The sequence below is a fragment of the Desulfovibrio biadhensis genome, from assembly GCF_055388615.1.
Genome location: NZ_AP042477.1, coordinates 3,273,872 through 3,329,048, shown reverse-complemented (window position 1 = coordinate 3,329,048; position 55,177 = coordinate 3,273,872). Strand labels below are relative to the sequence as shown.

Below are 55,177 nucleotides of genomic sequence, written 5' to 3'. Positions count from 1 at the left end.
CCACACTACGTTGGTGCAGCGCAGCAAGCAGATTCTCTCTGCCGAAGATGGGGACATGGCCGCGCTGGTGCAGCAGGTTTTGGAAAATGAAGGCGTACGCGTCTTGACCGGCATGGCGTTGCAGGAAGTGCGCGAAACCGGAGGCGCAAAAGAAGCCATAGCCATGGACGACGCAGGCAAAACACATGTGTTGCGCGCCTCGGCCATGCTTGTAGCTTTGGGACGCCATCCAAATGTGGATACTCTGGATCTGGAAAAGACAGGCGTCACGTTCTCGGCCAAGGGCATCCCGGTCGATGCCAAAATGCGCACCAACATGCAACACATATACGCCATCGGCGATGTGACGGGCGCACATCAATTCACCCATGCCGCAGGGTATGAAGGGGGCGTTGCCCTCTCCAATGCCATTATCCGCTTTCCGCGCAAGGCGGATTATACCTGGATGCCCCGCGCCGTGTATACCGATCCGGAGCTTGCCGTCATGGGCAAAACAGAGCGGCAATTACAAGCTGCTGGCACGGACTACAGCGTGTGGACCGAGTCTTTTGCGGACAACGACCGCAGTCGCGCTGAAGGGTACGCAATTGGCAAGCTCAAGCTGCTGCTTGACGCCAAGGAGCGTATTTTGGGTGTGCACATCTGTGGTCCGCATGCGGGCGACCTGCTCGGGGAATGGACGACCTTTATGGCAGGCAGCGTCAAACTGCGGGATCTGGCCGGCGCCGTACACCCCTATCCCACGCTTGGAGAAATCAACAAGCGCGTGGCCGGCAGCGTCATGGCGCCTAAAATTTTCGATGGTCTGCTCAAAAAAGGGGTTACGACCCTGTTCAATTACAGAGGGCGCGCCTGTGAATTGGGGCAAGATGACCCGGAACAATCCTAAAGGATAGCATTTTGAACTTGAAACAACTGCAAAGCATGGCCAGCGCCATACAATCCTGTGACCAGTGCCCCCTGGCCGCGGAAAGAACGCTTACCGTCCCAGGAGAAGGGAGCTGCACCAAAGGCATCATGCTCATTGGGGAAGCCCCGGGGGAAAAGGAAGACCTCTCCGGACTTCCCTTCCATGGCCGCACCGGCGCTTTTCTGGATAGGATATTCGCAGAGCTTGGCCTTACGCGGCAGGATTTCTTCATTACCTCTGCAGTAAAATGCCGCCCTCCCGGAAATCGCAACCCGCATACTGGCGAGCTTTCAACCTGCCGAGAACAGTGGCTGCTGCCCCAAATCGAGGCTGTGGCGCCATCCCGCATTGTTCTGCTGGGGCTGATGGCCGCCCGCTCCATGCTGGGAAACGCAGCCAAAGGCGTGTCTTTGGCGGCCTTGCGCGAGCAAGAGCACAACGGCCCAGGAGAAACGGTCTGCAACGTCACCTATCACCCTTCGGCCGGAATGCGCTTTCCAAAATTCGCCCAGGCACTGCGCGACGACCTCGCGCGGTTTTCAAAAATGAGTTGATCCTACGCTTGCTGGTTTCCACCCAGAATCAACCAACGCTCCCCCATTGATACGCCTGGAGAAACCAGGGATGCAGCACACGGGCGGTCTTTTTTTCTGGCACATTCTCGATCCAGAGTGGGGCGCCCTTTTCAAAACCACTGGACAAGCAGGCCCCGTAGCACTATTTCCGCTGCATGCCATTCGCTGATCTTGAATCCACAAAAGCCCACCTGCGCCACGGCATCAAAACCGGCTTGGCCTGCGTGTTGTCATATGTCCTGACCCTGGCGTTCCACCTGGATTACGGCTATTGGGCCGTGCTCTCCACCGTCATTGTCATGCAGATCAATGTAGCGGACTCCATCCAGATGTGCTGGTACCGATTCACGGGTACCTTCATCGGCGCTCTGTTCGGCGTGTCCGCCTTGCTGCTTTTTCCGCCCACACCACTCTTCACGGCTCTGTCCATCTTTATCGTGGCTGGCATTTGCGCCTACCTCACCAGGTACAACGCGCGTTTCCGTATGGCTGCCATTACGGCTGTCATCGTCATGCTTGCCAGTTCGGGGGAAGGCCTCGGCTATTATGACCGCGTGCTCTTTGGCGCCTACCGCGTCATGGAAATCGCGGTCGGCGTTGGCAGCGCCTTCGTGGTTTCTGTCGCGGTATGGCCCGTTGCGTCTGGCGCAGCCCTGAGGCGTCGTCTGGAAGAGCATTTCACCCACTGCGCAGAAGCCTATAATACACTGACAGAAGCCTTTCTTTCCAAACAGCGCAATGCACCCGACGATCTCCTGGTTCCTCTGGAGAAGGAAATGAAGGATAACCGCGCCCTGCTCAGCAAGGCCCTGCGACATGAGCGGCTTATCTTCAACAGCGACACAGCCCTCCTTGCCCTGCAGGTGGAAATGCTCGAACGCTGTCTCCACCATCTGCATGTGACCCTGGCAGCGGTGAACGCCATTCCGGATGTGCCCGGCCAAGGTTTCACCATCATCATGGAAGAAGAGATCCGCGCTTTGGTAACAAACAGCAAGGCGACCATGAGCGCCCTTGGCAGAGGACAGATGCCGGATGTGGCGCCGCTTAAAATGTCCATGAAACAAGCGCACACAAGGCTTGAAGCCCTTCGCGGCGAAGGCGTTACCAAACGCTTTCACCTGCGTAAACTGCTGCAGGTAATGTCCTTTTTGAACAACATCCAGTCCCTGGCCGAAGACTTGCTGCGAGGTGTGGAACGCATGGAAGAACTGCGAAAAAACAAGAACACAAGGCGCTGATTTTCAGGCGGGGGAAAAGCCAGGGGCTAGTATCTCAAGACGGGAAATCCTGCACGCAATTCCGAAGCGCAACGCGAGAGTCCGGTTGTTTGACCTTTCCCCCGCGCTGCGCCGCATGCATCGCTTCAGGCTTTGTTACGCCAGCAGTTCAGGCTTCACGTAATCAGAAATATCCGCGCCATAGTGTACGTAGATATCCTTCTCACCCTGAACAGGAATCCAGTAGCCATCCAGAAACTTCCCAGAACGTTTGTCCATGCCGCAGCGCCGCACCGCAGCTTCGTCCTTCAGCGCCTTGTTCGCCAGGCACCCCGGGCAGGGCTTGTCACTCGGGTACAGAGAGTGGCACTTCACCCCTGCGGGGATACCGGTCTCCTTTGCACACTCGTTCACGGCCAGTATCTCTCTGTTGGCGTGGATGAGCAACACGGGAGCGGGAAACAATCCCCACATTTTTTCAAATGATTCCAAAACATCTGCTTTCACTGCAACCATTATAGACCTCCAGAGTCTTGTTTACTGGTTTTCAAACACAAGGGTGGAGCGTCCTCCCTTGTCCCTAAAAAAACGTTTTACCTTGCCTATTTAAATAAATGAACAATCAATTAATTTAATGACAAACCGCAACTGTCATTTTTTGATTGAATCCCATGCAAAGCGGAAAGCCTTCTCAATAATCACGTCATCAAGTGGCACTGAATGGCAGTTACTGGGATTCGCAAGAGTCAGGATCGGATAATAGAAGAACAAAGCATGCATGTGAAAATGCGCATCCTTAAGAATACCTTCTTCAATACCGCGACGAAAAACAGCCTCCATGGGAGAAAATAGACGCCTGTGCATTTCAAAATCAACCTTGTTCATATAAGGAGATTTTGAAAACTGCTCCGTAAACAGATAATCTTCCTTATTTTCAGAAATATACTTATAAATATTCTTCCAAATCAAATTAAGCGCGTCTTTTACAGGCAGTTCTTCGCCAACACCTGCAAAATAGTTATAACACATTGTCTCAGGAATGGCCTTGTAGGTTGTAACTATAAGGTCATCCTTGTTCTCAAAATACGTGTATATGGTTGCAGGAGAAACCTGAGCAGCCTTGGCTATTTTGGAGACCGAACTTGCAGCAAACCCGATGTCGTTCACCACGTGAACAGTAGCACGGTAGAGCGCCTCTTCTTTCTTGTGATCCTTGACTCGCATGAAGGATATAATAAACGATCGTTCAATTATTGCAAGTTTTTCCTTGTTCTATAATATCCTGACATGTTGAGATTTTTTATTTCTCGCAGCATTACATTGCTGTCTGAGCTATCCAGTCCCGATGAACTGCCACTCCAAGAGGCTTGTAAAGCAAGCCTGCTCCCCCTTCCCTACAGTTCTCTCGCTGAATTCTTCTCAATCCACATCAATCCTTTTTAAACGTCGAGACAGCAAGGATCTTGCATCTATGGGTGCAATGACTCTCGTATCATTGACTCCAAAGCGTTCGCAGTTTACTTCCCTGAAAAATTTATCTGTGCTCCACTGACTCCCGGGGCCTACTAAATTTACACTATTCCGACACGCCTATGAACGACGCCCTTTTACATCCCGAGCTCATTCCACCAAAAGACCTGAGCATCTGCTTTGGCGGCGGCGATTTCGTCAAAGTGGGCCGCGCCCTGGTGGGGCTGATGCAGCAATACGCAGGGTTGCAGCCGGATTCTCGCGTTCTGGATGTAGGATGCGGTGTAGGGCGCATTGCCTTTGCCCTTGCTCAGTTTCTTACCCCGCAGGGCAGCTACGACGGGTTCGACAACTTTCCCTCAGGCGTTGAATGGTGCCAGGAACATTATCCCCAACACCTGGCGAACTTCCGTTTCCAACACGTGGGAATCTTCAATGCCCTTTACTATCCGTTTGGCGACATCAAACCATCTGAATTCATCTTCCCTTACGCAGACAATACCTTCGATCTTGTTGTACTCAATTCCGTGTTCACCCACATGCTGCCGGAAGATGTAATGCATTACCTTGATGAAATTCGCAGGGTCATGGCGCCAGGTGGCAAGTGTTTCATTTCCTGGTTCCTGGTGCGTGAAGAAGACAAGGCCTACGTCAAAGCAGGCCAAACAGACCCGCAACTGGCGCACCGCTTTGGCGGCTTCTACGTACAAGACCTTGAAAGCATGGAAGACGCGGTTGGCTATGACGAACGTTTCGCCCTGAATCTTTATGCGCGTTGCGAACTGCTCATAGACGAAATCATCTACGGCAAATGGCGTGGAGAGCCTGCTCGCACCACGCAGGACATTGTCATCGCCGGACAGGAAATATAAAAAGGGCCCCCCGCTTCTGGCGGAAGACCCTTCTTCGCGGGAATCGTCACGGATACAGCTTCTATTCGCCGCTTCCAATCAGGGGGCGAGCATCCACAACTTCAAAGTACACCAGAAAACGAGGCTTCTTGGGCCCCATTTCCTCGGGATGGCAACGGTGGCAGAGTTCCTGCAGCAGTTCTGTGTCTTGTTCCTCGCGCAGCATGCGCAGGGTCAAGCGCTTGCCTCTGTACCCGCCGCCTGATTCATGGAAGAGATACAGCGCATTGGGATTCGCCTTCACATTCTCATGGGTGGCGCGATCGTTCATAATTATGGCGATACTGCCGTCATCCATGACATGAGGGCGGGAATACACGGCCGCATTGACCAGGCCCGAAGCATTGGCAGTGGCCAACACACCAAATCCATTGGCCGTTTCAAAGTAACTTTTGAGTTCCATGGTATGGCTCCTTTTTGCTGTACCAATTTTTTTGCATAGCAATCACAGGACACAATACCTTATGGAGAAAAAAAAGCAACGCATGATAGTTTTCAGATATGGAGATTTTCCCTGATCAATCCCCGCCCGCAAAGATATCACCCATGTATTCGATAAAGCTGTCCATTCCAGTGGCTTTTGCATGCGCCCTGTAATCTGCATATACTCCGGCGTACTGCGCCCAGGTCATGGGCACGCCATAAACGCTGAAGCGTGTATTTTCGTGGCAAAATTCCAGGTCAAAGAGGTTCGCAACACCGGGGTGCACAGGCAATTCAAATGAGGTGTAGTAGTCGTCCAGATTCAAAGCGCCATCCGCCAAAGGGGGCAGGTCCAGCCAGGCCAATACGGCATCGGCCACATGACGCAGGAGTTTTTCCCCTGGGTGATTGAGCGTATAGAACAGGCGCTCCCTGCGCCCACCATCCAGCATCATGTCCACGTATTTGATAGGAGTTGTGGCTTCCTTTTTCCTTTCATGGGCTATGGAGCGCTGGACAATACCCTGAAGATCATAGCCCTTGAGCAATGCTTTTTTCGAAGCAAGAAATTGCAGTTCGGCGCGCTCCACCCCTCGTTCCAGAATATCATCCAGCAACGTCTCGCGCATGGAGCCGTTCTGCCCTGTCTTGTGCAAGGGCCAGTACATACGCATGAACATATTAGGGATGGCAAGGGACCTGCAGGTGGCGGGCAATCTCGCGAGCAAGGCGTCTGAAGAGAGCTCCCCCCATTTGGGGTCAAGATACTGATAGAGGAAGGCGCTGCTATGCGCCAGAACCTCTTCAGGAATGGGTTCCATGATATAGTTGGTGAACAGCAGGCATTCGTAGCGCGCGGCAAAGGGCTGGTGCCCCCGCAATAGCCCGGCGAGCATCTCACCCTGGCAATTGGCGTGCACGACAACAATTTCGCTCATCACGCGTCCATGTGGTGGAACAGTTCCTAGGCGGCGCCGCCATCCCCAAGCAGTTCACGCATGGCTTTGGCTATGCCTTCACTGTCGATCCCCGTAAGCTGCCGCAATTGCTTCTGCGTGCCGTGCTCAACAAACGTATCGGACAACCCCAGGCGGTGGAATTTCTTGCCGCAAAGCAAGCTCTGACCGTTTTCTGTTGCGTCGGCCAGAAATTCGTAAACTGCAGAGCCAAAGCCCCCCATGAGCACGTTTTCTTCAGCCAGCAGAATACGATCGTGCCGGCTTACCAAATCGGCAATCAGCTGTGTGGGAAGGGGTTTGACAAAGCGAACGTTGCATACCGTCATGCTCGTGCCGGTTTCCTCCATCACCATTGCCGCCGCTTCCTGAGAAGGGTGGACACGATTGCCAATGGCCAACACCAGCAGGTCCTTGCCTTCTTCCAGCACTTCCCCCTCGCCAATCGGCAAGGGTTCAGGCGCGTCATACAAGGGTGCGCCTATGCCCACGCCACGGGGGTAGCGAATGGCGACCGGACCGTCATGCGTCTTGGCCGTAACCAGCATGCGCTGCAGTTCGGCTTCATCCTTGGGCGCCATCAATGTCAAATTCGGTATGTGCCGCAAGTAGGAAAGATCAAACGCGCCATGGTGCGTGGGGCCGTCCTCACCCACCAGACCGCCGCGGTCCAGACAAAAAGTAACAGGCAGGTTCTGCAGACAAACATCGTGCAAAATCTGGTCATAAGAGCGCTGCAGAAAGGTGGAGTAAATAGCCACAAAAGGCTTGAGCCCCTGTACTGCCAGCCCCCCGGCAAATGTCACTGCATGCTGCTCACAAATGCCCACATCTACGAACCTGTCGGGAAAGCGCTCGGCAAAATGGGAAAGCCCCGTGCCTTCGGGCATGGCCGCGGTGATGGCCACCACGCGGGAATCCTTTTCCGCCATATCGCACAAGGTCGACCCGAAAACATCCGTATACGTGGGCAGCGGTTTATCGCAGGTGTATTTTTTTGCTTTCCCGGTTTCAGGGGTGAAGCATCCCACGCCATGAAAATAAGTCGGATTATCCTCGGCAGGACCGTAGCCCTTGCCCTTTTTGGTCATTACGTGCACCAGCACAGGACCTTCCAGTCCGTTGGTGATCTTGAAGACGTCTTCAAGCTCCGAAATGTCGTGCCCGTCGATCGGCCCCAGGTAGTTGAAGCGCAATGCTTCAAAAAGCATTCCCGGAGTAAAGAAACTTTTAAAGGAACTTTCCATCCGGCGCATGTAATCGGCGATATCTCCCCCCACCAGCGGAAAATGCTTGAGCAGGGTTTCGCCCTCCTTTTTAAAACGCAACAACCAGCGTTTGGACAGATTGCGCGAAAGAAAGGAAGACAGGGCGCCCACATTCTTGGAAATGGACATTTCGTTGTCGTTGAGCACAACAACCAGGTTGCGCCCCATGTGACCGGCCTGGTTCAACCCCTCGAAGGCAAGCCCTGCGGTCATGGAGCCATCGCCGATAACAGCCGTCACCTTATAGTCGTCCTTGGCCAGATCCCTGGCCATGGCCATGCCCAGGGCAGCGGAAATGGATGTGGAGGAGTGTCCTACGCCGAAATGGTCATAAGGACTCTCGGCAAGTTTCGGAAAGCCGCTGACACCACCCATGGTGCGCAAGGTATGAAAGTTTTCCAACCGTCCGGTGAGCAGCTTATAAGCGTAGGCTTGGTGCCCTACGTCCCAGACAAGACGGTCCCGCTCTGAGCTCATGTTGGAAAGCAACGCGATGGTCAATTCCACCACGCCCAGTGATGGCGCCAGGTGCCCACCATTGCAAGAAACAGTTTCTATGATGCGTTCGCGCAATTCTGTGGCGAGGATTTTCTTATCTTCCAGACTCAGCCCTGCGATTTGTGCTGGCGACGTGAGTCCTGCCAAAACGGCGTTGGCCTTCTGTGGACTCTGAGATTGCTGGGCATGCTGGGGTAGCTTGGTGTCTGGCATATTCCTTTCTCGCTGTCTTACGCCGTCATTGGGGGGCACGGCAGCAGAGGTGCGGGGGGCGCCTGTCGGTGTCGGGGGCGAATTGTGTCTGGTCGGCATCAGTTTATGTCTTCTTGTTTACCGGATAGTTGTAGCCGGGGCAATGCCCTGAGCATCTGCTGGGACTTGTCTCGCAAAATCAGACAATTCAACAAGCGCGTTCGACAACGTAGCGAGCCAGGTTACGCAAAAAATCAGCAGCTGCGCCGGTATAAGGGGCAATGCTTTCCACAGCCTGATCAGCGCGCTCCAGGGCCAGTTCGCGACTTTTTTCCAATCCCAGCATGCTGGGGTAGGTATTCTTACCCTGCCCTTCGTCACTGCCAACCGGCTTGCCCAGGGCCTGCTCGTCCCCTACCACGTCCAAAATGTCATCCGCGATTTGGAAAGCCGCGCCAACATGGCGTCCGTATTCACGTATGCGCTCCACATCCGCATCGCCAGCGTCCGCCAATATGGCTCCACTCACGCATGAGCATACTATCAGCGCACCGGTCTTGCGCGCGTGCATGTCCTGCAACTGGGTCAGGGTCACTCCCTCCTGCCCAGTATACATCATATCCAACGCCTGCCCCCCTACCATGCCGGCGGGGCCAGCGGCGCGAGCAACCTCACCGATGGCGCGTGCAACATTCGCTGCAGGCAAAGAACCTGCAGTCTCGGCCATCAGCGCAAACGCTTCGGTCAAAAGACCGTCTCCGGCAAGAATGGCCATGGCCTCGCCAAACATCTTGTGATTGGAAGGCTTGCCGCGACGTAAATCGTCATCGTCCATTGCAGGCAAATCATCATGCACCAGGGAATACGTGTGGATCAGTTCCAGGCCACCTGCAAAAGGAAGAACGCTATCTTCCGGCTGGCCAAACAGTTCTGCAGTGGCCACACACAATACAGGGCGGATGCGCTTTCCTCCAGCGCCCAAACTGTATTCCATGGATTCAAGGAGCTTGCACGTAATACTGCGCCCCTTGAGACAGCCCCGCAGATAATCCTTTACAGGGTCCGCCCTTTTGGCAAGCGCTTCCTTGAGCTTGCTCGCATCCACGGCGCCTGCATTCTCACCGGACATGGTCATTCCTCCTCCAGAATCGTGTCCTCGTCATCCTCCAAAGGGGCAAAAGCCTCATCGCCCGCTTTTCCGGTATAGACGCTGACCTCGTATCTGGCCTTGTTCAACTGTTCGCGGCAGGCGCGTACAAGCTCCTGTCCTTCCTTGTAAAGTTCCATCCCTTTTTCAAGAGGGGCGTCCTCGCGCTCCAAAAGCTCAACCAGCTCTTGCAGCCGCGCCAAACGTGTTTCAAAATCCTGAGGTTTCTTCTTTGCCGGCATATTGCTCCTCCCTGCCACATGTGCGCCGCAGGTTGATGATCGCTTGTCTGCGCTGAAAAATTCAACTGTCTTTGGAATCCTGTGCCGCGTCGTCTTCCACGCGGGCTGTCACTTCGCCACGCTGCACACGAATATCAAGCACTTCTCCCGACGGAGCATCCGCAGGATCTCGCAAATAACGGCCCGTGGCGCGCACCCTGACCAGTCCATATCCCCTGGCCAACGGGCGTTCAGGGTCCAGAGCATCAAGTTTCAGGGCATCCCTGTCAAGGGTAGTTGCCTTGCGCTCAAGCAGGCGCGTCATGCTTTGTTGCAGACCATTTGCAGCGACTTCGAGCCGGCGCGCTCCGTTCTCAACGGTTTCAGGACCAAAAGCGCGCCCCAAACGCCCACCCAGCTCCTCCAGCCGGAGCGTTTTGCTGCGTAATATCCAGGCGCGGGCCTGTTCCAGGCGCCCTGCCAAATTACCAAGGGATTCTGCGGTGCGCTCCAGGCGCTGCAAGGGCGATAGCCATACCAAGGCACGGCGTAAATGCTCCAACCGTTGCTCGCAATGGGAAAGCTTGCGCTCCCAGGCCCGCTGCAAGGCCATATCCCGCTGATCCACAGTCTGCATCATGGTCTCGCGTTCTTCCCATAAAAGCTGCGCGGCATGAGTAGGGGTGGCCGCCCGTACATCGGCAACCATGTCAGCTATGGTAACGTCCACCTCGTGCCCTACTCCAGCCAGAACCGGAATCCTGGATTCAAAAATGGCCTTGGCCACAGGCTCCGTATTGAAGGCCCACAGGTCCTCTATGGAGCCACCGCCCCGCACGACGGCGACAACGTCGCCCCATCCGTGTGCATTGGCCTGTTCTATAGCTGCGGCAATCCTGGCGGGCGCTTCATCCCCCTGCACCAATGTGGGGTAGAGATGAATCCGTCCTCCGGGGCCGCGTTCTCCGGCAATGCGCAAAAAATCCCGCATGGCTGCGCTGCCCTTGGCAGTGATCAAAACCACCCGCCGGGGGTTCCGCGGCAAGCTGCGTTTCCGCTCCTGCTCAAAATATCCCAATTCCTCAAAGCGGCGCTTCATGGCCTCGAATTCGAGATGCAAACGCCCCATGCCGACGTCGTGCACCATTTCTGCGACCAGTTGGTACACCCCACGCGGGGGGTAAACCGTCATGCGCCCTCCGCAGATGACCTCTTTGCCATCCGCCAGAAAAGCTGCACTCCCTCCCCCTGGTTCGTACACTTCGCCAGTGAGCGCATCAAAGCCATCACGCGATTGCCGCGAACGTTGGCTGGAGCGAAACCAAACCACATTCAGGCCTGCTTTTTCATCCTTGAGCGAAAAATAGACATGTCCTGAAGAAGGACGAGAAAGGTTGGCAACCTGCCCCTTGACCCAAACAAAGGGGAAGTCGTGCTCCAGGGTATCCTTGACCCTGGCGGTGAGCTCGCTGACGCTGACTATCTCGGGCATGGTTCCGGCTTTTGAAACATCTTCAGGCTGTTGCCTGGGAATAACTGACTGCCTTTATCCTTCTCAATACAACCTCAGGAAGGAGAGGCGCAAAGGGGAAAACCCTTATAAAAGGGTTTTCCCACATTGAAGCAATATTACAAATTCCACCCTGCATGGACCTGCTTACGCCAGGTGGCAAAAGCATTGGCAAAGTCGTCCACGGGTAATTCTGCGCGTTCACCTGTACGGCGATCCTTGGCCTCCACAACGCCACGCGCCAGCCCCTTGCCTCCGGCAACGAGTTGCAGCGGAAATCCTACCAAATCGGCATCTTTAAACTTTACGCCGGGGCGTTCGTCACGGTCGTCCAGCAACACATCCACGCCCTGCTCCTGCATGGTGGTGTAAAAAGACTCGACCTTGGCGGAGGCCTCCTCATCCTTGGGCGACAGGTTGAGCAGCACGACTTCGTAGGGCGCAACCGGCGGCGGAAAAACGATGCCTGAGTCATCGTGGTTCTGCTCGATGCAGGCAGCCACAATACGCGAAACCCCGATGCCGTAGCAGCCCATGACCATGAGCTTTTCCTTCCCGTTTTCATCCAGGAAGTTTGCGTTCATGGATTGGGAATACTTGTACCCCAATTTGAAGACATGCCCCACTTCGATGCCGCGTGGCAATTCCATGGCCCCACCGCAATGGGGGCAGGGATCATCCAAAGTAATGGTGCGCAGGTCGCTGAACTGGGAAACCTGCACGTCACGCTCAAGGCTGACGTTCTTCAGGTGCACGTCGTCTTCATTGCCCCCGGTAATCCAGCAATCACGCAGTTGCAGTTCCTGGTCGGCCACAATACGTTTGACCTGCAAGCCCATGGGGCCGGCAAAGCCAACGGAAGCGCCGCTTGCTTCCTTTACCTGCTCTGGGGTGGCCAGCTCCAGCGATGTCGCACCCAGCAAATTCTTGAGCTTGACCTCGTTCAATTCGCGGTCGCCACGGACAAGCGCCGCGATAAGGTCGCCATCCGCGTCATAGATCAAGGTTTTCAGCACATCGGCAGCCTTTACCTTCAGAAAATCGGCCACCTCTTCCACGGTATGCTTGCCCGGAGTCTGCACCTTTTCCAGCGGGGGGCACTCGGTCTGCTCCACAGACTCCAGTGCGTGGACAGGCGCTTTTTCCAGGTTGGCTGCGTAATCACATGCAGTGCAGACGGCGATGGTGTCCTCGCCGGTATCGGCAAGCACCATGAATTCATGGGAGTAACTGCCGCCAATGGCGCCGGAATCGGCCTCTACAGCCCTGAAACGCATACCCATGCGCTGGAAGCAACGCACATAGGCATCAAACATGGACTTGTAGCTTTCGTTGGCGCCCTCTTCGTCCTTGTCAAAGGAATACGCGTCCTTCATCACGAATTCGCGCCCGCGCATCAAACCAAAACGGGGGCGTATTTCATCGCGAAACTTGGTCTGTATCTGATAAAGATTCAGGGGCAGTTGCCTGTAGGAGCGCACTTCCCCACGCACCAGATCAGTGATGACTTCCTCGTGGGTGGGGCCGAGGCAGTAATCGCGGCTGTGGCGGTCTACCAACCGCAGCAACTCCTTGCCGTAAAATTCCCAACGCCCTGTTTCGCGCCACAGGTCGCCGGGCTGCACCATGGGCATGGAAATCTCCAAAGCGCCCGCCCTGTTCATTTCCTGGCGCACGATTTCCGCCACCTTGTTCACGGCGCGCAGGCCCAGTGGCAAATATGTATATATGCCGGAAGTAAGCTTGCGGATCATCCCCGCACGGACCAGCAATTTATGGCTGACGACTTCGGCGTCTGCCGGCGCCTCTTTGAGAGTCGGGATATAACAACGGCTCCAACGCATGGACGCTCCTCTCTGATTGCTCAAACAGATGTTTTTCTATTCAAGGGAATTTGCGAAAAGACGTATCCTTCTCGCGCCCCCTCTCCCTAAACACTAATAATTTTATATATCAAACAAATTTTGTGTAAAAACCGTTGAAAAGCTTTTTGCTCCACAGCGCTGCGGCTTCCTCACCCTTGCATGCCCTCTGTTCCTAGGGATATCAGCCTTGCCCTTCGCTGTGGCGTTCTGCCAGAAAGGCGTCAAGCTCTTCCAGAAAAGCAGGGAGCAGGCTGTCTCTGCCCTTCACCTTGCGTATGACTTCTCCCTTGCGGAAGATGATGCCCAGGTCGCGCCCTCCAGCAATGCCAATATCGGCTTCGCGTGCCTCGCCAGGGCCATTGACAACACACCCCATGACCGCAACCTTGAAAACATCCTCCACCCCGCGCAGGCGGCTCTCAACTTCTTCAGCCAGGGAAATCAGGTCTATTTCTGTCCTGCCACAGGTGGGGCAGGAGACGATTTCCGGTCCACGCTGGGCCAAGCCGAGGGAGCGCAGAATTTCCCAGGCAACGGCTGGCTCGGCCACGGGGTCATGGGTCAGCGAGACGCGCAAGGTGTCGCCAATCCCTTCATACAGGAGAACACCCAGGCCCACAGCGCTCTTCACCGCCCCTCGTACGAGGGTGCCTGCCTCTGTGACGCCGATGTGCAACGGATAGTCACACTGCCCGGCCAGCAGTTTATAGGCGGCTATCGTGTCCAGCACGGAAGAAGACTTGAGCGAAATTTTCGTATCGTAGAAACCGCGTTCTTCCAGCATGCGCACATGCCCCAGCGCGCTTTCCACCATGGCCTGAGGTGTTGGGCCGCCGCATTTCTCCAGCAATTTCTTTTCCACAGAACCGCTGTTGACCCCGACGCGGATGACTGCGTTATGCGCCTTGGCTGCATCCACAACCATATCCACCTTGTCGCGGGAGCCAATATTACCGGGATTTATGCGCAGACCGGGCAAACCGGCCTCCAATGCGGCAAGCGCAAGACGATGGTCGAAGTGGATGTCTGCAACCAAAGGCACGGGAGAGCCATCCTGCAAGGGGTGCAGGGCTGCTGCAGCCTTATCGTCCAGCACGGCCACCCGCACCAGCGCACACCCCGCCTCGGCCAGGGCGCAAATCTGCGCCAATGTGGCCTCCACATCACGGGTATCCGTGTTGCACATGCTTTGCACCACCACAGGGTGGTCGCTACCAATATGCACACTTCCCAGGCGGAGCTGGCGTGTAGTGCGGCGTTGGGGAAGTTCAGTCGTCCAAGTCATAGCATTATGCCTTCATGCGCAGTGCTTTCTCATCCAAGGGCAAATGTAGCACCCTATATCCAGGGAAGTGCGCCTGCATACGTCATTTCCTCGGGCAAGCCAAGCCCGGCGTGCCAAGGTTCACTTTGCCGGCCAAAATCATGCAAAGAACCGTGCAAAAAATACTGTCTCGTCTTTTGTTTCAGAACGCTTGGCAGCATCGCATACGCACGCCCCTCGCTGCAATAGCTACCTGCCCGCATCGATAAAATCCGTTTTCCCGAATATACTGAAAACCAAAAATCGGTGATACTGAAAAGACCTGAAAAGATGGGCCAAGAAGCTCTTAAGTAATCCCTGAAAGAGACGATAGGAGCAGCAACGACGCCACACGGGCAAGTGCGAGCAAACAAGCACCACGCCTGGCTGTAGTTGAACAGCGTGCCCTGATTCATCACTCAAGCACGCGGAACCATGGAGTAATAAGGATGCGCACATTTTCGCTTATCATCATCCTGAGCATATTCCTGCCGGTCTTTGGCGGCACGGCATGGGGCGAAGAAAAACCAAAACCCATGGATGACTACTCTCTGCCCAACTGGCCGGGGGAAACACGCCCAAGAAGCGGTATGCAGGAGCTGGACCCCGGGACAGGCATGAAAACATGCGGTCCTTACAATGGATACGTGAACGGGCAACATACGCCTGTTGAAGCGCAAAATACCATGCACGCCGGGGTGATGGTGCCTGACGGCAGTGGCGGATACGTTTGGAGCGGCGCGTTTCGCCCCATGACCTTGCCCTGTCCCGGCGAAGTTGCAGGCAGAGAGCTCAAGCTCAAGGTGCGCGAATTGGCCGATCAGTTGCTCTCGGTGGAATCCCTGAGCAGCCTTGGCAATTCCATCGCCCTGCCCACCAGCTTCGTACACCAGGACAACTTCCAGCAAAGCTCCAGCATGGGGCGCTACATTGCGGAACAAATGTTCTACGAACTGAACCAGCGCGGCATGCCCGTACGTGAATACCGCGTTGGCACTGAAATCGTCTCCCGCCCTGGCGAAGGAGATTTCTTCCTGACCAGAAGCGCAGGCAACATCGTGATGAACAGCCGCCGGGCTTTGGCTTTGGTAGGCACCTACTATTACGACCGCTACAACGTGTATATCAACGCCCGCTTGATAAATGGCGTTACCGGCATGGTGCTGCGAACGGGCAATGTGGTCTTTCCGCAAACACAAGTTACCCGCGCCATGCTTTCCAACGTAACCTTGCAGCAGGCCTACATGCCCATCATGGATTTCGAGACCGTGACCAGGGCCACGGACCTGACAGCCATCGATCTCGGCGAGGACATCCACTAGGAGGGCAGGAGCATGCGCATACTCATTATCACCCTGCTACTGGCATCCCTGTTTCTGGCAGTGGTCCAGGGCTGTGCAAAAGGCACCGAACCCAGACAGCGCTTTGCAGCGCCCCCTTATCACCAGGCATCGCTGCAAAACTTCACCGTGGCGCGCATCTATATGTCTGAAGGGCGCTTTGAACTGGCTCGCGAGCACCTGCTGTACGCCCTGGCTGCGGCAAAAGATGAAGAAATGCGCAGCCGCCTGAATCACGAGTTGGAAGCCGTGGAAATGATGATAGCTACCAAACGATGAGCATACAAAAGGATACGACAATGCACGCCAACACTCTTCGCACAATCATGGCAGCACTCCTCATGGCGGGAGTATTTTTCGCCACTGCGGCTACGGCTCAGGCTGGCACATTGCCAAATCTGGCCGCAAGCATTGCCGATGAACTGGACGCGCAACTCGCCCAGCGGCTGAATGTGGGCGAACGCCCCGTAAGGGGGCTGGCCATGCTGGTCACCACGCCTGTAAGTCTGGACAACCTGGAAGAAAGCAGCACACTGGGGCGGCTGATCGCAGAAGAATGCGCCACATGGTTCGTCTCTGTGGGGTATAAAGTGCAGGAAATGCGCAAGTCCCGCATGATCCTTTTTGCCCCCGGCAAAGGCGAACTGCTCCTTTCCCGGCGTTCCAATCTGCTGGAGATGCAGAACATCGACGCCTCTATCATCCTTTCCGGAACATACACCATCACCTCCAAGCATGTACGCTTCAATATGAAACTGCTGCATGCCGCAAGCAATGAAGTGCTGGCAATGGCCAGCGCAACCCTGCCCATGACAGCGGAGGTTCGGGAGATGCTGCTCGGAAGCGGTGGGGTCAACTTTTCAGGAATAGAGCCCAGCGTATCCACACGACTGAACGACCCTTTCAACGGCTTCTAAGACAGGAAAATACTTAGGGGGCGCCGGGATGCAAATTTCAAAGACCCGGCGAGACAAGGAGGTTCCCCATGAAAGCGCTGCTGACGATACTGCTTCTGGCTTCCACAATGCTGCTGGGGGGGTGCTATTTCAACATGAGTGTAACCAAGACACCGCCCTATAATATATATTGCCCTGGTTCGGGCGCTTCCGTCACACATTATCGCGCAGCACAAGCTGCGCCCAGCGAAGCGGGATGGTTTGACGGCGCTGGAGCGCCTGCGGCAGCTACGGGCGACTGTGCCCGCCCCGGCTACTGCAGCCCTCTGTAACAGCTCCCCTTACCTTCACGAAAATCGCTACAACAGCGGCCGCCCTTGATTCGGGTGGCCGTTGTTTCCATTGTTAGCCGCAAACATCCCGTTTTCAATCCACATTGAGAATGACGGCCAGTTCACTGAAGTGCACCCAGGCCTTGTCCCCCTCTTGCAAAGCAAGTTTTTGCCGGCTTTCCTCAGTCACCACAGCGCAGATATCCGTTCCGTCGGTCAATTGGACGATGATTTCGCTTGAGATGCGCCCTCTTTCCGTGTGACGCACAACGCCTTCGAACAGATTGCCCGCGTGGTGGGCTGCTGCAACCCTGTCCTTGGCTACCAGAACCCAGGGCGCTTTGATTTCCGCGGTTACAAAAGCACCAACCTTCAATCGAAGACGCCGCAGGCTGCTGTTTGTAATCACGGCGGCAACTTCGTGCCCCCCCAGTGATTCAACCTTGATGCAGGATTGAATGTCTCCAGGGCTTACTTCCACCACTTTGCCGTAGAATGCATTACGCGCGCTGGTCTTGCGCTTGCTTTCGCGCTCCATGAAGTGGCGCGTGACCTTTTGCACATCTTCGGGGGGCAGGTTCAGGTATTCGGCAGCCAAAGCCGGGGTGGAGTGCCCCAGAACCCGTTGCACAACCGGCAAGGGCATGCCCCCGCTCAGTAATTCGATGCCTCGCGACCTGCGGATGACTTCCGGGCTGCACATTTCCTTGGGCAGGTTGCACTCGCCTGCGCGTTCGTAAAATTTCTTTCTCACATGGGCCTGATCCATGGTGAAAAGCCGCCTTTTATAGGCGGCGAATCTGGGGTCGGCAAGGAGCGCCCCAAATTCTTTGACAACGTTTCCAGGCAATGGAACCTGCCGGCTGGTGGAAGAATCGGCCCGGGAAAGGGTTACCTGTTCGTTTTCCATGTCAATGGACCTGGTTTCGTCCAGGTCCAGCACCTCGCCCAGTTTGGCCCCTGTGTAACGTATGAGTAAAAAAACCATGAGCACGCGCGCCCTGGATATGCGAATATCCTCACGCTTGGGCTTTGCGGCCCAGTCCCTGAAAGCGTGCTCCAGCTCTTCAAGCTGTATCGTATCCAGATATTTTACATTTCCAGAAATCTCGAGGCCGGATTCCGAAAAAGATGTCGCCATGAATCTGCTCCTGTAGGGTTCTTGCGCATGTTTGTAGATACATACGGAGCAATCGTCACTAACACGATTATTCTTATAATAGTGACAAGACACACCTACAGGATTGGCTTAAAAAAGGCCACAGGTCGCTTTTGGTGGAACGACGCGGATACAAAAAGGCGCCGCCCCTTTTGTGTGAGGAGCGGCGCCCAGGTATTGTATGCTTTTGCTGCGAGAGGCCTACTGCTGCGTGTGATTCTGCGGTGTTTCAGGTTCCTTCAGCAGAGACTGCAGCAGGCTTGGGTGGTCGTCCTTATTGGCAAAGACCTTCTCATGGTCGACCTCTATGAATGCATGACGCAACACGTCATCCATGTGTTCAACTTCAATTATCTCCAGCCCCTTGAGTATTTCGTCAGGGACTTCCTTGAGGTCCTTGGCGTTATCCTTGGGGATGAGCACCCTTTCGATAAGGCCACGGTGGGCAGCCAGAAGCTTTTCACGCAGGCCGCCGATGGGCAGCACCCGCCCCCTGAGGGTGATCTCGCCGGTCATGGCAAGATCATTACTTACGGGCAGCCCCAGAATTGCGGAGATCATGGTGGTTGCCAGGGTGATGCCGGCGGAAGGGCCGTCCTTGGGGATGGCGCCTTCAGGCACGTGTACGTGGATGTCCACCTTCTTATGGAATTGCGGCTTCAAACCGAAGACATCCGAACGGGAGCGGATATAGGAAAGAGCAGCACGAGCCGACTCTTGCATCACGTCGCCCAGCTTACCCGTTATTTCCACTTTGCCCGTACCAGGCATGAGCACGGTTTCCACAGACAGCAGGTCGCCTCCCAGTTCCGTCCAGGCAAGGCCGGTGGTCACACCGACAAGGGATTGCTCCTCTTTTTCGCCATAACGGAACTTATGCACGCCCAGGTAGTTGGAAAGATTCTGGATGCTGACCTGTACGGTCTTGTCCATGTTGTCTTCTTCCACCAGGTTACGTGCAACCTTACGGCAGACGGAGGCCAATTCACGCTCCAGGTTACGTACGCCGGCTTCACGTGTGTAGCGGCGGATGACCTCGAGCATGGCATTTTCCGAGATATTCAGGTTCTCGTTCTTCAGCCCATGCTGCTCGAGCTGCTTGGGCAGCAGGAAGTTCTTTGCGATCTTGCGCTTTTCGATCTCCAGGTAACCAGGGAGCTTGATGATCTCCATCCTGTCCTGCAGCGGCAGCGGAATGGTGTGCAAAGAGTTCGCTGTTGTAATGAAGAATATCTTGGACAGGTCATAGTCCATGTCCAGATAGTGATCATTAAACGTATTGTTCTGTTCGGGGTCGAGAACTTCGAGCAAGGCAGCCGAGGGGTCGCCACGGAAATCCATGCTCATCTTGTCCACTTCGTCCAGGCAGAACAGTGGGTTATTGTATTTTACGCGGCGCAGGGACTGAATGATCTTACCCGGCAGGGCGCCCACATAGGTCCGACGGTGACCGCGGATTTCTGCTTCATCGCGCACACCACCCAGGGACAACCGCACAAACTCACGGCCGGTTGCACGGGCAATGGACTTGGCAAGCGAGGTCTTCCCCACGCCAGGAGGGCCAACCAGACAAAGGATGGGCCCCTTGAGGGTCTTCACCAGTTTTTGCACGGCAAGATACTCGAGAATGCGCTCTTTGGGCTTGTCCAGTCCATAGTGGTCCGCATCCAGAATCTTGCGGGACTCATCCAGGTCGATGTCGAGCTCTTTGAGCTCATCCCAGGGGATGTCGAGAATCCAGTCCACGTAGTTGCGCACCACGGTGTACTCGGCCGAGGAAGGCGGCATGGCTTTGAGCTTCTTGAGCTCGCGCATGGCTTTTTCCCGGTTCTCGTCCTTCATGACCTTGGCGTTCAGCTTCTCTTCGAGCTCCGCCACTTCCACAGCGGGGTCTTCTTCACGCCCCATTTCTTTGGAAATAGCCTTCATCTGCTCGTTGAGGTAGTAGTCGCGCTGATTGCGCTCCATCTGGTTCTTGACGCGAGACTTGATCTTCTTCTCAAGGGAAGTGATCTCGATTTCGCCCTCAAGAAGACCATAGGCCTCTTCCAGACGGGTTTTGGTGTCTTCCTGTTCAAGCACTTCCTGCTTTTTCAGGTAGTCCACCTTCAGGTGGGGCATGATGGCGTCGGCCAACTTGCCTGGGTGCGTCAATGAAGACACGGCCATGATGGTTTCAGGTGCAAGCTTCTTGTTGACCTTGCCATATTCCTTGAGCGCCTCATGCGTCGTACGCACCAGGGCTTCGGCCTCGGGGTCTTCGTTATCACCTTCATGCAGCGTGTCCACGTTGACCAGGGGGAATTCCTTGTCCAGAGCTTCCCCATCACGCTCAGGATTCCACTTGGCGCGGTACATGCCTTCGAAAAGCACTTTAATGGTGCCATCAGGCAGGCGCAAAAGCTGCAGAATCTTGCTCACGGTACCCATTTCGAACAGGTCGCCGGGTTCTGGCTTTTCCACTTCCGGTTGGCGCTGGGCTACGAGGAATATCTTCTTGTCGTAATTGCTCAGGGCGTTTTCAATAGCGCGAATGGAAGCCTCCCGCCCCACAAAAAGTGGAACGATGGAGCGAGGGAACATCACCACCTCGCGCAATGACATCAGGGGAAGCCGCTCATTGTCAGGCTGGGCGGCATTGCTCACGAGTTCATAATCAGCCATTCTTTTCTCCTGATATAAGGAACGTTTTGGCACTCCGAAGGTATCGTGGCAGTGTTCCGGAGTTTTCAATCAGGCAAATGCGGCTCTGCGAGCCGCAGCTACGCGCCAGGAAGGCGCGCGGGAAGTCTTGCTCCCGCAAGCTTTGGAGAAACCACGCTTTCTCCTCCACTCCACGCCAAAAGGACAAGATTCCTCTCAAGCGTCCAGGATAAAATAAGGCACGACATGAAAATGTCAAACAATCATCACAGGAAGTACGGCAGCAGGTGGTCAGGTGATCATAAGAACACGGCCCGGCTAAACTTCTGCCGGGCCGTTTGTATTTCGTATGGAGAATCAGGAGCCAGTCTTGGCTTCGGATTCGTAGATGAGCAACGGCTCCATGCCCTTCTCAACAACGTTCTTGTTGATCACGCATTCCTTGACGCCCGCCAATGAGGGCAGCTCGTACATGATATCGAGCATGACCAACTCCATGACGTTGCGCAGGCCACGGGCGCCAGTCTTACGCTCAATAGCCTTCTGGGAAATGGCCCGCAAGGCGTTGCTCGTGAAGCGCAGCTTTACGTTGTCCAGTTCAAAGAGCTTTTTGTACTGCCTGGTCAGCGCATTCTTGGGCTCGTTGAGGATACGGATAAGGTCTTCCTCACTCAGATCCTCCACGTGGGTCACAACGGGTATGCGTCCCACAAATTCGGGGATCAGCCCGAACTTGATCAAATCAATGGGGTGCACCTGGGAGTAAACCTCGGACAAAGGCATTTCAGCCTTGCTGTTGATCTTGGCGCCAAAGCCCAAAGACGTACCCGAGATACGCTGCTGGATGATTTTGTCCAGACCGATAAAAGCGCCGCCCATGATGAAGAGAATGTTGGAGGTATTGAGGCGTATGAACTCCTGCTGGGGGTGCTTGCGCCCCCCTTTGGGCGGTATGTTGGCCTCGGTACCTTCGATAATCTTCAACAGAGCCTGCTGCACGCCCTCACCAGAAACATCCCGCGTGATGGAAGGACTATCGCCCTTGCGCGCGATCTTGTCGATTTCATCTATATAGATGATGCCGCGGGAGGCAGCTTCTATGTCGTAATCCGCATTCTGCAGCAGTTGCACAAGAATGTTTTCCACATCCTCGCCCACGTAGCCGGCTTCCGTCAGCGTAGTGGCATCCGCAATGGCAAAGGGAACCTTGAGCACGCGCGCCAGGGTCTTGGCCAGCAGCGTCTTGCCGCATCCGGTGGGACCGACCAGCAGAATGTTGCTTTTTTCGAGTTCGACATCGTCGTTTACAGAGCCGGTGAAAAACACGCGCTTGTAGTGATTGTGCACTGCAACTGCGAGGATTTTCTTGGCATTGTTCTGCCCGATAACGAACTCCTGAAGCTTGTCGTGTATCTCTGCGGGAGATAACAGACGCCCTTCCTGCATGTCTTCATTGATGCTTTCCTGGGCAATGATCTCATTGCACAACGATACACACTCGTCGCAGATGTATACGTCCGGGCCTGCGATGAGGCGTTGCACTTCATCCTGATTCTTGCCGCAGAAGGAGCAATGCAAATCAGACATGGGAGCTTTCTTCCTGTTGGCCATATTTCATTCCTACTCTTTTTTACCTGTCTCCGCCGTATTTCGGGAAACGAGGATATCGTCGATAAGGCCGTAGTCCTTGGCTTCCGCTGCAGAGAAAAACTTGTCACGCTCAGCGTCTTTGGTGACCTTTTTCACGTCTTTGCCCGTATGGTTGGACAGAATCTGGTTCAGTGATTCCTTGGTCCGCAAAATCTCACGGGCATGAATGTCAATATCCGTTGCCTGGCCGGAAAAACCGCCCAGCACCTGGTGAATCATGATCCGCGAATGCGGCAGGGCGTAACGCATGCCCGGCGCACCGGAAGCAAGCAGCAACGCAGCCATGCTCGCAGCCTGTCCCAGACACAGTGTCGCGACAGGGGCGGAAATATACTGCATAGTGTCGTAGATGGCCAAACCGGCAGTCACAACGCCACCAGGAGAATTGATGTAAAGGTTGATCTCCTTTTCTGGATTGTCAGATTCCAGGAAAAGAAGCTGTGCACAGATCAAGCTGGCAACATGGTCGTCGATGGGTGTTCCAAGAAGGATGATCCGGTCTTTCAGTAGACGGGAGTAAATATCATACGCGCGTTCAGCACGTCCCGTAGTCTCAATGACAATAGGCACAGCGCCCCATTCCATGACTGTCTCCTTGGTCGAGGGTCTGCTCTGGGGAGAGTGCCAGGCAGAATCGGATCCAGGTCCGTAGTTCACGCAATAACCCTCTCAAAAATTACATGTTGGACATCAGTTGGGCAATCTTCACCAAAGCCAAATGGCGGCGCCTGGCCGCAACTTTTGACTCTTTTCTTTGAGAGTAGATACTACTTCCATACTAATCGTCAAGTATGCAAGGTTCTTGAGGGGGAAAAGAAAGTTCCAACCAACCGGGATTCATGGTTTCCCGTGTATCAGGCAGGTTTTTCCCCTCGCCCCTGCTTGCAGCGATTTTTTGCAAGACAGGGGCCACCTCCCGGCGTCATGCTCCAGGAGCCCAGTTACAAAACAGGCGCCGGGCAGCCAGAGTGAAGCATTCTGGCCGGCCGGCGCCTTCTTATCAAGCAGAAATGAGGACTAGGCGCCCTCTTCCTGATTCTCCTCGCCAGCATTTTCCTTGGCCGGCACCATTTTCACCTCGGCCTTGCTGTACAAGAGCTCCATGGCCTTGTCTGCCAGCAACCGGTTGTGAACAGGGATAATCAGGTCGTTGTCCATGTGGTACTTCTTGAGCTGGTTGAAATCCTGCCCCATACGCGAAGCCAATTGGCGGAAGTAGAAGTCGATTTCCTGCTCGGTAACCTGCAGGTTTTCGCGCTTGGCAACCGTCAGCAAAAACACCTCGGACTTGGCCATGTCTTCAGCCTGGGACTGCAGCTCCTGGCGCAGGTCGTCTCCGGTTTTGCCAGTGGATTGCAGGCTTTTGCCCTGCTGTTCCAGACGATTGATCTGATCCTGAACCAGGCGGTCAAGGTTGGCCTCAACCAGGCTTTCGGGCAAATCATACTCAACTTCACTCAAAAGCTTGTCGAGCAGGCTCTTTTGCGCAACGGAACGGTAGAGCTGCTTACGGCTTTCAAGGTAGGAATTGCGCACGGCTTCGCGCATTTGCTCCACGTCCTTGAAACCACCGGCTTTTTGCGCCAGATCATCATCGACCTCAGGCAGCTTCTTTTCCTTGACGGCGTGCAGTTTCACACGCATGAGCACCTTTTTGCCGGCAAGCTCTTCATTGAGGAAGTCCTCGGGGAATTCCAGATCGTTTTCGCCCACTTCGCCGGGCTCAAGCCCTTTGACTATTTCCTCGAAACCGGGAAGGGACTGCCCTTCACCCAGAGCAAGCTGGAAATTTTCGGCGTGAATGCCTTCCAGAGCATTGCCAGCATCGTCGTAGGCGGCAAAGTTGATGATAACCACATCACCATCAACAGGCTTACGCTTATCAGGAGTCTCAATCAGCTCGGCCATCTGGTTGCGGATACGATCAATTACAGCTTCTACAGCGCCTTCTTCAACCTCAGGCTCTTCTTCCTCCACTTCGGTACCGGTGTACTCGGGGAGTTCAAAATCAGGCATAACCTCGAAGGAAAGCGTGTATTTGAAAGGAACACCGCGCTCCAGTTGTCCGCCATCAAAATCGATTTTCGAAAGTGGCTGCGACTTGGTCTCGCTGACAATCTGGTTGATGTGCAGGTTGACCATATCCGTGGTCGCCTCACCGTAAATCTGGTCCCTGAAGCGTTTCTCGATGATGGAAGAAGGGACCTTGCCCTTGCGAAACCCATCGAGATCGGCACTGCGACGATACAGGGCAATGGTGGCGCCCAGAGCAGCCGCAACCTCTTCTTCCGGGACCTCTACGTGAATGGCGCGCTTAACCGGAGAAATGTCTTCTACCTGATATTCCATGGATACAGCTCCTTTAAATGATAAACTTTTTTTTGCGATGACAAATCAGGCGCAGCATTCGGGCTGCAAAAAACGACAGTAAAGTGGTGCGAGAGGAGAGACTCGAACTCTCACGGACCTAGCCGCCGGACCCTAAACCCGGTGCGTCTACCAATTCCGCCACTCTCGCACTCTGCCGGTGGTCCTCTGCATACAACCAAAGGAGGACCCTCGCGCCGGAGAATACGTAAAAAACCACACCCGCCTCGTCATCCAAAAACGGGGGCAATTGAAAACGTACCCATTTTCCTAAAAAATTATCCGCCCTGATGCAGGCAGATAATTCGTGCACGTCTACTCGCCCGTCCAAAAGCCGCTTGCGCCTGGCAGTGTGGGCTTCATTGCTCGCAAACGAAACCTTTTATCAGCATCGCTTTCAGTGATCAAGTATACAATCGCACCAGTCTTGCCCCATGCATTACAAACTTCAGAAATTTAGTCCAAGGCAGTGGCTCAGTTAAGTCAATATGGTACATGAAAGAATCCACTACACACTGATTTTTCAAGCACGGTCAAAACCAGATTCTGATTGTTATAAAACCGTACATTTTGATTAAAAAATGACAAATCACTTCCATGTGCAGCCCATACTGTCAGTGTTCCTCAAAACACATCAGAGCACCATGCCTCATAATGCCTTTTCAACGACCTTGATATTGTCTCCAGAAGCGAAGTCTGTCAAAAAATTTATGTGATTCCATTAATGTTCGTTAGTTCTTGAGTTCACTCCTCCAAGCTCCCTAATAAGCAACCGAGTGACTATCAGAACAAGCTGGACAAAAATGAAAGTGGCCATGATGCTTGCATCGTAAATCGTAACAAGGCATTATTTTGGAATAATCAAAAGCCATAAAAGAACAGAGGATTGAAACGAATGAGTGAAAAAAAGCTGGTCCAAACAGTCAAAGCCTCGGGCTGAGCTGCCAAATTGCCTCCAGGGGACCTGGAGGAAGCCCTGCTGTCATTGGGTTTGGGCAATAAACCCCAAGACCCTCGGGTAATCGCTGGCCAGACCGCCAACGAGGATGCCGTTGTCGTGCGCTTTCCAGACGGGAAAGCACTTATTCAGACTGTTGATTTCTTTACTCCGATCGTCAATAATCCCTACTGGTTCGGACAAATTGCCGCTGCCAATGCCCTTTCGGACGTATACGCAATGGGGGGCACCCCTTATACGGCAATGAATATCCTTTGTTTCCCTATCAAGACACAATCCAAGGAAACGTTAAAAGAGATTCTGGCTGGCGGACTGGATAAAATCCAGGAAGCCGAAGCCATTCTGGCCGGCGGACACAGCCTTGAAGATGAGGAACTCAAATATGGTCTTGCGGTTTCAGGACTTGTTGATCCTGATGGAGTTACAACCAACACAGGTTTGCTTCCAGGTGACCAGCTAATCCTGACAAAACCCATCGGGACAGGTGTTCTGGCCACCGCATTGAAAGCAGAATGGGAAGGGGCCGAACAATTTGAGAAGATACTCTACAAATGGGCCTCGCACCTGAACAAAAAAGCCGGCAGTATCATTCCTAAACTCGGCCTGCGTGCAGCTACTGATGTAACGGGGTTTGGACTTGGCGGGCATCTACTTGAAATGCTTCACGGTTCGGGTGCCTGTGCTGCAATATGGTTGGACGAGACGCCATTCATTCCTGAAGCGTTGGAACTGGCGGCCATGGGAATGATTCCCATGGGCAGTTACGCCAACAAGACCTTTTGCAAATCCGTGGTCCAGGTTGCAGCGGACAAATCTTCTATCAAGGCGGACCTGATCTTTGACGCCCAAACATCAGGGGGGTTGCTCTTGGCTGTTCCTGAAAAGAAGGTCAAAGAAGCCACCATGATGCTTGAGGACCTGGGGGAGTTGGCAGCACACGTGGGCGAGGTGCTCCCCTGCGATGCAGGTGCAACACCACGCCCCAAATTATTGCTTTGCTGAGTAAGAGGTGCCTGGCTCTGTAAACCGCCTGAATCGTGCGACAGCCTGGCGACGCCCTACACTCGAGAACCGTTGAGTTCTTTTGCCCGTTCTTGCAAAAAATCGATGAAGTAGCTGACTGCAGGAAACATGAAGCGCTGTTTTTGAAAAACGCAATAAAAATGGCGGCCGAGTTGCAGCTCAGAACAGGGCAACACAATCAATTCGCCACGGTTTATTTCATCATAAGCTGCCAGACGGGAAGTAATGGAGACACCCAGGCCGGCTTTGACACAACGCAACACAGCCTGAGTACTCTCAACAATCAGGGCAGTGTTCAAGGATCTGGGGTCTACGCCACTTTTCAGCAGCCCTTTTTCAATGGCAAGGCGCGTGCCAGACCCTTTTTCACGCATCACCCAGGATAATGCTTCCAGGTCAGACAATTCCAATGCCGACTTTCCAGGCAAAGTGTCGGGAGCAGCGACAATTACAAGATCATCCTCTAAAATGGGGATGAATTCCAGATCGTTGTAATCTTCATACTGCGCCCCCACAACACCAGTGACAAGCGTACCGTTTTGCACCTGCTGCACGATTGATTCGGAATCGCCGACGCGCAGATGCATGGTCACGGCAGGATAGCGCTTGACAAAGGATGCCAACATGGGAGGGAGAAGATAATGGGCAGGGATGGTGCTTGCGCCAATGGCGAGTGCCCCAGAGACTTCGTCCTGCAGCAACTGAATTTCAGCCTTTGCAGTCTCCAGGCTGGAAAAGACCTTTTGCGCGTGGCGATACAGGATATCTCCCGCTGCGGTAGGCAAAATGGAACGTCCAAGCCTATCGAAAAGTTTTACACCAAGGTCGCTTTCCAGACTTGCAACATGAGCGCTTATAGTCGGTTGGGATAGAAACAAGGCCTCACCGGCCTTGGAAAAGCTCCTAAGTTCAAAGACCTTGCTAAAGGCTTCGAGCCTGCGCAAATCCATGCCGTATACCTCGTATCAACTTTATCTATAGTTAAAGGCAAAAAAAAGGCAGGCCCAAGAGGACCTGCCTTTTATAAGCACTACTCTTTTTTTGCTTCTTCGTCTTCTTCTTCCGCAGAAGTCTCAGGCGCAGAAGCCTCTTCGGCTGGTGCCTCTTCTGCAGCAGCCTCTTCGGCTGGTGCGGCATCAGCAGCAGGCTCTTCAGCCGGTGCGGCTTCAGCTGCGGGCTCTTCGGCTGCAGCCTCAGGAGCAGCAGGAGCCTCTACCTTGGGGGTAGATACAGCAGCAGCTTTTTTGGGTTTAGCTTCCGGAGCAGCTTCGCCAGGCAGGCGAGTAAACTCGATGAAAGCCATAGGGGCATTGTCGCCTCGACGAGGCAAGCCCATTTTTACTATTCTGGTATATCCGCCGGCAACACCGCTAAAACGGGGGCCGACTTCGTCAAACAAAGTTTTTACAAGAGCGTGATCGCCCAGAACCTTATAGGCAAGGCGCCTAGAATGGAGATCGTTGCGAAGCGCAAGAGTGATGAGCTTGTCAGCTACTTTGCGCAGTTCTTTAGCCTTGGATTCAGTAGTTTTGATCTTGCCGTGCACGATCAAAGATTTCGCCATATTGCGAAACAAGGCCTTACGATGCTCCCAGGTTCTGCCGAGCTTGCGTCCGGATTTGTTATGCCTCATTTTGCTCTTTCCTCTTCAGCCATTCCTGGTAGCTTTGCTCAAAACCATCGACTTTCATGCCGAATTCAAGCCCCATATCCTGGAGGACGCGGCGAATCTCATCAAGAGACTTCTTACCGAAGTTCTTGGTCTTGAGCATATCGTTCTCAGTACGTTGCACCAGTTCACCCACAAGGGAGATATTGGCGCTCTTCAGGCAATTGGTAGCGCGAACAGACAGCTCGAGTTCGTCAATGCTCTTGAAGAGATCGGGATTTAAATCCGACGTCTTGGAGGACGAGCGACGGTCACCTTCGGACATGCCCTCGTCAAAATTGATGAACACACTGAGCTGGTCCTTAAGGATCTTGGCGCTGTATGCGATAGCGTCTTCCGGTGCTATGGAGCCGTCAGTCCAGACTTCGAGAACAAGCTTGTCGAAGTTGGTCATCTGGCCGACACGAGCCTGCTCCACAGAATATGCTACGCGGCGGACAGGGGAGAAACTGGCATCAAGCTTGATCAAGCCAATTTCTTCACTCAGGCCTTCGTGCATTTCTGCAGGCATGTAGCCCTTGCCCATGCGCACCTCGAGCTCGATTTTGAGCTCGACATCCTCGGAAAGGGTTATCAGGTGCTGTTCAGGGTTGAGCACTTTGACGTTCTGGTTCTCCTGAATGTCAGAGGCAGTGACCACGCCTTGTTTGTTGGCTTGCAAAAGGAGCTGTTGCGGCTCCTCAGAAGCCATGGCCAGGCGCACCTGCTTAAGGTTCAGCACAAGGTCAGTCACATCCTCGATAACTCCGGGGATGGAGGTGAATTCGTGCTGGATGCCTTCAATTTTGGCGGACACAATGGCCGCGCCTTGCAGTGAAGACAACAAAACCCTTCGCAGAGCATTGCCGATGGTCGTGCCAAATCCTCGTTCCAAGGGTTCGCAGACGAACTTGCCGTATAGCATGTCGCCTTCCTTGGATTCGCGGACGATCTGATCCGGAGCAACCAGTTCCTTCCAGTTGCGAGTGTTGATAAGCTTCTCGCCTTGCTTCACGAGCATAGTAGAACCTGCGCTGGTTTACTTCGAGTACAGCTCGACGATGAGCTGCTCGTTGATGGGGAACTGGATGTCCTCACGAGTGGGAACGGCACGGACGGAGCCCTTAAAATTACTGCCGTCCACATCGAGCCAGCCGGGGCAACCACGACGGGCAATGACTTCCTGAGCTTCCATAATCACCGGTATTTTGCGACCTTCCTCGCGAACAACAATCTCATCGCCAACGCGTACGCGCATGGAGGGGATGTTGACGCGACGGCCATTGAGCATGAAAATACCGTGGAGAACGAGTTGACGCGCCTGGCTGCGAGAGTTCGCAAAACCCATGCGGAAAATCACGTTGTCCAGGCGGGTTTCCAGCAGAACCAGAAGGTTCGTACCGGTAACACCCTTCATCATGTCGGCCTTATGGAAGTAGCTACGGAACTGTTTTTCGAGAATACCGTACATGCGACGGACTTTCTGCTTCTCACGAAGCTGAACAGCATAGTCACTCATCTTGCGACGAGAACGTCCATGCTGGCCGGGCGCGTAAGGCCGGCGGTCATAAGCGCACTTATCGGTATAACAGCGATCGCCTTTGAGAAAAAGCTTTTCGCCTTCACGCCGGCAAAGCCGGCACTTGGAATCATTATAACGTGCCAAGGTGACTTCCTCCTATTCTCGGCCTTAGACCCGGCGGCGTTTAGGCGGACGGCAGCCGTTATGGGGAATAGGTGTAATATCCCGAATGTAGCTGACGTTCATACCAACGTTATTGATGGCGCGCATAGCCGCTTCGCGGCCGGAGCCAGGGCCTTTAACCAGGATGCCGACAGTACGCATGCCCTGATCTTGAGCACGGCGTGCTGCATTTTCAGCAGCAATCTGAGCAGCAAAAGGGGTGCTCTTACGGGAGCCTTTAAAACCGCTTCCGCCGGCAGAAGCCCAGCTTATCACGTTGCCACGGGTGTCAGTAAACGTGACGATGGTGTTGTTGAACGTGGCCTGAATGTGGGCAATACCCACCGGAACGTTCTTCTTCTCTTTCTTCTTTGCAGTACGTTTGGGTCTGGCCATTGCAGCTTCTCTCTTGAAACCTGATGTTGGTGCAATTAGCTGCCTGCAAGCCGCCGGTCAGGCCGGCGCTGCATCAGGCAGAAGCAAATGCCTATTTTTTCTTCTTGCCGACCACAGAACGACGGGGGCCCTTGCGAGTCCGTGCGTTGGTGTGGGTGCGTTGCCCATGTGCCGGCAATCCGCGGCGATGGCGCAGGCCGCGGTAACAGCCAATGTCCATCAGGCGCTTAATGTTGGCCGAAACCTCACGGCGAAGGTCACCCTCCACCTTGTAGTTGGTCTCGATTTCTTTACGGATGTTGTTCACCTCTTCAGCAGAAAGGTCGTCACTGGACTTGGTCCAGTCTACGCCGGTGCTGTCAAGGATCTTCAACGCAGTCGTACGCCCGATTCCATAGATGTAGGTAAGGGCGATGTCCAGCCGCTTGGCCTTGGGCAAGTCGATACCTGCGATACGTGCCACAGTGCTTCTCCTGGTGACTTATCCCTGGCGCTGCTTGTGCCGGGGGTTTTCACAGATCACCCGCAGAACACCTTTGCGGCGGATGATTTTGCATTTCGGACAAATCTTCTTCACAGACGGTCTGACTTTCATGGCCGACTCCATGCTATGCCCTTATGCGGGCCATGTTAGCAGGACGCTAGGTCGCTGCCTCGGATACACTCAATATTTCAGGGCCATTCGCCGTAATCGCAATGCTGTGCTCAAAATGAGCAGACAGACTATTGTCCTTGGTTACGGCAGTCCAGTGGTCGTCAAGGATGCGTACTTCATGTGATCCCAAAGTGACCATGGGCTCGATGGCCAGCACCATGCCCTGCTTCAAGGGCAGGGAGCCTTTGTTGTTCACTACGAAATTAGGCACCTCAGGTTTTTCGTGAAGCTTACGACCAATGCCGTGCCCTACAAAACGCCTGACGACGCCAAAACCATAGCTTTCGACGTACTCTTGGACGGCTCTGGAAATGTCAGAGAGCTGGTTGCCTACCCTCGCCTGTTCGATGCCGCGGTACAGGGATTCACGGGTAACTTCCAAAAGGGTTTGGCTCTTCTTTCCAATTTCCCCCACAGGATACGTACGAGCCGAATCTCCGTGGAAGCCATCATAAACTACGCCCATATCGACACTCACGATATCACCTTCTTTGAGCACGCGCTCAGAAGGAAAACCGTGGACGATTTCTTCATTCACAGAACAGCAAAGAGCAAATGGGAACCCGTTATACCCTTTAAATGAGGGAGCCACGCCGTGATCGTTGCACATTGACATGGCTATTTCTTCGAGTTCCATCGTACGGATGCCAGGGGCTATAGCCTCCCCTAGGGCATCCAGGATCTTGGAGACAATGCGGTTAGCACCGCGCATTGCCACAAGCTCCGTCTCATTCTTCAAAAAAACGCCGCGAAACTTTTTCACAATTATCGTCTGCTCCGCAGCTTACCCTTCTGCATCAATCCTTCGTATTGACGGGAAATCATGTGCGACTCAACCTGGCCCATGAAGTCCATTGCAACACCCACAACGATGAGCAGCCCCGTACCGCCAAAGTAGAACGGAACGTTGAACTGCTGGATCAGCATCATGGGCAAGATGCAGATAAGGGAAATGTAGATTGCTCCCCACAGCGTAATGCGGGTCAGCACTCTATCAATATATTCCTTGGTTTTGCCGCCTGGACGAATACCAGGGATAAAACCACCCTGCTTCTTCAAGTTCTCAGCTATATCTTTTGGATCAAAAATAATCGCAGTATAGAAGAAACAGAAAAACACGATCATCGCAACGAACACGATGTTGTAAAGCATCGACGTAGGTCTGAAGTAAGCCGAAACGGTCTGTAAGAACTCAACGTTGGAAAATTGAGCAATAGTTCCGGGGAACATCAGAATCGAAGACGCGAAGATGGGAGGTATAACACCTGCGGTGTTAACACGCAAGGGCAAATGTGTTGTCTGCCCACCCATCATTTTACGCCCCATCATACGCTTGGCGTATTGAATCGGAATGCGCCGTTGGGCGCGTTCCATGAACACGATAAACCCGATAACTGCAAGCACAACGGCCAGAATAAGCAGAGCAATGAAAAGGCTCAACTCGCCAGTGCCCATCAGTCGAAAGGTATTAACGGTTGCACGGGGCAAACCGGCAACGATACCTGCGTAAATAATCAGGGAAATACCGTTGCCAAGGCCTTTTTCGGTGATCTTCTCGCCCAGCCACATGATCATGACGGTGCCCGCGGTCAGTGTGATGATCGTGGTCAACCGAAAAGCCCAGCCAGGTTCCAGGACAACAGGCGCCCCAGTGGGACTGGCCATACCTTCCAGGCCGACAGCAATGCCCATGCCTTGGATGAGCGTAATCAACACTGTTCCGTAGCGGGTGTACTGCGTAATCTTTTTGCGGCCAGCAGCGCCCTCTTCTTTTTGCAAACGTTTCAGCTCTGGGCTGGCAACAGTCAGCAATTGGATGATAATGGACGCTGAAATGTAGGGCATGATACCCAGAGCGAAGATCGAGATATTGCGCAAACCGCCGCCGGAGAACATGTCAAAGAGCCCAAACAAGGTGTTCTGGGCACTTGCAAAAAAGTCCTGCAGCGCATTGGCATCCACACCGGGAACCGGAACATGGATGCCTATACGGTAAACGGCAAGCAAGAAGAAGGTCCAAAAAAGCTTCTTCTTGAGCTCGGGCAGTTTAGCGAGGTTCTCTACTCCGGAAAGGGCCACGATTTATCCTTCCAGTGCTTCGGCTTTTCCGCCGGCTTGCGTGATCTTTTCAGCTGCTTTGGAGCTGAAGCGGTGCGCATGCACGGTCACAGCACGTCCGACGTCACCATCGGACAAAATCTTGACCGGTGCACCACGACGAGCAAGACCGCGGTCGTAGATGTCTTCAACAGTAATTGTGTCTTTCCCTTCGAAGAAAGAAAGCAGACGCCCTACATTGATAGGTTCGTAAACAACCTTGAACAGAGCGTTCTTGAAACCACGTTTGGGCAAACGGCGTTGCAGGGGCATCTGGCCGCCTTCAAAGCCGGGACGTTTGCCCTCGCCAGCGCGAGAGTTCTGTCCCTTGTTACCCTTGCCGCAGGTGCAGCCCCAGCCGGTGGCGGAGCCGCGGCCAATACGGCGGCGGTTCTTGCGTTCCTCAGGGAAATTGGTCAGTTCGTGCAGCCTCATGATGTACTCACCTCTACGAGATGCTTGACGCGTTCAATCATGCCGCGCAGGGACGCAGAGTCCTCAGCGGTGACAACCTGATGGGGCTTGCGCAGCCCCAAGGCTTGGAGGGTCTTCTTTTGCTTGGGCTTACAGCCGATGTAGCTGCGCACGAGTTTAATGGAAACCATGTCTAAGCCCCCCTACTTGCGCGGCGTTTCAAGGCGCTTACCACGGATGGCGCTGACTTCGTCTGCGGAACGCAGAGAGGCCAAGCCGGTGATGGTCGCCTTGAGAACGTTGTGCGGATTGTTGGTGCCAATAGCCTTGGTCAGGATGTCGGACACACCGGCAGCTTCCATGACTGCACGGACAGGACCGCCCGCAATGATACCGGTACCCTTGGAAGCCGGCTTAAGCATAACGCGGCCAGCGCCGTATATACCAAGCACCTCATAAGGCAGGGTGCCATCCAGCAGAGGTATTTTGACCATGGCTTTACGAGCCCGCTCATTGGCCTTACGAATGGCCTCAGGGACTTCCTGTGCCTTGCCCAGACCGTACCCGACACTGCCGTTGCCATCACCAACCACGACGAGGGCGCTGAAGCTGAAGCGCCGACCGCCCTTGACGACCTTGGCAACGCGGTTCAGGTAGACGATCTTCTCTACATAACCTTGTTCATTCTGTTCCATGCCATATTCCCCAGCTTTGCGCGGGTTAAAATACCAGGCCGCCTTCACGGGCGCCGTCGGCAAGAGCCTTGATGCGGCCGTGATAGAGGTAACCGTTACGATCGAAAATCACGCGCTCTATGTTCTTCTCTTTAGCGAGCTTCGCAATTTCACGACCAACCTTGGCGGAGGTATCCTTGTTCAACTTCAAGCCGCTCTCTTCTTTACCAAGAACAAGAGAGGACGCTGAAGCAAGGGTCTTTCCCTCGGTATCGTCGACTACCTGGCAGTAGATGGCGGCATTGGAGCGGAAAACAACCAGGCGCGGACGCTCGGCTGTGCCGAAAACCTTTTTGCGAATCCGCACTTTGCGGCGGAGGCGTGCTTGTTGTTTGGTTTGTTTCATGGCTCGGCTCCTTACTTGCCGGACTTACCAGCCTTACGGCGGATGACTTCTTCAAGGTACTTGATGCCCTTGCCTTTGTACGGCTCGGGCGGACGAACGCGGCGGATACGCGCAGCAAGTTCGCCAACCATGACCTTGTCGACGCCTGAAATGGTCAACTTATTACCCTCGACCTTGGCTTCGATCCCCTTGGGCATCTCCATCTTCACCGGATGGGAGTAGCCTACACTCAGCTCAACGGTTTGGCCGTTAACAGCGACCTTATAACCAACACCGATGACTTCGAGGGTACGCGAGAAGCCCTTGGAAACGCCTTCAACACAGTTTGCCAGAAGCGTACGCCTCAGGCCGTGCTGTGCACGGGCGGTCCGGGTTTCGTTGGCACGGGTTACACGCACCGCGCCATCTTCGAGAGCGTAGGAGACCGAAGGATGCACAGGTGTGGTGATGCTACCCTTTGGCCCCTTGACCTCTATGCTTTCAGCATTCAACGTGACTTCGACGCCACTGGGGATGCTGATGGGAAGCTTTCCTATTCTGGACATTGTCGGCCTCGCTACCAGATTTCGCACAGGACCTCGCCACCGACATTCTTGTCCTGGGCCTGAGAGCCCTCAAGAATGCCACTGGACGTGGACATGATGCAGATGCCAAGGCCGTTTTGCACACGGGGGATGTCGGTAGCACCAACATAGACCCTGCGGCCCGGCTTGCTTATTTTCTTCAGGCCAGCAATGGTGGCCTTACCTTTGACATATTTGAGCGTCACCACGATATCGGCATCTTTTTCGCTGTAATCGCTGATGTACCCTTCTTCCTTAAGGATAGCGGCTATGGCCACTTTAACCTTGGATTTGGGAATAGCGACTTCGCGGTGCAGGGCATGGTGCCCGTTACGGATGCGCGTCAACATATCGGAGACGGGATCAGTGACTGCCATGATGCTCTCCTGATTTACCAGCTCGATTTGCGGACGCCGGGCAGTTCGCCTGCCAGGGCCTTGTTGCGGAAACAGATGCGGCAGATACCGAACTTACGCAGGTAAGCGCGGGGACGACCGCAGATCGGACAACGGTTGTAAGCGCGGGCAGAAAACTTGGGTTTACGCCGGGCTTTGACTTCCAAGGACGTACGAGACACCGTGATTTCTCCTTACTTCTTGAAAGGCATGCCAAGCTGCTCGAGCAAGACTTTGCCTTCCTTGTCTGTGGTGGCCGTGGTCACGATAGTGATGTTCATACCCTTCACTCGCTCCACCCTGTCGATTTCCAGCTCAGGAAAGATGGTGTGATCCTTGATCCCCAGCGTGAAATTGCCGCGGCCATCAAAACCCCGGTCGGGTACACCACGGAAGTCGCGAACCCGAGGCAGCGCAAAATTCATCAACTTGTCGCAGAAATCCCACATGCGATCCCGGCGCAGCGTTACACGACATCCAACAGCCATGCCCTGACGCAGCTTAAAGGCTGCAATGGACTTTTTGGCGCGAGTGATGATGGCGTGCTGGCCGGCAATGCGCGTAAGTTCATCGGCGGCGTCTTCAATGAGCTTGTGATTCAAGCTCGCCTCGCCGAGGCCGATGTTCAGCGATACCTTTTCCAGGCGCGGAATCTGCATAGGAGATTTGTAGCCAAACTCCTTTTGCAGCACCGGCGCAATCTTCTCTTTGTACATCTCTTCCAATTTTGTCATGACACTTCCCGATATAAGCAAGTTAATCGAGGATCTCGTTGCACTTCTTACAAAAGCGCACTTTCTTGCCGTCCTCGGTGAAGCGATAACCGATTCGGGTCGCCTTGGTGCAGGCATTGCAAATAACCTGTACGTTGGACACCGCAACGGGAGCTTCTTTTTCGATTATACCACCAGGCTGTTGCTGATAAGGATTTCCTTTGGTGTGGCGCTTGACCATGTTCACCTTTTCAACAAGTGCGGTGTCCTTTTTGTGGTCCACACGCAATATCTTGCCAATTTTGCCCTTATCCTTCCCGGCGATAACCATCACCTTGTCGTCTTTTCTGATCTTATTCTTCTGCATGGCCGCCACCTAAAGCACCTCGGGTGCCAGCGAAACGATTTTCATGAAGTTCCTCTGGCGCAGTTCACGTGCCACAGGACCAAAGATGCGAGTGCCGACCGGCTCCATCTGATTATTCAGAAGTACAGCCGAGTTGTTATCGAAACGGATGTAGGATCCGTCGGGACGACGAATTTCCTTTTTGGTCCGCACGACAACTGCCTTCATCACATCGCCCTTCTTGACCTTGGAATGCGGCATGGCGTCCTTCACGGAGACCACTATGATGTCGCCTACGCCAGCGTACCGGCGGCGGCTGCCGCCCAGCACCTTGATGCAGGAGAGACGCTTGGCTCCGGAATTGTCCGCGACGTCCAAATTGCTTTCTACCTGGATCATCTCTTAGCCCTCTATACCGCTTTTTCCAAAACCTTGACCAACTGCCAGCGCTTGCGCTTGCTCAGGGGGCGAGATTCAATGATCTGCACCTTGTCCCCAATACGGCACTCGTTCTCAGGGTCATGGGCCATGTATTTCTTGCGGCGGTTGATATACTTCTTGTACAGGGGGTGCTTAACCAGCGTTTCGACACCTACCACTATGGTCTTGTCGGTTTTGTCGCTCGTTACGCGGCCCACAAGCACTCGCTTGTTACTTTTCTTTTCTGCATCCACCATGGCTTTAGGCTCCCTTTTCCTTGTCCTTGAGCACAGTCAAGACACGGGCGATGTCGCGTTTCACCTGGGGGATACGCGCAGTATTCTCAAGTTGCGCAGTAGCGTGCTGGAAACGCAGATTGAAAAGCTCCTGACGAAAGCCCTCGAGCTTTTCGCTAAGCTCGCCAGAAGACAATTTACGAAACTCATTGGCTTGCATGATTACAGACCCTCCCTCAACACAATGGCGGTCTTAACCGGAAGCTTGTGAGCAGCACGCGTCAAAGCTTCTTTAGCCAATTCGATGCTTACGCCCTTGATTTCGTAAAGGACGCGGCCAGGGCGCACGGGAGCGCACCAACCTACGGGAGCGCCCTTACCTTTACCTTGGCGGGTTTCAGCAGGCTTCGCAGTGATCGGACGGTCGGGGAAAACACGGATCCAGACCTTACCACCGCGCTTGATGTGGCGCATCATGGCGACACGAGCAGCTTCGATCTGCTGGTTTGTAAGTTTCCCGGGCTCCAGGGTCTTCAGGCCGATATCGCCGAAGTCCACGGAATTACCACGAGAAGCCTTGCCGCGCAGACGCAGCTTTTGACTCTTGCGATATTTGACTTTCTTGGGGCTCAACATATTACTGCTCCACCTCTTGATCGAGGATCATTCCTTTGAAAATCCAAACCTTAACGCCAATGATGCCGTACGTAGTACGCGCTTCGGCCAGGCCGTAGTCGAGGTCGGCACGGAGCGTGTGCAGGGGTACGCGACCATCGCGGTACCATTCGCTACGTGCGATTTCAGCACCGGCCAGTCGGCCAGCACAGGAAACCTTAATGCCCTCGGCGCCAAACTTGCGGGCAAGGCCCACAGTGCGCTTCATGGCGCGACGAAAAGCCACGCGACGCTCGAGCTGCAGTGCGATGTTCTCGGCTACGAGTTGCGCGTCGGTTTCAGGACGACGAATCTCGTTCACTTCGATGGAGAACTCGCGATTGAACTTATTACGCAGGTCCATGCGCAGCTTTTCGATTTCCACACCTTTACGGCCAATAACGATACCTGGACGTGCAGTGTGGATGATCAGACGCACCTTGCCGCCGGCGCGCTCGATCTCGAGCTTGGCAATGCCTGCGTGGTACAAAGCTTTTTTGGCGTACTTCCGGATTTTGTCATCTTCGTAGACGAAATCGGCGTACTCTTTCTTGCTGAACCAGCGCGAAAGCCAGTTTTTGTTATAACCCAGCCGGAAACCGTATGGATGTACTTTCTGACCCAAGGACCGCCTCCCTAGCTCTCTTCTACAACCACGGTAATGTGGCTGGTTCGTTTAATTATTCGATTGGCGCGGCCCATTGCTCTGGGCATAAAGCGTTTCAACCGGGGCCCCTCGTTGACGACAACCTCTTGTACGAAAAGGGAGTCGATATCGATACCGGGCAATTGCTCGGCATTGGCTACCGCGGAGTTGAGCACCTTGGCCAGGACACCGGAGGATTTTTTGGGCGTGAACTTCAGAATGTTCAACGCTTCCTCTACGGGCTTACCCTGGATGTTGCGCGCCACCAATCTCGCCTTTTGCGGCGAGATACGCATGTATTTGGCTGTTGCTTTCACCTTCATCTGGGACACCTTTAACTCTTAGAGTTATGTTGCGCCGACTGATTAGCGCTTGCTCTTACGGTCGGCAGCATGCCCGTGATACGTACGGGTAGGCGAAAATTCGCCCATCTTGTGCCCAACCATGTTCTCGGTCACGAACACGGGGATGAACTTCTTGCCGTTGTGCACCGCGAAGGTCAAACCGACCATCTCGGGCGTAATGGTGGAGCGGCGCGACCAAGTTTTGATCACGCGGCGATCGTTATTCTCGATGGCCTTGGAGACCTTCTTCTCGAGATGATTGTCCACATAGGGACCTTTCTTCAAAGACCTTGGCATGGGTAACTCCTACTTCTGGCCGCGCCGTTTGACGATGAGCTTATTGGAGGGCTTCTTCCGATCCCTGGTCTTGTAGCCCTTAGTGGGCATACCCCACGGCGACACCGGATGGCGACCGCCAGAGCTGCGGCCTTCACCGCCGCCCAATGGGTGATCAACAGGGTTCATGGCTACGCCGCGAACCTCGGGACGGCGCCCAAGCCAGCGGTTACGGCCGGCCTTGCCAAGGGAAATGTTTTCGTGGTTGACGTTGCCAACCTGGCCAACAGTGGCGCAGCAGGTGGCCAGCACCTTGCGCACTTCACCGGAGGGCAAACGCAGAAGCGCGTACTTGCCTTCCTTGGCCACAAGCTGAGCGTAGGTACCGGCTGCGCGGCAGAACTGACCGCCGCGACCGGGGTAGAGCTCGATGTTGTGGATAATGGTACCAACAGGAATGCGTTGCAGAGTCAAAGCATTACCAGGCTTGATATCCACCTTGTCACCGGACTCTACGATATCGCCCTGCTTGATGCCGACGGGAGCGAGGATGTAGCGCTTCTCACCGTCGAAGTAATGCAGCAGCGCAATGCGCGCGCTACGGTTGGGGTCGTACTCGATGTGCGCGACACGTGCCGGCACGCCGGTCTTCTGGCGCTTGAAATCGATAATGCGGTAACGGCGCTTGTGACCGCCGCCGCGACGCCGGGCCGTAACACGACCGTAAACGTTGCGACCGCTTTTCTTGGCAAGACCCTCTGTAAGGGACTTTTCAGAGCCGGTACGAGTGATCTCTGCAAAATCAGAAACCGTCTGAAAACGGCGACCAGCGGAAGTAGGTTTGAGCTTGCGGACAGCCATTATACTACACCCCCTCGAAGAGTTCGATCTTGCTGCCCGGAGCCAAGGTCACATATGCCTTCTTGTGACCGGAGATCCTCCCTTGCGGGCGACCCCAGCGGGTGCGTTGAAGCGGTCGGCGACGCACGATGTTCACGCTTTGAACCGAGACGTCGAAAGCCTTTTCCACAGCCTGCTTGACCTGGATCTTGTTCGCCTTGGGGTGAACATAGAAGACGACCTGATTGGCCATCTCCTTGGCCCAAGTCGCCTTCTCCGAGATCAGAGGCTTGATGAGAACCTGCGAATAATCCATTTTCTGGCTTCCTTTAACATGGCCGCCCCCTTTTCGGTTTCAGGAGGCAGCGAATATGACCCCAAATGGGTCCCTAGGCCTTCAGGCGCTCCTGAACGGAGGCCGCAGCATCTTTATCCAGCACCAGCTGGGGATGCAAAAGCAGGTCGTATACATTGAGACGATCCTGCGGCAACACCTTCACTCCGGGGATATTGCGGGCCGAAAGAGAGAGATTGTTATCTTCTTTGTCAACAACAATCAAGACTTTTTTCAGACCAAGCTGCGCCATCACCTCGGTGAATTTCTTGGTTTTGATTTCAGACAAAGTCAGATCATCCACAACCATCAGATTTTCTTCAGCAAGACGGCTGCTGAGAGCCATCTTCATGGCCAGCTTGCGGACTTTCTTGTTTACCTTAAAATCATAGCTGCGGGGCTGCGGTCCAAAGACGACGGCACCATGACGCCACAAGGGCGAACGAGTGGTACCAGCACGGGCACGGCCTGTGCCCTTCTGCCGCCAGGGCTTGCGCCCCCCACCGGTTATCACTGAACGGTTTTTCGTGGCGTGGGTCCCGGCGCGCTCGGCAGCCCGCTTTTGGCGGACTACCAGGTTCAGCACTTCGGGCTTGACCGCAACCTCGAATACCTCAGGAGCGAGCTCTATTTCACCCACTTCCTTTTTGCTTTTGTCGAATATCTTAACAACGGGCATTGTATTTTCCTCGCTACTTCAGCTTGCGGATCATGATCAGGCCGTTGCGGGGACCAGGGACAGCACCGCGAATAATCAGCAGGTTGTCCTCAGGACGTACGTCAACGACTTCCAAGTTGAGCATGGTCACGCGCTTGTTGCCCATTTGACCTGCCATTTTCTTGCCTTTGAAGATCTTGCCAGGTTCGGTGGCGTGTCCGACAGAACCCGGAGCACGGTGCACCTTCTCATGGCCGTGGCTGGCAGGCATACCACGGAAGTTCCAGCGCTTCATGGTGCCCTGGAATCCTTTACCCTTGCTTTTGCCGGTCACCTTGACCTTCTCACCAGGGGTAAAGATCTCTACAGTGATATCCTGGCCCAATTCGTATTCTTCAACGCTGGGAATGCGGAGTTCTTGCAAGTGACGGAAAGGCCCTTTGCCAGACTTGGCCTGGTGCCCGATCTGCGGCTTGTTCGACCGCTTCTCAGGCACAACGCCAAAGCCGATCTGCAGCGCTGTGTAGCCGTCCTTGCCGCCGTCCTTGATCTGGACGACAGGGCAAGGGCCAGCCTGTACGACTGTGCAGGGCACGGCGGTGCCGTCGCTGTTGAATATCCGGGTCATGCCCAGTTTACGTCCCATGATGCCGATAGACATGCCGTACCTCGCTAGAGTTTAATTTCAACGTCCACACCGGCAGGCAGGCTAAGCTTGCCCAGGGCGTCGACGGTCTGCTGCGTGGGTTCGAGGATGTCCAACAGACGATTGTGAATGCGCATCTCGAACTGCTCGCGGGACTTCTTGTCCACGTGTACGCTGCGGTTGACCGTGAACTTGTGGATGTTGGTCGGCAGAGGCACGGGGCCGGCAATGCCGGCGCCGGTATTGCGGGCCGTATCCACTATCTCTCCTACCGCCTTGTCGAGAATGCGGTAGTCATAAGCCTTGAGCTTTATCCTGATCCTGTCGCTGGAAACTGTCATCATGGTAGTTTACTCCAGAATTTCCGAGACCACGCCGGCGCCAACGGTACGGCCGCCTTCGCGGATGGCGAAGCGCAGACCAGTTTCCATAGCGATGGGCGCGATCATCTCCACCGTGAAGGTGGCGTTGTCGCCGGGCATGACCATTTCCACGCCCTCTTCCAGGCCGATGACGCCGGTGACGTCAGTGGTGCGGAAGTAGAACTGGGGACGGTAACCCGTGAAGAACGGGGTGTGACGGCCGCCCTCTTCCTTGGAGAGCACGTACACCTCGGCCTTGAACTTCCTGTGCGGGGTGATGGACTTGGGAGCCGCCAGAACCTGACCGCGCTCAACATCCTCACGCTTTACACCGCGCAGCAGCACCCCGACGTTGTCACCAGCCTGCCCCTGATCGAGGATCTTGCGGAACATTTCAACACCGGTGCAGGTGGTCTTGGTCGTGTCCTTCATGCCCACGATCTCGACTTCCTCACCAACCTTGATGATACCGCGCTCCACACGACCGGTAACAACGGTACCGCGGCCGGAGATGGAGAAAACGTCCTCGATGGGCATCAGGAAGGGCTTGTCGATGTCGCGCTCGGGCTCAGGAATCCAGGAGTCACAAGCGTCCATCAGCTCGAAGATCGGCTTGGCGTCTTCGCTGTCCACGCTGTCGGCTTCCAGAGCCTTCAGAGCGGAACCCTGAATCACGGGGATGTCGTCGCCTTCGAAGCCGTACTTGGTCAGCAGCTCGCGAACTTCGAGCTCAACCAGCTCGAGCAGTTCGGGATCGTCAACCAGGTCAACCTTGTTCAGGAAGACAACCAAGCTGGGCACGCCAACCTGACGGGCGAGCAGGATGTGCTCACGGGTCTGGGGCATGGGGCCGTCAGTTGCGGCAACGACCAGGATGCCGCCGTCCATCTGGGCAGCACCGGTGATCATGTTTTTAATGTAGTCGGCGTGGCCAGGGCAGTCGACGTGGGCGTAGTGACGCTTGTCGGTCTGGTATTCCACGTGAGCGGTGGCGATGGTGATGCCGCGCTCTTTTTCTTCAGGAGCCTTGTCGATCTCGTCAAAGGCCACATAGCTTCCGCCGCCCTTCATGGACATCATCTTGGTGACGGCCGCGGTGAGGGTGGTCTTTCCGTGGTCAATGTGGCCAACGGTGCCGATGTTTACATGCGGCTTGCTGCGCTCGAATTTTGCCTTACCCATGGTTATCTCCCGCTACTTCTTTTTGATGATTTCATCGGCAAGCCCGGCAGGCACGCGCTCGTAGTGGTCGAACTGCATGGTAAAAGTGGCCCTGCCCTGCGTTTTGGAGCGCAGGTCTGTGGCATAGCCGAACATTTCCGCCAGGGGGACATCTGCACGTATAACTTGAGAGCCGGCACGCGACTCCATATTCTGAACTTTACCGCGACGGCTGTTCAAGTCGCCCATGACATCACCGAGATATTCTTCGGGAGTCACGACTTCGACAGCCATGATGGGCTCCAGCAGCATAGGCTTGGCCTTGCGGCAGGCTTCCTTGAAAGCCATGGAACCAGCGATGTAGAAGGCTTGTTCCGAGGAGTCCACATCGTGGTAGGAACCGTAAACAAGGCTGACCTTGATATCGATGACGGGGAAGCCGGCGAGTACACCGCTCTTCATGGCGTCCTGGATACCTTTGTCAACAGCGGGGATGTATTCCTTGGGGATGACACCACCGACAATCTTGTTTTCGAATTCGTAGTTGTTTTCAGTGTTGCGATCTACCTCGATGACGACATGACCGTACTGACCACGACCACCGGACTGCTTGGCGTACTTGTGGTCCACTTTGGCAGGTCCGCCAATGGTTTCGCGGTAGGCAACCTGAGGCTTACCAACGTTGGCGTTGACCTGAAATTCACGGGTCAAACGGTCAACGATGATTTCCAGGTGCAACTCACCCATACCAGCGATGAGGGTCTGGCCGGTTTCTTCGTTGGAAGTAACACGGAAGGAAGGGTCTTCCTTGGCCAGCTTACCCAGGGCATTGGAAAGTGCGTCACGGTCAGCCTTGGACTTGGGCTCGATGGCAACCTCGATGACCGGCTCGGGTACATCCAGGGATTCGAGCACAAGGGGGCGCCCCATGTCGGTGAGTGTATCACCGGTGGAAACAGTCTTCAGGCCGACACAGGCGACGATGTCACCAGAGCCCGCCCACTTGATTTCCTCACGCTTGTTGGCGTGCATCTTCATCAGACGACCAACGCGCTCTTTCTTGCCGGTGGTGGCATTGAGAATGGTCATACCGCTCTCAATGAAACCGGAATAGATACGCACGAAGGACAAGTGACCGACAAAGGGGTCGGAAGCAAGCTTGAAGACCAGGCCGGCGAGAGGTTCGTTGTCATCGCAATGACATTCGATCTTCTTTTCTTCGTCGTCAACATCCGCAGCAACCATGGAAGCGATATCCAGGGGCGAAGGGAAGTAGTCGACAACCGCGTCAAGCAAAGGCTGCACACCCTTGTTGCGGAAAGCGGAACCGCACATGACGGGCACAACACTCAGGTTGATGGTAGCCTTGCGCAAAGCAGCGATGATTTCTTCAGAGGAGAGCTCTTCACCACCGAGGTATTTCTCGAGAAGGGCTTCATCTTCTTCAGCAATGGCTTCCAGCATTTCGAGTCTGAGAGACTCGTACTGGTCCTGGTAATCTTCGGGGATCGGCTCGTAGCTGACGCGTGCGCCCTTGGTGGTATCATCAAAGATGATCGCGTGCCCCATGATAAGATCGATGATGCCGTCGAAATGATCTTCGGCACCGATGGGGATCTGCAGGGGAACAGCCTTGGCCTTCAGGCGATCCTTCATCATATCCACGCAACGGAAGAAGTCCGCGCCGATGCGGTCCATCTTGTTGACGAAGCACATGCGAGGAACTTTGTAACGGTCAGCCTGACGCCAGACTGTTTCGGTCTGGGGCTCAACGCCTGCGACTGCGTCGAACACGGCGATGGCGCCGTCGAGGACACGAAGGGAGCGTTCGACTTCCATGGTGAAGTCAACGTGGCCCGGCGTATCGATGATGTTGATCCGGTGGTCGCGCCAGAAACACGTGGTGGCGGCAGACGTAATCGTAATGCCGCGCTCCTGCTCCTGAACCATCCAGTCCATAGTGGCCTGGCCGTCATGCACTTCGCCGATCTTGTGCGAGACGCCGGTGTAAAAGAGAATACGTTCAGTAGTAGTTGTCTTACCAGCATCAATATGGGCCATGATGCCGATATTGCGCTGCATATTTATTGGTACTACTCGAGCCACTGTACTTCTCCTACCAGCGGTAATGGGCAAAAGCCTTGTTAGCTTCCGCCATGCGGTGGGTGTCTTCTTTCTTCTTCACGGCACCCCCGCGGTTGTTGAAAGCATCCAGCAGCTCGCCAGACAAACGACTGACCATGCCCTTCTCACCACGAGCGCGGGAGTAGTTGATCAACCACCGGATAGCCAGGGAGAGCTGCCGCTCAGGGCGAACCTCCATGGGCACCTGGTAGGTCGCACCACCCACGCGGCGGGCTTTGACTTCCATGTGCGGCTTGACGTTATCAAGGGCTTTCTCAAAGGCGCGCAGGGGCTCTTCATTGGCCTTTTCGCCGAGCACCTGAACGGAATCATAGAAAATACGCTCAGCCGTGCTCTTCTTGCCGCTGATCATCAGACGGTTGATGAACTTTGCGACGAGACGGCTGTTGTAAATGGGATCTGAAATGATCTCACGCTTGGGGACTGGTCCTTTGCGAGGCATGTGGCTACTCCATGACTATTGGCTATTTGGGCCGTTTTGCGCCGTACTTGGAACGGCTCTGACGCCTGTCCTGCACACCTGCGGTATCCAGCGACCCGCGAACGATGTGGTAACGTACACCGGGAAGGTCCTTCACACGGCCGCCGCGGATCAAAACCACGGAGTGCTCTTGAAGGTTGTGTCCTTCACCTGGGATGTAAGCCGTCACCTCGATGCCGTTGGTCAGGCGCACGCGTGCGACCTTGCGCAGTGCGGAGTTGGGCTTTTTCGGGGTAGTCGTGTACACGCGTGTGCACACGCCACGCCGCTGCGGGCAAGCCTGCAGGGCGGGGGTCTTCTTACGTTTCAACACTTCGGCCCGCTGCTTCCGCACGAGCTGGTTGATGGTCGGCATGCGCGTCCTCCGATAATCGTACTGTGTTCCAATATTATCTTGGTTGCAAAGACGGAGCTAGTTAGTCCAACGACTCGACGTTGTCAAGCCTTGGCAAAAAATAATTTCACGCAGAACACTATTGCAAGGTGGGGAATACATTCCCAGCCTTGTCTCGCGTACGCGCGAATTGGCTCCATCAGCCTAGCTGCTTCCCCCTTAAGGATGCAAGCTGCTACAACCTTAGGGATTTTGCCTCAATATCCGCCAGAAGCGCTCTCCGGTGCCAGCTCCGCAACCCGTCGATCTGCTCCGGGTTGTAGAGCATCTGCAGCTTATACAGATTGCCCAGCGCTCTGGCTTGTTCCTTCGGGTCCTTCATTGCCGCCCGGCCACTGCGTTTCAGATGCGGCGCCTCCAGGTGTCCCTGGTATACCGCGATGCGTCCTTGCAAGGCCAGACGAAGGTCATGTTCTACGTCATCATATTGCGACGGGGTGAACCGCAGATCGAACTCCCCGCTCTCCTCCAGGCGTTCGCGCAAAAACAAATGCACGCACCCTGTAACAGATGTGCAGGGCCGCAAATAACTGAACTGGCCCTGATTCGCAACCTGAATTTGCAGATTCGACAAAGAAAATTTTCGCGCATAGTTGGGCGCGTAGGGTTCCTGCACCACTTCACGGGGGTCTGTGAGGTGCAGGTCTACATGCTGTAACATTACAGGATTACTAGCATATACCACTTTACATCCCCACACTCCAGCCTCAGGATACGCCGTGGCTGCAGCCCCAAGACGCCCAAGCCAATTTTCTGGCAAGGGAGCATCATCATCTATATACGCCACCCAACGCGAGCGCAAGGTTTCTGGCTCATGCAGCAGCCAGTTGCGGGCGGCGGGCGCGCCGATGTTTACAGGCAACCGCAGACTGCGCATCCGTGCTGCGCCAAGCAACTCTTGCCATCTTTCGAGAACAAAAGGTGTCTCGTCAGTGCTTCCGTTATCCAGCACCAGCAGTTTGACGCCTTCCCCCAGCGATGGCGCCAGCGCTACAAGGGTCTGCTCCAGATCGGCGGCCTTGTTCCAGGTGTAGAGAAGAACGGCAACACCCCCGGCAGGCTGCTCGACCTTTTTATCCAGTCCAAGAGCGACATCATGCAGCCGCAGCAGCAAATTTACATGCCAGGGCATTTGCTCCAGGGCCTTGCGCCAGATGGCGACAGCCTCTTCCCGCTCTCCGGCGCGGAACAGCGCCTCGCCAAGGGGAAAGGAAACGTCCACAATATCATGTTGTGCAACACGGGCGTAGGCTTCCGCCGCCTGGGCATTTTGCCCTGCATACAAAAGCAAATCAGCTGCTGCCTTGGCTACCAGGATTGCAAAGGGTGAATCATGGGCGGTTTCCAAAAGCTTCTGCCCCCATTCCCATTCGCCTTCATATACCGCGCGCACCATCCCCTGTTGCAACCAAAAGAGGTTTCCCGGCTCTTTGCGGCATTGCTGTTCCAAATAATTGCGGATCAGTGCGGCGTCGCCCTTGCTTATCAGACGCATGAGGTAGCTGAGATCATCCGGGCGCTTGTGCCCGCCGGCCACGGCAGCGGCAAGTTGCGCCCCTGGAGAAGAAGGCGCAACCCTGGCATGGTTGGCCGCCATGCCTGCGTCAAACAAATCGTTTTCCCAGGCCAGCCGGGCCAGCTCCACACCCAGGTCCCGCAGCTTTGCGGCATCTGCTGTCCCTGCGGCGGCGCTCGCCTCCAAAGCGCGGCCAGCAAGCACGGTAAGATGGGTCTTACCCACAGTACCGTGCAGCAGCCCTTCTTGCAGCGATTCGGGCAACCATTCCGGGAGGGAGTGCCATGCAAACATTTTATTCGTAATCCTTGACAATATGCCGCGCCCTTCGCAATCTGGCGCGGTACCCTCTATACTGCACCATTTACAGGGGACAAGGCAAGAATTCCCGCGCCCTTCAGCATAGAAATCCGGCGCTGCAACCCTTTGCCACCGGACCAGCAATGCCCAGAAAAAACTTGCTTGCGACCCGCCCTTTTCTGCATCGCGCCAAGCACGAGCTCCCCACCCTGATCTATGGCGTGGAAGGGACCTCCAACCAGATGCAGCTCGTGCAGCATGCCACAGCCTTGATACAAAAGGCGCCGGAATACATCCACATGGCCTCCCAGATGCTGTGTTGGGCCTGGCAGCAGAACCCCCTGGACAAGACTTTTCTGCAAGGGGCGGCTTCTCTGGCGCAACAGGCTGACGAACTCTCTCCGGAGGGGCGTGTGGTGGCGTCCATCATGGATCGGCACCTGCAATTACCGGATCAGGATGAGGATCTGATAACCCCTCTGAGTGAGGCTGCAGAGACGGGTTCCTTGCCGGAAGTCTATGTACAGTTGATCAACAGAAGCGGGCACGGCCTTTTCTGGTTGGGGCGTATTTTTTCGTTACTTCTTGATGAAAGCATGCCTGAGCTTGCTGCAGAATTATTGGAGCGCAACAAGGCTCTTGCATCCCTTCCCCATGCAGCTAAACGTCTGCAAGCCGAGCTGGCCATGGCCTCTTTGCCGCCTCACGAGGCTTTGCCCGTCATTGAATCAGTGGACGCGGGGGTATTCGGGCTATGGCGCGAAGCCGCCAGAGCATCCCTGCTGCTGCAGGCCTCGGAAGCCGAAACCGGAGGGCGCGCATCCAGCAACGCCCGCCACACTGCAGGTGCTATCTATCGCAAAATGTGGCAACGCATGCCTTGGCATGTGAACGCAGGGTTAACTGCCTACGATCTGTTGTCGCCCCCCCCGCCTGCACCAGACCTGGAATGTTATGTCCAAACGTGCGTACTGCTATACTCCTGGAACAAGGGGCACGACCTTGAGCGCACTCTGGAGTCCCTTGCGAACAGCATCCTGAATGGAGCACGGGTTATCTGCCTCGACAACGGCTCCACCGACGACACGCCAGATATCCTGGCGCGGGCGCGCAAGCAGTGGAAAGAACGTGCAGATCTGCCAGAGCTGGAGATAGTGCGCCTGCCCGTCAACATAGGCGCACCTCAGGCGCGCAATTGGTTGCTGCACCATCCAGGCGTTCGGGACAGCCGTTATGTGGCCTTTCTGGATGATGACGTGTACCTGCCCAAGGACTGGCTGCCCAGCCTATTGGCGCAGGCGGAGGCCAACCGGAACGTAAGCGCCGTGGGGTGTCGCATTGTTCGCAACAAACGTCCCAGGGTGTTGCAAGCGGCTGACTTCTCTCTGTTGGACCCTTCTTTATGCAGCAGCGGCTTCAACGATTTTCAGGAGCGCGTTTTTGTATACAACAACGGCCTGGGCGCACGGGACAGCGGCTTGTTCCGGTACACCCGCCCCTGCATTTCTGTAACGGGATGTTGCCACCTGCTCAGCATGGACAGCGTTGCTCGCCACGGTGACTTTGATATTCGATTCGCCCCAACGCAGTTCGACGACTTGGAGCGCGACATGCGCGCCTTCAGCGCAGGCCATGTTGCCATTTATCACGGGGGGCTATCCATTCGCCACGTGCAATACTCCAGCCTTTCACAGGCCAAGAGTCCGGCTGCCCAATCCCATGTTCACGGGAACAAGCTGAAGCTGGAGCACAAGTATGAGGAGCAGGACCTGAAACGCATGGCTGCGCGGTGCCGCCGCTTGCTTGACCAGGATTTTACGTCCAAGGCTCTCGCGCTGGACGCCATGGGAAAGGACCTGGAAGACGCAAGCGAGCTTCCGGAATAAATGGTGTGACGCATGAATGAGAACGCGCCCCACCCTTTCCTGGAGTATTCCCAGGCATTGCTGCCCTTCCATCCGCCCTGTGCGATAGAGGCACTTGCCGCACCATCCCTGGATGGCACGCAGACGGAGCGCGCCGTCAAACGTATGCTGCGAACGCTTGAACGCAGCGACCACGCGCCGGCGACTCTTGTGCTGCTTGGTCTGGGAGACGGGCTCTTTGCCAAGGCAGTGGCCAATGCAATGCCCCCTGCCTCCGGGCTTGTTGTTGTCGAGCAAGACCCCAGGCTGGTACATGGCATTCTTACCCATGCGCCGCAGCGATTGGATTGGCTTGCCCCTGCATCAGGCGATGCAAAAGAACGTCTGCTTCTCACAGACACCTCCTTGTGGGCAATCACATTGCTCCTACATGCCTTTGGCGGCATCAAGGGGTGCATTCCCTTGCGCAATCCAGCAGTATCGCAAAAGAGCGCCCCTGGCCTTGGCGCATTGCAAAAAATGCTGGTAACCACGCAAGAAGAGAAGCTTCCTCCCTTTTATCCAACCGACACGGCTCCTTCCCTGAGCATCGCTGCCATTCTACGGCCGGAAGAACCCTACCTGAACGATTTTTTTGCGCAGTTTCCAGACAACATTGGTGGCGCCCAATTGGAACTGGCTGTTGTCTGGGACACGGCGACCTTGCCGGATTCACTGCCTACTGACCGCCCTTTGCGACAAATGGCGCGCCCCTTGAATGGAGATTTTGCAGCGCAGCGTAACACCATGCTCTCGCTATGCAACGGGGAGTGGGTACTGTTTCTCGATGCTGACGAACGCCTGCCCAAGACATTTTGGGAAGTGCTGCCGGCAATGATTGCACGCCGGCAAACAGGGGCATACTGGTTTCCGCGTCAGACCTTCTACCCAGACACAGAACACGCGCTGAGCGGCCTGGGACTTTGGCCCGACCTGCAATTGCGGCTTTTTCGTAGAGGAAGGGGTGTGCACTTCATCAACCGCGTGCACGAGCGGCTGGTGGGTGTGGCAGGAAATGCGTATATCGCCCCCGCGCTTGCCATACGCCACCTGAACCAGGTGCAAAAGACAGCGGAGGAGATTGAAGCAAAGTATGCTGTCTTCAATGCCGCAGGGGAATTGACAGACAAGGGGCACCGCCGCAGCAAGGACTACCCACACTTGTCAGTGACTTTTTTTGAGGAAATGGAACGTCGCGCAGGGGCAGATACCTTGCTCAGACTCCCTGCGCAGCCTGAAGAATAGACGATAGCCCCCCGCTTACATCTTGCGCCATTCAGCCTCAATGGCAGCCAATTCATCCGCCGGATAGCTTGGCGAATCATACAGCCCTTTTTCCTGGCGCTGCCGCCAGGCCTCGAAAAGCGTGACCGCTGCGGCCACCGAGACATTGAGGCTCTGCACCATGCCCTGCATGGGAATATACACTTCATCCGGCACCAGCTCGCGCAGTTCTTCATCCACGCCGCTATGCTCATTGCCAAAAATGATGGCCGTGGGCTGAGTCAGGTCGTAATCCAGAATGGAGCGCGCATTCTCACTAAAACCGGTGGCCAATATCTGGTATCCCTTCTCGCGAAACCCCGACACCATTTCATTGGCATCCGTATGGCGCACGCGGTTCACCCATTTGCCTGCAGAAGCAGAGGTCTTTCTCCCCAGTACGGGAAAAGCCGAGGTCGTATAATATAGATGCACCTCAGGCACGCCAAAAGCATCACAGCTACGCAACACTGCAGATACATTATGGGAGTCATGGATATTGGAAAGGACCAGGGTCAAATCTTTCTGTCTGCGCTCGAGGACGCCGCGAATACGATTTTTACGGCGATCGGTGATGACTACTTTTGGACGCATTGCATATTCCTTGCTTGCTTCACGCTGCTGGCGCGACTGTTTACTTCCTGAAGGCGCGGGGGAAAAGGGGATTTATCCGAAAGCCGGCGCAAACACAACCTGCCAATTTCCCGCCTGGGCAAAAGGTCATTAATACCTTGTAATAATATACCTTGCCCCCAAAGGTTGCCAGCAGGCCCCTTCCTCGTGTAGGTGAACGCATCCTTATGGAGAAGATATGCCATTTAGAATACTATTTATCTGTTTGATCCTTTCCGTTCTGTGCGCCTGTGCGGCCAAAAAACCGCCGCAGGAGCCTGTTGTCGAGGAAGTCGTCGTTGAAGAAGAGGTTATGGAGCCTCTGGATAAGGAGCTGACTGAGGACTGGCCCCTCGTTGGGGATGTGGAACTCACCGAGGCTGAACGCACTGCCTTGGAAGCCAAGCTCGATTTCCCGTATCCACTGAATGATTATTCGGCCAAGCTGATCCAGGAACAGTTCCTTTTTCTTACGCGCAGGGTGCCCCGCACTATCCGTAACTGGGTAAACCGCTCTGAACCCTACCTGCCTTTTATTTTTGACGAAATAAAGGAAGCGGGACTGCCCATCGAACTGGCCTACCTGCCCTTCATCGAATCCGGATTCAATCCGCGGGCCTATTCACGGGCTGGCGCCGCCGGCATGTGGCAATTCATGGCGGCCACAGGGCGCAAGTTCGGCCTGCGCCGCGACATGTGGGTGGATGAACGCCGCGATCCCTATGCTTCTACCCAGGCGGCAGCCAAATATTTGAAACGGTTGCATGAAATGCTCGGCGAATGGACTTTGGCTGTTGCCTCCTACAATGCCGGCGAAGCCAAAATCATGAAGGCTGCGCAAGCTACCGGCAGTAACAACTTTTTCGAGCTTTCCGAGCGCAATCACACCCTGCCCTACAAGCTACAGTTACGTAAAGAGACGTTGGAGTTCGTGCCACGCCTGCTAGCCATGGCAAAACTCATGAACAATCTTGAAGAACTGGGCTTCCGTGAACCAGATGAAGCCAAACGCCAAAAAGTGGCCCGGCTGCGCATCGGCCCCCGCGTGAACCTGAAGGCCCTGGCCAAGGCCTGCGGCCTTAGCTGGAAAGATTTCCGGAACCTGAATCCGGCCTTTCGCCGCAGCGCCACCCCTCCTAAAGGAGAATTCTGGGCCTCCATTCCCTTAAGCAAGGAATCCGCGGCAAAAGAGTACCTTTCCAAACCGCAGCCAAAGCCGGATTACGAAGGGCTGACAACCTACAAGGTAAAACGCGGCGACACCTGGAGCCATATCGCTGCCAGGGCGGGCGTCAGAGTCTCCCTCATCAAGGAAGCAAACAACACCAGGTCCGACATGCTCAGGCCAGGAGATATTGTTTACGTGCCCATTCCACTTGGTGGCGAAAGCGATGAGATACGGACGCCTGCACGTAAAAAGAAAAGCGCCCCCCCTGTTCCTGGCGAGAAATACGTTATCAAGCGTGGTGAAACCCTTTCACACATCGCAGACCGCACGCTTGTTCCCGTGAAAGTCCTGATGCAAGCCAACAACCTGCGCTCTCCAAAATCCTTACGCGCGGGGCAGACAATCATCATTCCCAAAGATGCGGCCAAAAAGCCCAAGCTACAGCCCGGTGGCGATCCCCTGGCCAAGCCAAAAGGTTCAGAAAAACAGGCTGCCTCCGGTAAAACCTACCGTGTCAGGAATGGCGATACCCTGTGGAACATTGCCAGACGCCACAAGGTCAGTGTTGCAGAACTCATGCGCTGGAACAATCTGAAGAAAAACGCTGTACTGCGCCCCGGAGACATATTGACCGTGGAGCAATGATCAACGGCGCTGCAACTCAAGCAAAACCTTGCAACGGGGGAGTCTTTTTTCGAGGCTCTCCCGTTTTTCTATTGTATGGCATTGCTGCATTTCCGCTTTCACTTGCTTAGCACACCTAATTTGGTGCATCATGCATCAAACCTTTCAATCTTCAACCAAAGCGAGCCAAAAATATGCCTTTACCGCCCCCTCCTCCCGGGCCGAATGATCCACACGACACAGGCGACCAGGGATTTGATTTTGAACAGGACGAGCGCAGCCGCTTTGATGAACGCAGCGACTTTGAACGCCAGGCGACCAACTGGGGTATGCTTTGCCATTTGTCGTCCTTGTGTGCATATGTGGGCGTACCTTTTGGCCATATTGCAGGACCGCTGATTGTCTGGCTCATCAAGCGCAATGAATTTCCGTACGTTAATGAGCAAGGCAAGGAATCCCTGAACTTTCAGATCACAATGACCTTGTATTATATCATCGCGGCTCTGCTGGTTCTTGTGTTCATCGGATTTTTCCTGCTCTTTGCATTGGCAGCCTTCCAGATTGTTGCTGTTATCGTGGCTTCTGTTCGCGCCAATGAAGGGCGCCCCATCCGGTATCCCCTGACCATCCGCTTTCTCAAATAATCCCCCACCAAAAACAAAAAGGCCGGAAGCGCACGCTCCCGGCCTTTTTTATTTCACTTGGATGAGAAATTACCCGATGGGTGCATTCTCCACCAAACTCCAGATGCCACAAGGGCATGCGCTGGCGCAAAAGCCGCAACCAATGCATTTCTCCGGATCGGAGTACATTTCAAACTCACCATTGGGGAGTTCCTTGCGAGAGATTGCATGCTCAGGGCAAATGACTTCGCACAGGCCGCAATCACGGCAGGACCCGCAGGAGGAGCACTCCTCGCCACAGGTTTTCATGTCATCGAATTCAACGATACGGGGATCGAAGTACTCGAGTGTCATGCGCGTATAGTCGATCATCTGTCTGGTATCAGACATGGGGCGTTTGCCCGTTACGATCTCGTCTATGGATTCAGCTGCCTTGCGCCCCATACCAATGGCCTGGGTCAACAATCCGGGGCGCACGATGTCGCCCACTGCAAAGACCTTGTTGTCCGTGGTCTGCTGCAGTTCATTGACCACAATGTGCCCACGTTCGGTGGCAATGTTTTCCGGCAGGAAATCCAGGTCGGGCTGGTCACCAATGGAAATGATCACGGTATCGGCGGGGAGCACCTCACCAGAGGTCAAGACCACGCCCTCGTCGGTGACTTCCTTGGTGAAGCAAGGCCAACGGAACTTGGCGCCAATCTCTTCAGCATCCTGCTTTTCCTTGCCAAAGGCGGCAGGC

At 54.8% G+C, this 55,177-nt stretch carries 64 protein-coding genes, 1 tRNA gene and 1 pseudogene (2 of these 66 cut by a window edge); 13 read left to right on the top strand and 53 right to left on the bottom strand.

What is annotated here, in order from left to right:
* The 3 genes from ACZ5EH_RS14420 to ACZ5EH_RS14410 all read left to right on the top strand — a co-directional run.
* A protein-coding gene (locus tag ACZ5EH_RS14420; RefSeq protein ID WP_464274579.1) for a dihydrolipoyl dehydrogenase family protein crosses the window boundary here: on the top strand, positions 1-889 show its 3' portion. 587 nt of this gene lie to the left of the window's left edge; 889 of the gene's 1,476 nt are visible here — the last part of the coding sequence; its start codon lies off the left edge, out of view; its stop codon occupies positions 887-889.
* Positions 890-900: 11 nt separating this feature from the next.
* Positions 901-1,464 (top strand): uracil-DNA glycosylase, encoded by a 564-nt coding sequence (locus ACZ5EH_RS14415; RefSeq protein WP_464274578.1) that lies wholly within the window; start codon positions 901-903, stop codon positions 1,462-1,464.
* A gap of 176 nt (positions 1,465-1,640) precedes the next feature.
* Positions 1,641-2,726, top strand: coding sequence for an FUSC family protein (locus ACZ5EH_RS14410; RefSeq protein WP_464274577.1), 1,086 nt, complete (start codon positions 1,641-1,643; stop codon positions 2,724-2,726).
* Positions 2,727-2,861: 135 nt separating this feature from the next.
* Here ACZ5EH_RS14410 and ACZ5EH_RS14405 read toward each other — a convergent pair whose 3' ends face one another.
* A complete protein-coding gene (locus ACZ5EH_RS14405) occupies positions 2,862-3,221 on the bottom strand; it encodes a hypothetical protein (protein ID WP_464274576.1) in 360 nt (119 codons plus the stop codon).
* 135 nt (positions 3,222-3,356) lie between these two features.
* Positions 3,357-3,929, bottom strand: a complete 573-nt coding sequence (locus ACZ5EH_RS14400; RefSeq protein WP_464274575.1) for a TetR/AcrR family transcriptional regulator — start codon at positions 3,927-3,929, stop codon at positions 3,357-3,359.
* Between the two features lie 368 nt (positions 3,930-4,297).
* Here ACZ5EH_RS14400 and ACZ5EH_RS14395 point away from each other — a divergent pair, with 368 nt between their 5' ends.
* Complete coding sequence (locus ACZ5EH_RS14395) at positions 4,298-5,047, top strand: class I SAM-dependent methyltransferase (protein ID WP_464274574.1); 750 nt, start codon at positions 4,298-4,300, stop codon at positions 5,045-5,047.
* 61 nt (positions 5,048-5,108) lie between these two features.
* On the opposite strand, the gene ACZ5EH_RS14390 is transcribed toward ACZ5EH_RS14395, so the two are convergent.
* From ACZ5EH_RS14390 to ispG, 8 genes are all read right to left on the bottom strand, one after another.
* The gene (locus ACZ5EH_RS14390; RefSeq protein WP_464274573.1) at positions 5,109-5,489 is read right to left on the bottom strand and encodes a pyridoxamine 5'-phosphate oxidase family protein; all 381 of its coding nucleotides are present in this window, start codon (positions 5,487-5,489) and stop codon (positions 5,109-5,111) included.
* A gap of 115 nt (positions 5,490-5,604) precedes the next feature.
* On the bottom strand, positions 5,605-6,447 hold the full coding sequence (locus ACZ5EH_RS14385; protein ID WP_464274572.1) for a WcbI family polysaccharide biosynthesis putative acetyltransferase: 843 nt from the start codon (positions 6,445-6,447) through the stop codon (positions 5,605-5,607).
* 26 nt (positions 6,448-6,473) lie between these two features.
* Positions 6,474-8,444 carry a 1-deoxy-D-xylulose-5-phosphate synthase gene (gene dxs / locus ACZ5EH_RS14380; RefSeq protein ID WP_464278305.1) on the bottom strand — a complete coding sequence of 657 codons (1,971 nt, stop codon included), beginning with the start codon at positions 8,442-8,444 and terminating at the stop codon, positions 6,474-6,476.
* Between the two features lie 187 nt (positions 8,445-8,631).
* Positions 8,632-9,552: a polyprenyl synthetase family protein gene (locus ACZ5EH_RS14375; RefSeq protein ID WP_464274571.1), complete on the bottom strand. Its 921-nt coding sequence runs from the start codon at positions 9,550-9,552 to the stop codon at positions 8,632-8,634.
* Positions 9,553-9,554: 2 nt separating this feature from the next.
* Positions 9,555-9,812 (bottom strand): exodeoxyribonuclease VII small subunit, encoded by a 258-nt coding sequence (gene xseB, locus ACZ5EH_RS14370; RefSeq protein ID WP_464274570.1) that lies wholly within the window; start codon positions 9,810-9,812, stop codon positions 9,555-9,557.
* Between the two features lie 61 nt (positions 9,813-9,873).
* Entirely contained in the window at positions 9,874-11,283 is a 1,410-nt protein-coding gene (xseA, locus tag ACZ5EH_RS14365; RefSeq protein ID WP_464274569.1) for an exodeoxyribonuclease VII large subunit, read from the bottom strand.
* A gap of 137 nt (positions 11,284-11,420) precedes the next feature.
* Positions 11,421-13,145: a proline--tRNA ligase gene (locus ACZ5EH_RS14360; RefSeq protein WP_464274568.1), complete on the bottom strand. Its 1,725-nt coding sequence runs from the start codon at positions 13,143-13,145 to the stop codon at positions 11,421-11,423.
* A 202-nt stretch (positions 13,146-13,347) separates the two neighbouring features.
* Positions 13,348-14,451, bottom strand: coding sequence for a flavodoxin-dependent (E)-4-hydroxy-3-methylbut-2-enyl-diphosphate synthase (gene ispG, locus ACZ5EH_RS14355; RefSeq protein ID WP_464274567.1), 1,104 nt, complete (start codon positions 14,449-14,451; stop codon positions 13,348-13,350).
* A 467-nt stretch (positions 14,452-14,918) separates the two neighbouring features.
* On the opposite strand from ispG, the gene ACZ5EH_RS14350 reads away from it, so the two are divergent.
* The 4 genes from ACZ5EH_RS14350 to ACZ5EH_RS14335 all read left to right on the top strand — a co-directional run bounded on the left by ACZ5EH_RS14350 (position 14,919) and on the right by ACZ5EH_RS14335 (position 17,037).
* Positions 14,919-15,791, top strand: coding sequence for a FlgO family outer membrane protein (locus ACZ5EH_RS14350; RefSeq protein WP_464274566.1), 873 nt, complete (start codon positions 14,919-14,921; stop codon positions 15,789-15,791).
* Between the two features lie 12 nt (positions 15,792-15,803).
* The gene (locus ACZ5EH_RS14345) at positions 15,804-16,088 is read left to right on the top strand and encodes a hypothetical protein (protein WP_464274565.1); all 285 of its coding nucleotides are present in this window, start codon (positions 15,804-15,806) and stop codon (positions 16,086-16,088) included.
* Positions 16,089-16,108: 20 nt separating this feature from the next.
* Entirely contained in the window at positions 16,109-16,726 is a 618-nt protein-coding gene (locus tag ACZ5EH_RS14340; RefSeq protein WP_464274564.1) for a FlgO family outer membrane protein, read from the top strand.
* Between the two features lie 68 nt (positions 16,727-16,794).
* Positions 16,795-17,037, top strand: a complete 243-nt coding sequence (locus ACZ5EH_RS14335; protein ID WP_464274563.1) for a hypothetical protein — start codon at positions 16,795-16,797, stop codon at positions 17,035-17,037.
* 94 nt (positions 17,038-17,131) lie between these two features.
* On the opposite strand, the gene ACZ5EH_RS14330 is transcribed toward ACZ5EH_RS14335, so the two are convergent.
* The 6 genes from ACZ5EH_RS14330 to ACZ5EH_RS14305 form a co-directional block, all read right to left on the bottom strand.
* Complete coding sequence (locus ACZ5EH_RS14330) at positions 17,132-18,178, bottom strand: TOBE domain-containing protein (protein ID WP_464274562.1); 1,047 nt, start codon at positions 18,176-18,178, stop codon at positions 17,132-17,134.
* Between the two features lie 219 nt (positions 18,179-18,397).
* Positions 18,398-20,860, bottom strand: coding sequence for an endopeptidase La (gene lon / locus ACZ5EH_RS14325; RefSeq protein ID WP_464274561.1), 2,463 nt, complete (start codon positions 20,858-20,860; stop codon positions 18,398-18,400).
* A gap of 336 nt (positions 20,861-21,196) precedes the next feature.
* A complete protein-coding gene (clpX, locus tag ACZ5EH_RS14320; RefSeq protein WP_464274560.1) occupies positions 21,197-22,450 on the bottom strand; it encodes an ATP-dependent Clp protease ATP-binding subunit ClpX in 1,254 nt (417 codons plus the stop codon).
* A 9-nt stretch (positions 22,451-22,459) separates the two neighbouring features.
* Entirely contained in the window at positions 22,460-23,074 is a 615-nt protein-coding gene (locus tag ACZ5EH_RS14315) for an ATP-dependent Clp protease proteolytic subunit (RefSeq protein WP_464274559.1), read from the bottom strand.
* A 432-nt stretch (positions 23,075-23,506) separates the two neighbouring features.
* Positions 23,507-24,838 carry a trigger factor gene (gene tig, locus ACZ5EH_RS14310; RefSeq protein WP_464274558.1) on the bottom strand — a complete coding sequence of 444 codons (1,332 nt, stop codon included), beginning with the start codon at positions 24,836-24,838 and terminating at the stop codon, positions 23,507-23,509.
* Positions 24,839-24,922: 84 nt separating this feature from the next.
* Positions 24,923-25,007, bottom strand: a tRNA-Leu gene (locus tag ACZ5EH_RS14305).
* Between the two features lie 744 nt (positions 25,008-25,751).
* On the opposite strand from ACZ5EH_RS14305, the gene selD reads away from it, so the two are divergent.
* On the top strand, positions 25,752-26,816 hold the full coding sequence (gene selD / locus ACZ5EH_RS14300) for a selenide, water dikinase SelD (RefSeq protein WP_464274557.1): 1,065 nt from the start codon (positions 25,752-25,754) through the stop codon (positions 26,814-26,816).
* A 56-nt stretch (positions 26,817-26,872) separates the two neighbouring features.
* Here selD and ACZ5EH_RS14295 read toward each other — a convergent pair whose 3' ends face one another.
* From ACZ5EH_RS14295 to ACZ5EH_RS14125, 35 genes and pseudogenes are all read right to left on the bottom strand, one after another.
* Complete coding sequence (locus ACZ5EH_RS14295) at positions 26,873-27,787, bottom strand: selenium metabolism-associated LysR family transcriptional regulator (protein WP_464274556.1); 915 nt, start codon at positions 27,785-27,787, stop codon at positions 26,873-26,875.
* 287 nt (positions 27,788-28,074) lie between these two features.
* Positions 28,075-28,470 (bottom strand): annotated as a pseudogene (gene rplQ / locus ACZ5EH_RS14290) (50S ribosomal protein L17); the annotation flags it as partial.
* Complete coding sequence (locus ACZ5EH_RS14285; RefSeq protein ID WP_464274555.1) at positions 28,460-29,506, bottom strand: DNA-directed RNA polymerase subunit alpha; 1,047 nt, start codon at positions 29,504-29,506, stop codon at positions 28,460-28,462. The pseudogene rplQ and the gene ACZ5EH_RS14285, both read right to left, overlap by 11 nt.
* A gap of 18 nt (positions 29,507-29,524) precedes the next feature.
* Entirely contained in the window at positions 29,525-30,151 is a 627-nt protein-coding gene (gene rpsD / locus ACZ5EH_RS14280; RefSeq protein ID WP_464274554.1) for a 30S ribosomal protein S4, read from the bottom strand.
* Positions 30,152-30,175: 24 nt separating this feature from the next.
* The gene (gene rpsK, locus ACZ5EH_RS14275) at positions 30,176-30,565 is read right to left on the bottom strand and encodes a 30S ribosomal protein S11 (RefSeq protein ID WP_464274553.1); all 390 of its coding nucleotides are present in this window, start codon (positions 30,563-30,565) and stop codon (positions 30,176-30,178) included.
* A 91-nt stretch (positions 30,566-30,656) separates the two neighbouring features.
* Positions 30,657-31,028, bottom strand: a complete 372-nt coding sequence (gene rpsM / locus ACZ5EH_RS14270) for a 30S ribosomal protein S13 (protein ID WP_464274552.1) — start codon at positions 31,026-31,028, stop codon at positions 30,657-30,659.
* An 18-nt stretch (positions 31,029-31,046) separates the two neighbouring features.
* Positions 31,047-31,160: a 50S ribosomal protein L36 gene (gene rpmJ, locus ACZ5EH_RS14265; protein ID WP_464274551.1), complete on the bottom strand. Its 114-nt coding sequence runs from the start codon at positions 31,158-31,160 to the stop codon at positions 31,047-31,049.
* A 46-nt stretch (positions 31,161-31,206) separates the two neighbouring features.
* Positions 31,207-31,983 (bottom strand): type I methionyl aminopeptidase, encoded by a 777-nt coding sequence (gene map, locus ACZ5EH_RS14260; protein ID WP_464274550.1) that lies wholly within the window; start codon positions 31,981-31,983, stop codon positions 31,207-31,209.
* Positions 31,984-31,985: 2 nt separating this feature from the next.
* Positions 31,986-33,299, bottom strand: coding sequence for a preprotein translocase subunit SecY (secY, locus tag ACZ5EH_RS14255; RefSeq protein WP_464274549.1), 1,314 nt, complete (start codon positions 33,297-33,299; stop codon positions 31,986-31,988).
* A gap of 3 nt (positions 33,300-33,302) precedes the next feature.
* A complete protein-coding gene (rplO, locus tag ACZ5EH_RS14250) occupies positions 33,303-33,752 on the bottom strand; it encodes a 50S ribosomal protein L15 (protein ID WP_464274548.1) in 450 nt (149 codons plus the stop codon).
* Positions 33,749-33,922: a 50S ribosomal protein L30 gene (rpmD, locus tag ACZ5EH_RS14245; RefSeq protein WP_464274547.1), complete on the bottom strand. Its 174-nt coding sequence runs from the start codon at positions 33,920-33,922 to the stop codon at positions 33,749-33,751. Before rpmD ends, rplO begins: the two co-directional genes overlap by 4 nt.
* 12 nt (positions 33,923-33,934) lie before the next feature.
* The gene (rpsE, locus tag ACZ5EH_RS14240; RefSeq protein WP_464274546.1) at positions 33,935-34,426 is read right to left on the bottom strand and encodes a 30S ribosomal protein S5; all 492 of its coding nucleotides are present in this window, start codon (positions 34,424-34,426) and stop codon (positions 33,935-33,937) included.
* Between the two features lie 25 nt (positions 34,427-34,451).
* Entirely contained in the window at positions 34,452-34,811 is a 360-nt protein-coding gene (gene rplR, locus ACZ5EH_RS14235; protein ID WP_464274545.1) for a 50S ribosomal protein L18, read from the bottom strand.
* A gap of 11 nt (positions 34,812-34,822) precedes the next feature.
* Positions 34,823-35,356 (bottom strand): 50S ribosomal protein L6, encoded by a 534-nt coding sequence (gene rplF / locus ACZ5EH_RS14230; RefSeq protein WP_464274544.1) that lies wholly within the window; start codon positions 35,354-35,356, stop codon positions 34,823-34,825.
* A gap of 11 nt (positions 35,357-35,367) precedes the next feature.
* Positions 35,368-35,751 (bottom strand): 30S ribosomal protein S8, encoded by a 384-nt coding sequence (gene rpsH, locus ACZ5EH_RS14225; protein WP_464274543.1) that lies wholly within the window; start codon positions 35,749-35,751, stop codon positions 35,368-35,370.
* Positions 35,752-35,765: 14 nt separating this feature from the next.
* A complete protein-coding gene (locus ACZ5EH_RS14220) occupies positions 35,766-35,951 on the bottom strand; it encodes a type Z 30S ribosomal protein S14 (RefSeq protein WP_464274542.1) in 186 nt (61 codons plus the stop codon).
* Between the two features lie 12 nt (positions 35,952-35,963).
* Positions 35,964-36,503 carry a 50S ribosomal protein L5 gene (rplE, locus tag ACZ5EH_RS14215; protein WP_464274541.1) on the bottom strand — a complete coding sequence of 180 codons (540 nt, stop codon included), beginning with the start codon at positions 36,501-36,503 and terminating at the stop codon, positions 35,964-35,966.
* A gap of 22 nt (positions 36,504-36,525) precedes the next feature.
* Positions 36,526-36,849 (bottom strand): 50S ribosomal protein L24, encoded by a 324-nt coding sequence (gene rplX, locus ACZ5EH_RS14210; protein WP_464274540.1) that lies wholly within the window; start codon positions 36,847-36,849, stop codon positions 36,526-36,528.
* A gap of 9 nt (positions 36,850-36,858) precedes the next feature.
* Positions 36,859-37,227: a 50S ribosomal protein L14 gene (rplN, locus tag ACZ5EH_RS14205; protein ID WP_464274539.1), complete on the bottom strand. Its 369-nt coding sequence runs from the start codon at positions 37,225-37,227 to the stop codon at positions 36,859-36,861.
* Between the two features lie 11 nt (positions 37,228-37,238).
* A complete protein-coding gene (gene rpsQ / locus ACZ5EH_RS14200) occupies positions 37,239-37,505 on the bottom strand; it encodes a 30S ribosomal protein S17 (protein ID WP_464274538.1) in 267 nt (88 codons plus the stop codon).
* Between the two features lie 4 nt (positions 37,506-37,509).
* Complete coding sequence (gene rpmC, locus ACZ5EH_RS14195) at positions 37,510-37,704, bottom strand: 50S ribosomal protein L29 (protein ID WP_464274537.1); 195 nt, start codon at positions 37,702-37,704, stop codon at positions 37,510-37,512.
* 2 nt (positions 37,705-37,706) lie between these two features.
* Complete coding sequence (rplP, locus tag ACZ5EH_RS14190; protein WP_464274536.1) at positions 37,707-38,120, bottom strand: 50S ribosomal protein L16; 414 nt, start codon at positions 38,118-38,120, stop codon at positions 37,707-37,709.
* 1 nt (position 38,121) lies between these two features.
* Positions 38,122-38,763, bottom strand: a complete 642-nt coding sequence (gene rpsC / locus ACZ5EH_RS14185; RefSeq protein WP_464274535.1) for a 30S ribosomal protein S3 — start codon at positions 38,761-38,763, stop codon at positions 38,122-38,124.
* Positions 38,764-38,774: 11 nt separating this feature from the next.
* Positions 38,775-39,107 (bottom strand): 50S ribosomal protein L22, encoded by a 333-nt coding sequence (rplV, locus tag ACZ5EH_RS14180; RefSeq protein WP_464274534.1) that lies wholly within the window; start codon positions 39,105-39,107, stop codon positions 38,775-38,777.
* Positions 39,108-39,149: 42 nt separating this feature from the next.
* Positions 39,150-39,425 carry a 30S ribosomal protein S19 gene (rpsS, locus tag ACZ5EH_RS14175; RefSeq protein WP_464274533.1) on the bottom strand — a complete coding sequence of 92 codons (276 nt, stop codon included), beginning with the start codon at positions 39,423-39,425 and terminating at the stop codon, positions 39,150-39,152.
* Positions 39,426-39,434: 9 nt separating this feature from the next.
* Entirely contained in the window at positions 39,435-40,265 is an 831-nt protein-coding gene (rplB, locus tag ACZ5EH_RS14170) for a 50S ribosomal protein L2 (protein WP_464274532.1), read from the bottom strand.
* Positions 40,266-40,269: 4 nt separating this feature from the next.
* On the bottom strand, positions 40,270-40,560 hold the full coding sequence (rplW, locus tag ACZ5EH_RS14165; RefSeq protein ID WP_464274531.1) for a 50S ribosomal protein L23: 291 nt from the start codon (positions 40,558-40,560) through the stop codon (positions 40,270-40,272).
* A 73-nt stretch (positions 40,561-40,633) separates the two neighbouring features.
* Complete coding sequence (rplD, locus tag ACZ5EH_RS14160) at positions 40,634-41,257, bottom strand: 50S ribosomal protein L4 (RefSeq protein ID WP_464274530.1); 624 nt, start codon at positions 41,255-41,257, stop codon at positions 40,634-40,636.
* Between the two features lie 13 nt (positions 41,258-41,270).
* The gene (gene rplC, locus ACZ5EH_RS14155) at positions 41,271-41,897 is read right to left on the bottom strand and encodes a 50S ribosomal protein L3 (protein WP_464274529.1); all 627 of its coding nucleotides are present in this window, start codon (positions 41,895-41,897) and stop codon (positions 41,271-41,273) included.
* 11 nt (positions 41,898-41,908) lie between these two features.
* The gene (rpsJ, locus tag ACZ5EH_RS14150) at positions 41,909-42,226 is read right to left on the bottom strand and encodes a 30S ribosomal protein S10 (protein WP_464274528.1); all 318 of its coding nucleotides are present in this window, start codon (positions 42,224-42,226) and stop codon (positions 41,909-41,911) included.
* Between the two features lie 6 nt (positions 42,227-42,232).
* Positions 42,233-43,426, bottom strand: coding sequence for an elongation factor Tu (gene tuf, locus ACZ5EH_RS14145; RefSeq protein ID WP_464274527.1), 1,194 nt, complete (start codon positions 43,424-43,426; stop codon positions 42,233-42,235).
* A 12-nt stretch (positions 43,427-43,438) separates the two neighbouring features.
* Positions 43,439-45,511: an elongation factor G gene (fusA, locus tag ACZ5EH_RS14140; protein ID WP_464274526.1), complete on the bottom strand. Its 2,073-nt coding sequence runs from the start codon at positions 45,509-45,511 to the stop codon at positions 43,439-43,441.
* A 10-nt stretch (positions 45,512-45,521) separates the two neighbouring features.
* The gene (rpsG, locus tag ACZ5EH_RS14135; protein ID WP_464274525.1) at positions 45,522-45,992 is read right to left on the bottom strand and encodes a 30S ribosomal protein S7; all 471 of its coding nucleotides are present in this window, start codon (positions 45,990-45,992) and stop codon (positions 45,522-45,524) included.
* A 22-nt stretch (positions 45,993-46,014) separates the two neighbouring features.
* A complete protein-coding gene (gene rpsL, locus ACZ5EH_RS14130) occupies positions 46,015-46,386 on the bottom strand; it encodes a 30S ribosomal protein S12 (RefSeq protein ID WP_464274524.1) in 372 nt (123 codons plus the stop codon).
* Between the two features lie 214 nt (positions 46,387-46,600).
* Positions 46,601-48,235: a glycosyltransferase gene (locus tag ACZ5EH_RS14125; RefSeq protein WP_464274523.1), complete on the bottom strand. Its 1,635-nt coding sequence runs from the start codon at positions 48,233-48,235 to the stop codon at positions 46,601-46,603.
* 149 nt (positions 48,236-48,384) lie between these two features.
* Between ACZ5EH_RS14125 and ACZ5EH_RS14120 the strand changes: the two genes are divergently transcribed.
* Positions 48,385-50,127, top strand: a complete 1,743-nt coding sequence (locus ACZ5EH_RS14120) for a glycosyltransferase family 2 protein (protein WP_464274522.1) — start codon at positions 48,385-48,387, stop codon at positions 50,125-50,127.
* A 12-nt stretch (positions 50,128-50,139) separates the two neighbouring features.
* Positions 50,140-51,390, top strand: a complete 1,251-nt coding sequence (locus ACZ5EH_RS14115; protein ID WP_464274521.1) for a glycosyltransferase — start codon at positions 50,140-50,142, stop codon at positions 51,388-51,390.
* A 15-nt stretch (positions 51,391-51,405) separates the two neighbouring features.
* On the opposite strand, the gene ACZ5EH_RS14110 is transcribed toward ACZ5EH_RS14115, so the two are convergent.
* Positions 51,406-52,002, bottom strand: coding sequence for a TrmH family RNA methyltransferase (locus ACZ5EH_RS14110; protein WP_464274520.1), 597 nt, complete (start codon positions 52,000-52,002; stop codon positions 51,406-51,408).
* A 217-nt stretch (positions 52,003-52,219) separates the two neighbouring features.
* Between ACZ5EH_RS14110 and ACZ5EH_RS14105 the strand changes: the two genes are divergently transcribed.
* Both ACZ5EH_RS14105 and ACZ5EH_RS14100 read left to right on the top strand, forming a co-directional pair.
* Positions 52,220-53,833 (top strand): LysM peptidoglycan-binding domain-containing protein, encoded by a 1,614-nt coding sequence (locus ACZ5EH_RS14105; RefSeq protein ID WP_464274519.1) that lies wholly within the window; start codon positions 52,220-52,222, stop codon positions 53,831-53,833.
* A gap of 173 nt (positions 53,834-54,006) precedes the next feature.
* Entirely contained in the window at positions 54,007-54,456 is a 450-nt protein-coding gene (locus ACZ5EH_RS14100; RefSeq protein ID WP_464274518.1) for a DUF4870 domain-containing protein, read from the top strand.
* A 69-nt stretch (positions 54,457-54,525) separates the two neighbouring features.
* Here ACZ5EH_RS14100 and ACZ5EH_RS14095 read toward each other — a convergent pair whose 3' ends face one another.
* Positions 54,526-55,177: the 3' portion of an FAD-dependent oxidoreductase gene (locus ACZ5EH_RS14095; RefSeq protein WP_464274517.1), read on the bottom strand. The gene runs 1,679 nt beyond the window's last position; the window shows 652 of its 2,331 coding nt (coding positions 1,680-2,331); the start codon falls outside the window, past its right edge; its stop codon occupies positions 54,526-54,528.

Coding starts and splice junctions, on each gene's coding strand:
- rplB (WP_464274532.1), bottom strand. CDS start 40,265: ATGGCTGTCCGCAAGCTCAAACCTACTTCCGCTGGTCGCCGTTTTCAG.
- lon (WP_464274561.1), bottom strand. CDS start 20,860: ATGGCTGATTATGAACTCGTGAGCAATGCCGCCCAGCCTGACAATGAG.
- rpsG (WP_464274525.1), bottom strand. CDS start 45,992: ATGCCTCGCAAAGGACCAGTCCCCAAGCGTGAGATCATTTCAGATCCC.
- xseA (WP_464274569.1), bottom strand. CDS start 11,283: ATGCCCGAGATAGTCAGCGTCAGCGAGCTCACCGCCAGGGTCAAGGAT.
- ACZ5EH_RS14125 (WP_464274523.1), bottom strand. CDS start 48,235: ATGTTTGCATGGCACTCCCTCCCGGAATGGTTGCCCGAATCGCTGCAA.
- rpsE (WP_464274546.1), bottom strand. CDS start 34,426: ATGGAACAGAATGAACAAGGTTATGTAGAGAAGATCGTCTACCTGAAC.
- rplD (WP_464274530.1), bottom strand. CDS start 41,257: ATGCCCGTTGTTAAGATATTCGACAAAAGCAAAAAGGAAGTGGGTGAA.
- rplW (WP_464274531.1), bottom strand. CDS start 40,560: ATGGATTATTCGCAGGTTCTCATCAAGCCTCTGATCTCGGAGAAGGCG.
- ACZ5EH_RS14350 (WP_464274566.1), top strand. CDS start 14,919: ATGCGCACATTTTCGCTTATCATCATCCTGAGCATATTCCTGCCGGTC.
- xseB (WP_464274570.1), bottom strand. CDS start 9,812: ATGCCGGCAAAGAAGAAACCTCAGGATTTTGAAACACGTTTGGCGCGG.
- ACZ5EH_RS14345 (WP_464274565.1), top strand. CDS start 15,804: ATGCGCATACTCATTATCACCCTGCTACTGGCATCCCTGTTTCTGGCA.
- ACZ5EH_RS14400 (WP_464274575.1), bottom strand. CDS start 3,929: ATGCGAGTCAAGGATCACAAGAAAGAAGAGGCGCTCTACCGTGCTACT.
- rpsJ (WP_464274528.1), bottom strand. CDS start 42,226: ATGATGACAGTTTCCAGCGACAGGATCAGGATAAAGCTCAAGGCTTAT.
- rplF (WP_464274544.1), bottom strand. CDS start 35,356: ATGTCCAGAATAGGAAAGCTTCCCATCAGCATCCCCAGTGGCGTCGAA.
- rplX (WP_464274540.1), bottom strand. CDS start 36,849: ATGCAGAAGAATAAGATCAGAAAAGACGACAAGGTGATGGTTATCGCC.
- ACZ5EH_RS14375 (WP_464274571.1), bottom strand. CDS start 9,552: ATGTCCGGTGAGAATGCAGGCGCCGTGGATGCGAGCAAGCTCAAGGAA.
- ACZ5EH_RS14330 (WP_464274562.1), bottom strand. CDS start 18,178: ATGGCGACATCTTTTTCGGAATCCGGCCTCGAGATTTCTGGAAATGTA.
- ACZ5EH_RS14340 (WP_464274564.1), top strand. CDS start 16,109: ATGCACGCCAACACTCTTCGCACAATCATGGCAGCACTCCTCATGGCG.
- ACZ5EH_RS14120 (WP_464274522.1), top strand. CDS start 48,385: ATGCCCAGAAAAAACTTGCTTGCGACCCGCCCTTTTCTGCATCGCGCC.
- ACZ5EH_RS14335 (WP_464274563.1), top strand. CDS start 16,795: ATGAAAGCGCTGCTGACGATACTGCTTCTGGCTTCCACAATGCTGCTG.
- ACZ5EH_RS14105 (WP_464274519.1), top strand. CDS start 52,220: ATGCCATTTAGAATACTATTTATCTGTTTGATCCTTTCCGTTCTGTGC.
- ACZ5EH_RS14395 (WP_464274574.1), top strand. CDS start 4,298: ATGAACGACGCCCTTTTACATCCCGAGCTCATTCCACCAAAAGACCTG.
- dxs (WP_464278305.1), bottom strand. CDS start 8,444: ATGCCAGACACCAAGCTACCCCAGCATGCCCAGCAATCTCAGAGTCCA.
- tig (WP_464274558.1), bottom strand. CDS start 24,838: ATGGAATATCAGGTAGAAGACATTTCTCCGGTTAAGCGCGCCATTCAC.
- ACZ5EH_RS14405 (WP_464274576.1), bottom strand. CDS start 3,221: ATGGTTGCAGTGAAAGCAGATGTTTTGGAATCATTTGAAAAAATGTGG.
- ACZ5EH_RS14115 (WP_464274521.1), top strand. CDS start 50,140: ATGAATGAGAACGCGCCCCACCCTTTCCTGGAGTATTCCCAGGCATTG.
- rpmD (WP_464274547.1), bottom strand. CDS start 33,922: ATGGTTTCCATTAAACTCGTGCGCAGCTACATCGGCTGTAAGCCCAAG.
- clpX (WP_464274560.1), bottom strand. CDS start 22,450: ATGGCCAACAGGAAGAAAGCTCCCATGTCTGATTTGCATTGCTCCTTC.
- rplC (WP_464274529.1), bottom strand. CDS start 41,897: ATGTCTATCGGCATCATGGGACGTAAACTGGGCATGACCCGGATATTC.
- rpsS (WP_464274533.1), bottom strand. CDS start 39,425: ATGCCAAGGTCTTTGAAGAAAGGTCCCTATGTGGACAATCATCTCGAG.
- ACZ5EH_RS14110 (WP_464274520.1), bottom strand. CDS start 52,002: ATGCGTCCAAAAGTAGTCATCACCGATCGCCGTAAAAATCGTATTCGC.
- rplV (WP_464274534.1), bottom strand. CDS start 39,107: ATGAAGGTGAAAGCAACAGCCAAATACATGCGTATCTCGCCGCAAAAG.
- rplR (WP_464274545.1), bottom strand. CDS start 34,811: ATGAAACAAACCAAACAACAAGCACGCCTCCGCCGCAAAGTGCGGATT.
- rpsK (WP_464274553.1), bottom strand. CDS start 30,565: ATGGCCAGACCCAAACGTACTGCAAAGAAGAAAGAGAAGAAGAACGTT.
- ACZ5EH_RS14390 (WP_464274573.1), bottom strand. CDS start 5,489: ATGGAACTCAAAAGTTACTTTGAAACGGCCAATGGATTTGGTGTGTTG.
- ACZ5EH_RS14360 (WP_464274568.1), bottom strand. CDS start 13,145: ATGCGTTGGAGCCGTTGTTATATCCCGACTCTCAAAGAGGCGCCGGCA.
- rplN (WP_464274539.1), bottom strand. CDS start 37,227: ATGATCCAGGTAGAAAGCAATTTGGACGTCGCGGACAATTCCGGAGCC.
- rplP (WP_464274536.1), bottom strand. CDS start 38,120: ATGTTGAGCCCCAAGAAAGTCAAATATCGCAAGAGTCAAAAGCTGCGT.
- ispG (WP_464274567.1), bottom strand. CDS start 14,451: ATGACTTGGACGACTGAACTTCCCCAACGCCGCACTACACGCCAGCTC.
- rpsQ (WP_464274538.1), bottom strand. CDS start 37,505: ATGGTGGATGCAGAAAAGAAAAGTAACAAGCGAGTGCTTGTGGGCCGC.
- rpsL (WP_464274524.1), bottom strand. CDS start 46,386: ATGCCGACCATCAACCAGCTCGTGCGGAAGCAGCGGGCCGAAGTGTTG.
- ACZ5EH_RS14295 (WP_464274556.1), bottom strand. CDS start 27,787: ATGGATTTGCGCAGGCTCGAAGCCTTTAGCAAGGTCTTTGAACTTAGG.
- rpmJ (WP_464274551.1), bottom strand. CDS start 31,160: ATGAAAGTCAGACCGTCTGTGAAGAAGATTTGTCCGAAATGCAAAATC.
- ACZ5EH_RS14315 (WP_464274559.1), bottom strand. CDS start 23,074: ATGGAATGGGGCGCTGTGCCTATTGTCATTGAGACTACGGGACGTGCT.
- ACZ5EH_RS14285 (WP_464274555.1), bottom strand. CDS start 29,506: ATGCTCGTGAAGCAAGGCGAGAAGCTTATCAACACTCGCAACTGGAAG.
- ACZ5EH_RS14385 (WP_464274572.1), bottom strand. CDS start 6,447: ATGAGCGAAATTGTTGTCGTGCACGCCAATTGCCAGGGTGAGATGCTC.
- ACZ5EH_RS14410 (WP_464274577.1), top strand. CDS start 1,641: ATGCCATTCGCTGATCTTGAATCCACAAAAGCCCACCTGCGCCACGGC.
- ACZ5EH_RS14100 (WP_464274518.1), top strand. CDS start 54,007: ATGCCTTTACCGCCCCCTCCTCCCGGGCCGAATGATCCACACGACACA.
- tuf (WP_464274527.1), bottom strand. CDS start 43,426: ATGGGTAAGGCAAAATTCGAGCGCAGCAAGCCGCATGTAAACATCGGC.
- rpmC (WP_464274537.1), bottom strand. CDS start 37,704: ATGCAAGCCAATGAGTTTCGTAAATTGTCTTCTGGCGAGCTTAGCGAA.
- rplO (WP_464274548.1), bottom strand. CDS start 33,752: ATGAGGCTGCACGAACTGACCAATTTCCCTGAGGAACGCAAGAACCGC.
- rplE (WP_464274541.1), bottom strand. CDS start 36,503: ATGACAAAATTGGAAGAGATGTACAAAGAGAAGATTGCGCCGGTGCTG.
- rpsH (WP_464274543.1), bottom strand. CDS start 35,751: ATGGCAGTCACTGATCCCGTCTCCGATATGTTGACGCGCATCCGTAAC.